Origin of the sequence: Bacillus sp. SN1 (assembly GCF_002796895.1) — a bacterium.
GTDB classification, from domain to species: Bacteria; Bacillota; Bacilli; order Bacillales; family Bacillaceae; genus Bacillus; species Bacillus inaquosorum.
Map to the genome: position 1 here is coordinate 365,105 of NZ_PHIE01000002.1, position 57,671 is coordinate 422,775.

Consider the following 57,671-nt stretch of genomic DNA (forward strand, 5'->3'; position numbering starts at 1 on the left):
AAGGTGAGAGCTTCCCAGCTTAGGAATATCGTTTACCGCCTTGGAGCAGCATTGGGGAACTGAAGTATCCAATGCCGTCTATGCTGCGTTACAGCACCGAGCCGATAAACATAGCGTTTGTCGGGAATTTGGGTGGAACCACGGGTAAATCACACACTCGTCCCTTTTAGAGGGATGGGTGTGTTTTTTTTATGAATTGAATACATGCGAAGAAAAGGACATGAATGATATTTACGGTTTTCAGAGAGGGAAGGAAAGGTGAGAGCTTCCCAGCTTAGGAATATCGTTTACCGCCTTGGAGCAGCATTGGGGAACTGAAGTATCCAATGCCGTCTATGCTGCGTTACAGCACCGAGCCGATAAACATAGCGTTTGTCGGGAACTTGGGTGGAACCACGGGTAAATCACACACTCGTCCCTTTCAGCGGGACGGGTGTGTTTTTTTATATACAACAATTGATAAGGAGTGTTTAAAATGAGTAAACATGTACACATTCAGCTTCCGGACGGACAGATCAAGGAATATCCGAAAGGCGTCACTATTAAAGAAGCGGCTGGTTCTATCAGTTCCAGTCTACAAAAGAAGGCGGCTGCGGGCCAGGTCAACGGCAAGCTTGTTGATCTCAGCTTCAAGCTGGAGGAGGATGCTGAGCTTTCGATTGTCACACTTGATTCCCAAGAAGGCTTACAGGTGCTTCGCCACACATCAGCGCACGTGCTGACTCAAGCGGTGAAACGGCTGTACGGCGAAGTGTCATTGGGGATAGGTCCAGTGATTGAAGACGGCTTCTACTATGACATGAAGCTGGAGCAAAGCTTAACATCAGGAGACTTAAAGGCCATCGAAAAAGAAATGAAGAACATTATAAATGAGAACCTTGAAATTAAACGAAATGAGGTTTCTTACGAAGAGGCTGAAGAGCTGTTTGCCAAAAAAGGCGAGCCGTTTAAGCTGGAGATTTTGAAGGATATTCCGCGGGGGGAGGACATTACGCTGTATCAGCAGGGAGAATTCGTTGACCTGTGCCGCGGGCCTCATCTTCCTTCTACAGGAATGATCAAGGCGTTCAAATTGACAAGGGTATCGGGCGCTTATTGGCGCGGAGAAAGCGAAAATGAAGTCCTGCAGCGGGTGTACGGGGTTGCGTTTCAAAAGAAAAAAGATCTCGATGCGCATCTGCATATGCTGGAAGAAGCGGCAAAACGTGATCACCGCAAGCTGGGCAAACAATTAGAGCTGTTTATGTTTTCTGAAGAAGCGCCGGGGATGCCGTTTTATTTGCCAAAAGGGCAGATTGTCCGCAATGAGCTGGAACACTTCTCGCGTGAGCTGCAAACAAAGGCCGGATACGATGAGGTGCGTACGCCGTTTATGATGAATCAGCGGTTATGGGAGCAGTCAGGCCACTGGGATCATTATCGCGACAATATGTATTTTTCAGAAGTTGATGATACAAGATTCGCAATGAAGCCGATGAATTGCCCGGGCCACATGCTCATCTTTAAAAACAGCCTGTATTCTTATCGGGATCTGCCGATTCGCATGGCGGAATTCGGCCAGGTGCATCGCCACGAATACAGCGGTGCTTTAAACGGAATGCTTCGCGTCCGTACGTTTTGCCAGGATGATGCCCATATCTTTGTTCGGGAGGATCAGATTGAAAGTGAGATCAAAGAAGCGATTGGGCTGATTGATGAGGTATATCGTACATTTGGCTTCGAATATTCGGTCGAACTCTCGACTCGCCCAGAGAATTCATTAGGCGATGACAGCCTTTGGGAAGCGTCGGAACGTGCCTTAGCACACGTCCTTGAGGAGCTCGGCCTGCCTTATGAGGTTAATGAAGGCGATGGGGCGTTTTACGGGCCGAAGATTGATTTTCACATAAAAGATGCCCTTAAACGGAGCCACCAATGCGCGACAATTCAGCTTGATTTTCAAATGCCGGAAAAATTTGATTTAACATATATCAATGAACACAATGAAAAGGTTCGTCCTGTTGTCATACACAGAGCGGTATTCGGCTCGATCGACCGTTTCTTCGGCATTTTGATCGAGCATTTCGGCGGGGCATTCCCAGTCTGGCTTGCACCGATCCAGGTTCAAATCCTACCGGTTTCACACGTTCACTTGGACTATTGCAGAAAGGTGCAGGAAGAGCTGAAGCAGCTGGGGATAAGAGCAGGCATTGATGAGCGCAATGAGAAGCTGGGCTACAAAATCAGAGAGTCGCAGGTGCAGAAAGTCCCGTACGTGCTGGTGCTTGGAGATCATGAAGAGCAGTCAGGTGCGGTAAACGTCCGACGATTCGGACATCAGCAGAATGAACACGTTCCTTTTCAGACGTTTAAAGAAAAACTTGTCAAACAGGTGAAAAATCGAAGTATCTAGGAGAAAAGCTGTAAATTCTCATTTTGCTTTTTTGACTTTCCCTATCCGGAATCAGTAAAATAATAAGTAAATCATATCGTTCGTATGTTATGAATGCATCTCGAAATGGGGAAATCTACATGGACCATGACAAACTGGAAGCAAATTTGCTGGATCACGCACTTACAAAATATTTGAAAAGCACGAAGCAATTAGATGAAGCCACCGTTCCGAAACACGTAAATAATGTAAGAGGATTTATTCTGCGGATCATATACAGGCATGGGAGCTGCACCATAAAGGATATTCTGAAGGAGGTCACACTGTCTCCCTCTGCTACGACCACTGCTCTTAATCATTTAGAGCAGGAGGGATTCATTGAGAGATCCAGAAATAACAATGACCGCCGCACTGTATGGATTACGCTTTCTGAATCGGGCAGGGCAGCGGCTGAGCAAATGATCGAAAACCGCCAGGGACTGATTGACGGCATGTTTGAGCGTTTGACAGCCGAAGAGAAAAAGGCGTTATTAGCGATTATTGCGAAGCTGACCCAATAGGGATGGAAAAAGCCGGTGCGCGAAGCGCCGGCTTTATAGAAATTATTCCATATCGCTCAGGCGTTTGCCTGCGACGGCATAATGGTCTTTTCTCATTTCTTCTATAAACACAACAATTTTTTCTTCAGAAGCACCGGTGGTTTCCTTTACGGCTTCTGTTACTTTCTCGACAAGATTGCGTTTTTGCTCGTCTGTACGGCCTTCGAGCATTTTGACGGTTACGTATGGCATGGGTGCTGAATCCTCCTTTATTTCGTTTCCTCTCTTTAGAAAAAGAGGTTTCTTATAGTATACTGAATAAAGTAAATTCTTGCATTTTTAGAAAGAGGGATATCTCACTTGGACCGTTTTTTATATTATCCGTTATCGTTAATGCCATACCTCGTCATCACGTTAATTGTGTCGTTTACCATACACGAGCTTGCCCATGCCTATGTCGCGTACAAATTCGGTGACGATACAGCGAAAAGAGAAGGAAGGCTGACGTTGAATCCCATTAAACACCTTGATCCGTTCGGAACCATTTTGATTCTGGTGGCCGGATTCGGATGGGCGCGTCCTATTCCTGTCAATCGCCGCTTCTTTAAGAAACCTCGGCTTGCCGGCGTGCTCGTCTCCATCGCCGGGCCTGTCAGTAACCTGATTCTTGCGTTTATCGGTTTCTTTTTGTTAGTGTTGATGCATGCATACGGAATGGAGATGCTTGCGGCGTTCAGCACGGGGCTGGATCAGTTTTTTTCCATTTGGATACAGCTGAATCTTGTCTTGTTTTTATTTAATCTGCTGCCGCTTCCTCCGCTCGATGGCTATCGTATTATTGAAGATCTCGTTCCGCCGGGGGTGCGTGCCAAGATGACGCAGGCGGAGAGCTACGGCTTTATCGTCTTTTTGGTTCTGTTTGTGACACCGCTCGGATCTTACGTGCTTTGGCCGCTGCTAAATGCCGGAAGAGATCGGATTTTACAGCTGTTTTCAGCGATATTTCAACCGCTTTTGTAGGAGGTAGAACTCATGGAAGAAAAAAAGAAAAAATCAATCGGGTTTAATATTATCAAAAGTGATCCGACAGATGGACACGGCGGCTTCGGTGTAGGGGCGCTCAGTCTCGATAACATTTCTCCCGTATTCGTCGATGTAGAGGAAAAAGAAGCGTTCGTTGACATCGGCGCCATGCACGCCCGCAGCACCGTTGAAAAAGGAATTAAATTTCTGCCGAATAAAGAAGAAGTTCCAAACGGAAAACCGTACTGGCTTGTGTGGGTAACGATTGACAGAATAGAAGAGGGACCTTATTACGCTGGTGTGACAGCCTGTGAAATGACGGTCGACAGAAGCATCAGAAGAGGCTACAAATCGCTGCCTGAGCATGTGAATCTGATGGATAAATCCATGAAGCGGAAAATTATCATCGATAAAATGGACGACAGCTCGAAGCGTGTACTAGGTGAATTTCTGAAAAAACACGATCAGGGCCTATGGGATCGGTCCCCAGATGAATTAAAAACAGGCCTGCTTCCAGAAGACAATTAATTTGTGAACTTTCTGTGAACTTTTAGAATATTTGAACTATTTTTCGTAAACATTGAGTAAACTGGTGATACAGAAACTAGGACATGGAAAATCCCGAGCCGAAACAAGACTCGGGGTTTTTCATTTTTTAGGGTGATATGATGTACGAAACCATTCGAGTCGGTGACTGGGTGATGAAAGCCGACGTGGAGAAACGAGAAAGCAGTATGAGAAAGATATAGAGGGATATGTGTGAATTCGGTAACTGTCTTAACTACTATGAGGCAGTGAATGAACTGCCGGTTCAAAAGGATCAAGTATTAGAGAGTCTAGGTCTCATTCCGTCATTATCCAAATCTGTATAGGATGCAATCCCGCTTGTATGATTCAATAACTGACGAATGGTAATTTTGTTACCGTCATACCCATTACCCTGTACGATCCCCGGTAACCATTTTTCAACCGAATCATCAAGGTTTAATTGTTTCTCCTCAGCCAACTGCAGTATAACGGACGCTGTGAACGTCTTCGTGATGCTTCCAATACGAAATGAAAAGTTCTGTTCTGCTGCGCGCGGTACCTCGTAACTCGCTGTCCCTGTAGCATAAGACCAGCGTTTACCGTTCTTTAATCCGCCTGCTATGACACTTGGGATTTTTTTATTGGTTACTACCTGGTCGATTACGTATTTGACTTCTCCTCGATGGTTCCTTTTCTTTTCTTTATCGATAACTTCCTTTTTGGTTTTCCCTGCAAACTCTGAGACTAAAATATTCTTGATATGTTTTTCTGCTCCTAGTACATTGATGTTTATCGAAATGACATGTTGACCATCTTCCGTTCCACCTGCAAAGTTAGTAAATCCGGGAATACCACCACCATGCCCCCATACTTCGGTACCGTCCGGCAATTTTGTTGCATGTATGCTAAGCCCATACTTTCCTAACGGGGAATCAGCGTACTATCATCATTTCCTTTTGCATGCCTATTTCTGTATCTGATGAATTACAACTATTTGCTCAAAAAATTCAAAGCTTCTTGTATGTAACATAAAACCCTTCTCTATGTAGGTTCTATTTTATCTTAAGGTTAAATTATTTTTTTAAAAGTTATGGAACAATATTGTTATTTAGAGTGTCTATTAAGTGTAATTTTAAAAACTGATGTTCAAATTCAATACAATTGTATCTAATTTAACATCTGTTTTAAGTATTAAAAGTCTGAAGGGAATGATCATTTTGAAAAGTACAAGGATGCTAAAAATAGGGGTGTGTGTTGGCATACTAAGTTTAAGCCTTGTAAGCGTAAAATTCTTTATAGGTGAACCATTGCAAGTTGAAGCAAAAGAAAAAGCAGAGCAAACCAATCATACAAACCATGCGACTCATCGAGAGTTCGCTCAACTTGAGAAAAAGTTTGACGCTCGACTAGGTGTCTATGCTATCGACACTGGTACAAACCAGACAGTAACTTATCGACCTAATGAACGGTTTGCTTACGCATCTACCTACAAAGCTTTGGCGGCAGGAGCTGTATTACAGCAAAACTCAATTGACAAATTAAACGAGGTCATTACCTATACCAAAAATGACTTAGTTACGTATTCACCAGTCACAGAGAAACATGTGGACACTGGGATGACCCTTGGGGAAATTTGCGAGGCTGCTATTCGTTATAGTGATAACACTGCGGGGAACCTTTTATTCAAGAAACTAGACGGACCTAAAGGCTTTGAAGAAGCGCTTAGACAGATTGGTGATAAAGTTACCGTGGCTGATCGCTTTGAGACGGATTTGAACGAAGCTATTCCGGGAGACATTCGTGATACAAGTACAGCAAAAACACTTGCTACCGATCTTAAGGCTTTCACAGTCGGAAATGCGCTCCCAGCTGACAAACGTAAAATTCTTACAGATTGGATGCGTGGAAATGCTACAGGAGACAAACTCATCCGCGCTGGCGTACCAAAAGAATGGGAAGTCGGTGATAAATCTGGAGCCGGAAGCTACGGAACACGAAATGATATCGCCATCATTTGGCCACCGAATAGAGCACCTATTATCATCGCAATTCTGTCCAGCCGAGATAAGAAAGATGCTACCTATGATAATGAACTGATTGCGCAGGCTGCCAAGGTTACAATTAATGCTCTCAAGTGATAATATCTCAGTTTCCTCATTCCTTTATCCAACGTTATCTAGAGGATAAAAATAGAAACCGATTCTTTTTAGTGTAAAGAGAATCGGTTTTTTGCATGCTTATCATTTCCATTATAAAAATAATAATCCACTATATTAGACGGAAGGAATCTGTTTTATATTTGGATCGCCGGTGGGACCATAAGGTGTAGCCAGTCTTTTGAGAAGATCAGACGTAAAGCTCATACTTGTAGATTTCATATCAAATGGTTTAAAAATATTCTTTTCCATATATTTTGAGAAAGGGGTGCTAGTAACATTCTCTACTGCTAACCCTGTGAGCGCAAATGAGACGTTGTCATACGTATAAGCTTCTCCTGATGGCCGTACCACGTATGAACAGAGTGTAGCAAGCGGCGAGTCATAGTCGATAGTGAACTTTTGTCATATTTATAAAGGATAACAAAAATTGAGTGGGCTGCGGCTGTCTAGGTAGTTATGTCATACAAACCATGACACTTTGACACTACCGTATGTGACAGAAAAATACTTAGAATCAAAAAGTAGCTTTTACCGCATTAGCAATGAATGAGGAGGAGAGATTTTAATGACGAAAGCATCAGCTCAAAAAACTTTGCAAGATTTCTATTTCTTGTTATTTACCTTTGCATCCGGATTCTTTTACTTTTGTTTCTATCTGGTCAGCATTACATTTGCATTAGTAATGACGATTATCTTTTTTGGTATTCCCTTGTTGGCTTGGGTGCTACAAACAACTCACACGTTTGTTCAGTATGAACGCATTCAGACGAAGGTTTATACGGATATATCGATAGAGTTATTCGAATCAAGGAGAAAAAAGGAGGGAGATAAATGGATTAAAGCGAGAGATATTATCTTTAATAATAGCAACTGGAGGGCTATTTTTTGGCTGATGCAGAAATTCTTTATCGGAATAATGAGTCTTATATGCGCTATTTTACTGTATGTAACGCCGCTAGTATTTATCGTTACGCCCTTACTTTTTCGATATTTTAATATATACTTATTGGGGATTTCTGTGAATTCATGGACGAAAGCTTTTTTTGTCATGATTGTTGGATGTATTCTCATCTGGATACGTATATGTATTGGAAACTGTTTAGTTCGAATAATTGGAATGTATACACGTACTATGTTTAAAGCTATAAAGGAGTGATAATTTGATTAAGACTTTGAAAATATGGTTCTGGTATGATTGGGCCTTACTTTGTATACGTTTTATTATTTGCCTATCATTGATATCAGTGACTATCCAAGAACAAGATTATTTGACTGTACCACTTTGGATCATTATTCTTTGGGAAGTCGTTTCATTTTCAGTACCTTGGATTTGTTTAATGTTCAGTTATCGCTATTATTTGTTTACTGAAATAATATTATTTGGCGGAGTGTGTTTCTATTTAACTTTATTATTTCCGTCAGCGTATCTTGCTTTTTTGATGCCAACTTTTATGATTGCGGCAAATAGTGCTCATAAATCTTACCGCTGGTCAGGTCCTATCACAATTATTTTGTTCCCGTTGCTCATTGCGATATTTTCCAAAGTAACAGATTTATGGGTAATCATTCTACAAATCAGTTTAGCTTTTGCTATGGGCTCTTTCTTTCGTTTACTGGCTACTAATTACCGTCAAAGTGAAACTATTCGGAACCAGAAACATGTATTGGAACAATACATATCTCAAGTTGAGCGGATTACTTTACTAGAGGAACGTGACAGGCTCTCAAAGGATTTACATGATACGATGGGACATTCCTATACCTCAATTATTATGGGGATGGAAACATTACGTACGGAATTAAAAACTAAGGAAGGGGAGCAACAGCTCGATTCATTATTACAATTGGCCCGTAACAGTATGGAAGAAGTAAGACTGTATTTACATCAATTGGATTTATCACAAGAATCGCTTCCCTTAGCTGTCACATTACAACAATTGACAGAGGAATTTAAGAAACATGCAAAAGTAAATGTACGTACTCGAATAATAGGGGAAGAGTATATGGCCTCCAAACAATCAAAAATGACACTATATCGGAGCTTGCAGGAATCACTAACAAATGCTGTTCGCCATGGGCATTCCACAGAAATCATTGTGTCACTTCACTTTGAACCACAACAGATAAGATTGGATGTACAAGATAATGGATGTGGGGTAGAAGAGTGGAAGGATGGCTTTGGATTAACTGCAATGAAAGAGCGTGTGAGTCAGTCACAAGGAAGAGTCATTGTTTATTCCAAAAAGGGGGAAGGGACGCTAATTTCATGTGTTTTACCGAAACAAGTACAACTGTCTAATGAACAAATCCGCCTGTGTATTGTCGATGATCATTCTTTCATCCGAGAAAGTCTTCATACAATTTTGGATGGACAGGAGGATTTACAAGTAGTGGGAATGGCTGAAGATGGAGAACGGGCTTTGGAATTGTGTGAGAGACTAAAACCAGATGTAGTATTAATGGATTTAGAGATGCCAAATCTGGATGGGATTCATGCGACTAAAATGATTAAGGAAAAATGGCCGGACATTCGTGTACTCATTTTGTCAACCTTTCAGAATACAGAAAGGGCAAAAGAAATCATACGAAATGGTGCGGATGGATATTTATTGAAATCCATAGATTCGCGTGAACTGGCTGAATCAATTCGTCTGGTCTATCGAGGAGGCACGATGATTAATCATGACTTGTTCCATAGAATATGGGAAGAAAATGAAGAAACAGGATCATTTGAATCAAAATCAGATGGAAAAGAGTATGGATTAACGAAACGAGAATTAGAGATTTTGGAACTATTATCACAAGGAAGCCGTTATAAAACAATAGCTTCGAAACTTTACTTGTCAAACGGAACGGTAAGAAATTACGCCTCCAAACTCTATGAGAAGCTAGGAGTTAAAAATCGAGAAGAAGCCGTACAAAAGGCAAAAGATACAGGATTACTTTCTTGACACTCTCACTTGAACTAGTTAGCTGAAGTCAATGGGGAACTTACAGATAATGCAGGGCATCACTACCCATTACCATATTTGAAACTACAATGAAAAATAAAGAGTTGGAAACCCCTACTTTTTTGTGAATATAGTCTAATATAATTTAGTTGTTTAAAAGGGGTATTCGGATTTTTATATCGAAAAAGTAAAACACTATGGAATAGGATGTCGATGACTATAAAAGTTGTAGACTATAACCGAAATTGGAACAAGGTATAAGGGAGATGAATATTTTATTAAAACCTATCTTCACAGAGGGCTGGTAAATAGTTTTCATTTCCGCATTTAGTACAATATTTCATAAAATGCGCCCCTCTTGTACGATTACACTCTAATTAATCTAAGCCTTATTTTTATTGTTTATGAACAATGTATAAATTTTAATGTCAACAATGTTTCGTTGCCAGAATTACCTTGATGAGCTTACCGTTGTAAATCTACATTTTTCTAACAGTACCCCACATCCATCAACTTAAGAAATTGCTTTACCCCCAAATGTAAAAAAACGCTATCCTTTCCTATGATCCTAGAGAAAGAATAACGTTTTTTTCATGTTACCGAGGATTTTGTTTTATTAGCTTAATAGTAGTATTTACCACCTTAAGAACTTCCAGCTATTAAAAGGATCATACTTGCACATGTAATTTGATTACGTATTTTCATAAGGCATTCCTCTCCTCTATTTATATTGTGTAGCTGGTTGTTAGCTGTTTCATACTAACCACACAGCTATCATTTCTACCAATAGTTCAAGAGTGAATTTGTAATTTTTTACTAATTATTTTTTTCGCAAACGCCATTGTATCCTAACAAACGGTAAATCCCTCTTTTTCCACATGTATGTTGAACCTAAAAATTACTTTTTTTCCTTGAAACACTCTTGTTACCGGTTTGTTTTTCATAAATAGGTCATACCTGTTTCCCCTTTCAGGCCTCTTTATATTTTTATCATGCACAATGAAAATCTCCCCTCCTCATTTATTGTTAATACTTTAAAAACTGCTCCTTGATTCTAAGTGTTTTTCTGTCATATACGGTAGTGTCAAAATGTCATGATTTTTATGACATAACTATCAATACAGCCTTATCCACTCAATTTTTGTTGTCCTTATGACAAAAGTTCACTATCGACTATGACTTACCCCTTGCTACACTCTGTTCATATGCTAACGAGCCGCTAACTCGTTGCGCTAACAAAAAATCCCAATCAAATAAAGGAGCGTATAAAAATGAAACAACCAATTAACAAACTGGGGATCGTTGCAATTCTTCTTTCTTCTTCAACTATGATTTCTGCTTGTTCCCAACAATCATTAGAAGCAGGAAAATCAAAACCATCGGCTTCCACGACTAATATCCAAATTGCGAAAGGACCTAATAATAAAAAAGAAATAGAATCTTTTGCTGATCCGTTATTTGAAGAAAAAATGAAGAAGTACAATGTGAACGGTTCTAGTTTTGTCGTCGTTCATGATGGAAAGGTCGTTGTCAATAAAGGGTATGGATATGCTGATAAAGAAAAGAAAATCCCCGTTACTAAGGACACGGTTTTTCAAATCGCTTCAGTCTCAAAAACTTTTACTGCTTTGGCTGTGATGCAGCAAGTTGATAAAGGAAAGCTTAAACTAGATCAAGATGTACAAAAATACCTTGGTGGATTAAAAATACCTAATCAAACAGGGAAACCTCTTACCCTGTTTGATATGCTCACTTATACTAGCGGGGTAGATTTTCCCGATCTCACAAATATAACCGGACCTGAATATATTAATAATAATATACCAATGAAAGAATTTTTCTCTAAACATATGCCAACAGTGATACGGCCACCAGGAGAAGCTTATACGTATGACAATGTCTCATTTGCGCTCGCGGGGTTAGCAGTAGAGAATGTTACTAGCACCTCTTTCTCAAAATATATGGAAAAGAATATTTTTAAACCATTAAATATGAAATCTACAAGTATGAGCTTTACACCTGATCTTCTCGAAAGAATGGCTACACATTATGGTCCCACTGGCGATCCGATTCCAACAAGTGGGAGCGGTTTAAGGGATACGCCACAAGGAGGCATTTTATCTACTGCGGAAGACATGTCAAAATACATGATTATGCAACTACAGAAAGGAAAGTTTAAAGACAAAGAAATTGTAAGTGAAAAAAGCATAGATATGATGCATGCCTATCAAGTTTTTGATGATAAGACGATTCCTGTTGCAACAATTGGGTTTGAAACGCCTTTTAATGAATTTGCTAACGGTCAACACGTTGTAATAAAAGGGGGAAGCATGCCTGGACATCAATCATTGCTGATTTTAGTGCCTGAACAAAAAACAGCATTCTTCATGTCTTACAATAATGATTCAATGATGAGTGTAGACATATATGAAACTCTCATGGATCACTATTTCCCTGCTAAGAAGAATGAAGTAAAAACAAGTTATCTCCCGTTAGAGGAAAAAGAAGCTCATAAATACTTGGGCTTATTCCAAAATTCGCGTTTCGCTGCAATTCGCACTCATTTCACTTATGAAAATGGGAATTTGGTCATGGAGGGTGGAACACCTGGAAAACAAGTTCTCAAAATGATTCATCCGTTGTTATTTGAAGATTCGGAAGGTAACAAAGTTGCCTTCAAAAAGAATTCAGCTGGAGAAATCGCATATTTTCACTACAACTCTCCTAAAAGCCTTGATTTTGTAGCAGATGCCCAGAGAATTAACAACAAACCACCTTTTGATGACGTTCCACAAAAGAGTAACTATAGAAGTCACATTGATAATCTTCATGCTCTAAATATTATGGGTGCTAAAACAGGTAATCTATTCAATCCGATGGACATCATGACACAAGGAGAGTTTGCGGATACGTTGTTACTTGCTTATGGATGGAACGGTTTTCCAGACGACTCCAAGGAGGCAAGGGAAAAAGTTATGAAAGGAATTCCTGGGTATGACCGTGCTACTCCGATTACCCGACAGGTCGCAGCAACCATGATTCAAAACTTAAAGCAAATTCATGACATGAAACCGATTCAACCTGACAAAGCTATTAAAGTTAAATTACTTGATGCTGCGGATGACTGGGCAATTCAATCGATTCAGGCACTTGCCTCCCAAGGAATTCTAGACCCTGATACTTCCATCAATGCTGACGGATCCTTTATGTTCCGTCCGAAAGATCTGTTACTACGTCAAGAAGCAAGTGCCTTGCTGGATTTAGCTTTTGGCTATTATGCATTGCCTATTAAACGACAGTAGATATTTTATCCTAATTTGAATAATGAAAAAAATTGCATTCTAGTATCTTATCAGCATCAAGCCTTTATAAGAGCTTTATGGAAACGGAAACGATTCTAAAGATAATGCGATACATCTTAAGTTTTTGCATTTAAAGAAGGGGTTCTGGTGCAAATACTTAGGAAAGATATAAAGGGGCAAAAAGTTTCCTAGTGGAATCTAGTCTTAAGCAGGAATTCCAAATAGTTGATGGATGAAATTCACTTGAGTTCGGACAGACTTATCCAGTGAAACAAGTTGCTTTTTTTTACCGTATGCATAGCTTCTATTCCAGAAATAATGTATGTAGCTGTGCGAAAGGATTTCAGTCCTAACATCGAACGAACTCGCTTTTTAATAAACCGATGATCTGGTTCCACTATGTTATTGAGATATTTCACTTGCCTTAGTTGGATGCCTAATGGCATCTTTTTTTCTTTTCTCAATTCTTCAACTGCTATAGGATAACGTATTTCCTACGGGAAAAGCTCAAGGAGTTAAGCCAGCAAGAAGGATCCACCTTATTTATGACCTTGATGGCGGCGTATCAAAGCTTCCTTGCTCGTTATACGGGACAAGACGACATCTTGGTTGGAAGCCCGATTGCGAGCCGGAATGTTAGAGAGATTGAAGGAGTAATTGGTTTCTTTGTAAATACGTTGGTTTATCGAGCTGATCTCAGTGGAAATCCGACGTTCCAAGAACTTCTGTCGCAGATACGAAAAACAGCACTAAAAGCATACGAATGTCAGGACATTCCGTTTGAAAAAGTGGTAGAAGCCGTAAAACCTGAACGGAATACCAGTCATTCACCGATTTTCCAAACCATGTTTACCTTACAGAATACAAAACAAGAGTTACCTCAGCTATCTGCAGGAAACATGGAGATATGGAAAGTCATACTTCGGTTGCCAAATTTGATTTGAGTTTGTTTGCATCGGAGACGGAAGAAGGGTTATTGCTAACTTTTGAATATAATACCGATTTGTTTAATGCTGCAACCATTGAGCGAATGGCAGGCCATTTTGAATATTGGTTATATGAAATTGTATCTAATCCAAAAGATTCTCTATCAAAACTGAATATGCTATCGAAAGCAGAATATAAGCGGTTACTAGATGAATGGAATGACACAGGTGTCGTTGACCTACGTGAAAGCACGATTCATACATTGTTTGAGGAACAAGTGGAGAAAACGCCAGAAGCGATCGCGGTAGTGTGCGAAGATGAGAAGCTAACGTATCGAAAACTGAACGAACGTTCCAATCAGTTGGCCCATTATCTCCAGAAGAGGGGTGTGGGATGCGAATCATTGGTTGGGATCAGCGTTACACGTTCATCCGAGATGATTGTTGGTCTCCTGAGGAATCATGAAAGCAGGAGGAGCGTATGTTCCGATTGATCCTGCGTATCCGGAGAGTCGACTACGGTATATTTTAGCGGATGCTCATATCGAAGTACTGGTGACACAGGAAAAGTTGCAGCAAAAAATGACGTTACCTGAATCCATTGACATGATTTGTATCGATCGTGATCGAGCAGCGATCGAACAGGAAGTAACGACGGCATGTACGAGTGAAGTGACAAACGATAACTTAGCTTATATCATCTATACCTCAGGATCCACTGGCAATCCCAAGGGAGTGATGATTGAGCATCGGAGTACGTTGACGATGATTCATTGGGCACATCAAACCTATTCCCGACAGGAATTAACGGGAGTGCTGGCTTCAACTTCACTTTCCTTTGATCTATCGGTTTTTGAAGTGTTTGTTCCTTTGACGATGGGTGGTAAGGTGATTGTCGCTGAAAGTGCCCTTCATCTGGACAAGTTGTCTACGAAGGATGTGACTTTGGTCAATACTGTACCATCAGCAGCGAAGGAACTGGTTCGAGCAAAGACGATCCCTTCTTCGATAAAGGTGATGAATTTGGCTGGAGAACCGTTGCCGCAGTCACTGGTCCAGCATTTGTATGAGAGAAGTCCGATTGAAAAGGTGTATAACCTATACGGTCCATCCGAAGATACTACTTATTCCACGTATATGAAGCTAGAAAAGGGTGTCATGCACAAGGTACCATCGATTGGTAGGCCTATCTCAAACACAGAAGTATATGTACTCAGTGCAAACCAGCAAATGGTACCCAAATGCACAGATATAAATTACCATGGGATAAAAGATCATTTGCACTTTTATATAGCCAGTTATTTTATAGTAGGCCGTATTGTAGAAGGAAAACAAGAATTGAACCCGGAAAGGATTAATTCAGAGCCTCGGCACCAAATTTACATTCCTAAGGGTTTCCGAAAACCAATTATTCAGCTCGATTGTGTTACGCTTCTTCCGTGGGTAATTGACGAACCATACGAATAACCCGGCCTCCGAGGAGCCGGGTTATTTTTAATGATTCCGCCCCAGCCATTTATCCCACCATTTTTTCTCGGAAGCGGGTTTTTCTTTGGTTGGAAGCCGGTCTTTTGTTTGTTTAGCGGGTTCTGCCCCGTAGCATACGTTTGATGGCTCAGTGCCTTTCACAAAATACGTGTAATGCTTGGCTGCGCATCCGGGGCCGGATGAGTAGCCTGTTTCTGGATCAATGTACACGCCGGTTACGCCTTTTGGCGGTTTGAACGCAGTTTCCGGTTCTCCTTTGAGCGCATCCTCCATGAAGTCAGCCCAAATCGTTTTGGCATAGCTTTTTTCTTCGACCGAGTCGATGGTGCTGTTTTTGTCATAGCCTGTCCAAACCCCTGCGGCCAGCTTCGGATTGAAGCCGATCATCCAGCTGTCTGCGCTTGTGGTTCCTGATTTTCCCGCATATGTTCTTGTCAGGCGGTTGGCGATTGTCCGTCCGGTTACCGACGTATAGCCGTTTAAATCCGTATCAAACATGCCTGTCATCATACTTGCCGTGACAAAAGCGGCTTTTTTATCGAGCACCTGCTTATGCTTGCTCGGGTTTTCGTACAGCACATGTCCCGCCGCGTCCGTAACTCTTGAAATAAAAGTCGGTTCGATTTTCTTCCCGCCATTTGCGAGCATGGCGTAGGCGTTGACCATCTCAATCGGACGTACGGGTTCAGTGCCGAGCGCGAGGGAAGGCAGTGCTTGAAGACGCGCAGTGATGCCGAATTCCTTTGCCGATTGTACAAGCTTATTCATTCCTAGAAAGAGATGTGTTTTCACAGCGTAAATGTTGTCGGAAAGCGCCAGCGCCTGCAGAAGCGTAATCGGCTTGTTGGCGTAGTATCCGTTATAGTTGCTTGGAGAATAGGTTTCTCCACTTGCATCAATTTGAAACTCGGTTTCTTCGCTTTTCATCAAGGTGACTGGCGTAAATCCGCTCTGGATCGCTTTATAGTACAGTAACGGTTTGATCGTCGAAGCAGGCTGGCGCTTCGCCTGTGTCGTCCGGTCAAACGGGCTTTTTTGATAATCCCTGCCGCCGACAAGGGCGAGAACGTTTCCTGTACGGGGATCAATGGCTGAAAACCCGACTTGAATGTCAGAGCCGGCGTTAACGGTTTCGGTAATGGTCTCCTCAGCGATGCGCTGCATCCGTTTATCTACCGTTGTATAGACGTTTAACCCGCTCGTTTCAATTTGCTCCCTCGTCATGCCGAGCTTTTTCTCCAGCTCTCTCATCGCATTGTCATAGAAATAAGGGGCCTTTCTCTTGGAAACTTGTTTATTCAAAGGCTGATAGGAAAGAGGTTCTTTGATCAGTTCATTCGCTTTTTTATGGCCGATCATCTGCTGCTTTTCCATCATCCGCACAATCGTTTTCTGGCGCTCCTTGGCCTTTGTTTCATTGACATATGGCGAGTAGCCGGAAGGACCTTTCGGGATTCCCGCCAATAACGCAGCCTCCGCATCCGTCAGGTTTTTTGCATGCTTGCCGAAATACAGGCGGGAAGCAGCTTCAATGCCGTATGCGCCGTGTCCGTAATAAATTGTATTTAAATAGCCTTCTAATATCTCGTCCTTAGAATAGTTTTGTTCCAGGCGGATCGTGTAGAACGCCTCATTCCATTTTCGTTTCCACGTTTTGTCGTGTTCAAGGTATAAGTTTCTCGCATATTGCTGGGTGATGGTGCTTGCGCCCTGGACCTTGGCAAATGCTTTCAGATCTGCAAGCGCCGCGCCGGCCATGCGTTTATAATCAAAGCCGTGGTGATCGTAGAAATTCTGGTCTTCAATCGCCACTGTCGCTTTTGCAATCGTCGGATTCATGTCCTTTAAGGGGACCCAATAGCGCTTTTCGCCGTAGTTCGTTTCCCCGAGCTTTGAGCCGTCACTGGCATACAAAATCGTGGATTGCGGCACTTGCACCGAGGGAGCGCCCTGGTATTTGGCTATCAAAATGACAGTCATAAACACAGCAGCTGCCGCCAAGGCCGCAAAAGCCCCTAAAAAGATGAAGGCGCGAACGGTTTTCAGCGTCAGTCTCAGCCGTTTATTTGTCATTGCATCCACAACGGGTTCCCCCTTTTTTTATGTTTCTACTATTATGAGAAAAAAAGATCGTTTTTAAACATCTCAGAACAGGACGCATCTTTACTTTTTCCCTGCCATCCTCTATACTTTTTCCTTAGGTGAAAATGCGATTTCAACCGAGAATAAAAGCTGATAAGACGCTTACAATAAATGAATACAGCCTTGAAAGGGAGATGACAATTGAGCGAACTTTGGTACACAGAGAAGCAGACGAAAAACTTTGGCATTACAATGAAGGTTAATAAAACGTTACATACAGAACAAACGGAGTTTCAGCATTTAGAAATGGTGGAAACAGAAGAGTTCGGCAACATGCTGTTTTTGGACGGCATGGTCATGACATCTGAAAAAGACGAATTCGTTTATCACGAAATGGTGGCGCATGTCCCATTATTTACACACCCAAATCCAGAGCACGTTCTTGTTGTCGGCGGCGGTGACGGCGGCGTCATCAGAGAAATCCTGAAGCATCCAAGCGTGAAAAAAGCGACACTTGTTGATATTGACGGCAAGGTCATCGAATACTCTAAAAAGTTTCTTCCTTCTATCGCAGGTAAACTGGATGATTCGCGCGTTGACGTTCAGGTGGATGACGGATTTATGCACATTGCGAAATCTGAAAATCAATACGATGTAATTATGGTAGATTCAACTGAACCTGTCGGACCAGCTGTAAACCTGTTTACAAAAGGATTCTACGCGGGAATCGCGAAGGCACTGAAAGAAGACGGCATTTTCGTCGCTCAAACGGACAACCCATGGTTTACGCCTGAATTAATCACAAATGTACAGCGCGACGTGAAGGAAATCTTCCCGATTACGAAGCTTTATACGGCAAACATTCCGACATACCCAAGCGGTTTGTGGACATTTACAATCGGATCGAAAAAATATGATCCGCTTGCAGTGGAAGACAGCCGTTTCTTCGATATTGATACGAAATATTACACAAAAGATATTCATAAAGCGGCGTTTGTTCTGCCGAAATTTGTGAGTGACCTGATTAAATAATGATGGTATGGCGCAGGAGCGAATCTTGCGCTTTTTTACAGGAAAGCGAGGGTATTATAGATGAGATTTGATGAAGCTTATTCAGGAAAAGTATTTATCGCGAGCCGTCCCGAGTGGGAAGGGGCGGACGCCATCCTTTACGGCATGCCGATGGACTGGACGGTCAGCTATCGTCCGGGCTCACGCTTTGGCCCGAGCAGAATCCGCGAGGTGTCAATCGGCCTTGAAGAATACAGCCCGTATTTAGACCGTGATCTGGCCGACCTGAACTTCTTTGACGCCGGCGACATTCCGCTGCCGTTCGGAAATCCGCAGAGAAGCCTTGATATGATTGAGGAGTATGTGGACAGCATTTTAGAAAAAGGGAAGTTCCCGATGGGAATGGGCGGAGAGCATCTTGTGACATGGCCTGTCATTAAAGCGATGCACAAGAAATATCCCGACCTTGCGATTATCCATTTTGACGCACATACAGATCTTCGCGTAGATTATGAGGGAGAACCGCTTTCTCACTCCACGCCGATCCGCAAAGCGGCAGAATTGATCGGACCGCAAAATGTATATTCATTCGGAATCCGTTCCGGCATGAAAGAAGAGTTTGATTGGGCGAAGGAAAACGGCATGCACATCTCCAAATTTGAAGTGCTTGAACCGCTGAAAGAAGTGCTTCCGAAGCTGGCGGGACGTCCGGTATATGTCACCATCGATATTGACGTATTAGACCCTGCACACGCACCAGGAACAGGAACGGTTGACGCCGGCGGCATCACGTCTAAAGAACTGCTTGCATCCGTCCATGAAATCGCGCGCTCAGAGGTAAACGTGAAGGGCGCTGATTTAGTGGAAGTCGCACCGGTATATGACCACTCAGAACAAACGGCAAACACAGCCAGCAAAATCATCCGTGAGATGCTGCTTGGGTTTGTGAAATAGTTTTTAATAAAAGGGCCTGAATGTAATTCAGGCCCTTTTTCATCTTTTAATTATTTAAAGTCATTTTATAAGAAATTCTTTTATTAGATTCGTCGTCTATAACAGTATAATAAGCAAATACTTTTGATGATTCAGGATTGAAATTTTTATAATTTACTTTTTCGTCGGGATACAAACTTAATCCTACATATCCTAGTACTGTTTTCCCTGATGGAATCTCTGTATTGAATTGATACTTATCCGGCAAATCATAATTATAAGGCATCAATTGTTTATTATATTGATACTGACCAAAAAATAAAAAGTTTTTTCCGTCCGGTGAAAGCTCCTCTAGAGTAATTTTGTGATTAGAAGTATTTTCAGCATTAAAAGGCAAAATGTATATATATTTTATGGAATTTGTTTCTTTATCAAATGACTTAATCGGCTTTAATGGTTTTAATATATGGAGTTTTATTCCTTTCCCTGTATCGATCGTTTGGTTTGCGGCAATATTAATATTTTTTGGAGTGTATTTATCATTTTGGGCGTTCACTTTATAGAAACGAACACAGCTGAATGTTACTATTATTAATAAAACAATAAAGAAAATCCAACGCTTATTCATCTGCATCCTCCAGCTTACCTTCACTAATATCGATAATTCTATCGACAACACTGTTTTCACATAGTGTATCATCATGACTAGCCACTACAATCGTTGTGCCGTTTTCTTTTTCGGTTTTTAGGATATCCAGTATAAGATTAATCCCTTTTTTGTCTAAGGCATTTGTTGGTTCATCTAAAAGAAGTAATTTGGGTTTTTCCATTATTGCTTGAGCAATTCCTAAGCGTTGCTTCATCCCTAAAGAATAGCGTTTGACTTTACGCTTATCTTCGGGGTCTAACCCAACTTTTCTTATTACTTCTTTGATTTCTTCATCAGATACTTTTTTCTTGATAGAAGCAAGGAATTTCAGATTTTGAAATCCCGAATAGACAGGGATGAAGCTCGGGTATTCAATTAACAGACCTGTATGTTCAGAGAAGTCAATATCTTTTCCGATCACGAGGCCGTTAACAGAAACTTCGCCTTTTGTTAATGTTAGCAGTCCGGCGATGGCTCTTAAAATCATTGTCTTTCCAGATCCATTATGGCCTCTTAACACGACAAATTCGTTTTCTTTAATTGAAAAACTGATATCATCTAATACATGATTTCCCTTTAATTTTTTTACTATATTTTTACACTCGATATACGACGTCATAATTACTCTCCTAAAATATCTGTTTTTTTAATAAAAACTAGGCTGATAAAAGTACAAGCTGCACAGAAAATAAGTGCAGTTAATAAAAAGCCGGAGGCATGAAAAAAACGACCATCTGAGTAGTTAACGTTCATGCGCGAATAATCAATAAAAGCCCACTTTCCAGCCATAGCAAATGAAGCGATAAATAAAGAGCTGTGAAAAAAAATAGATATTACAATATAAGCAACAATAATAATAAATGCTGATATAAAAGATATCATGAAAGTTAAAGTTTCTAGCAAAACTGCATACATAAACGAAACTAAGATTTGAATTAACATAAATAATATTACCTTGCTGTTCAGTTCTGCTGTAAAGCCTTTAAATGAGGTAAATAACATAATGTATATAAAGAGCCATACGCACCAAATAGATACAATCAGAACAAACAGTGACAAAAGTTTGCTGAATATAAATAATCCTTTTTTAGGGATTTTTGGAAGGATATAAGCTCCAGAAATTTGAATGTCACGAAACATAAAATTACCCACAATCAACAAAGGCAGCACTTGAAAACTAATCCATTGTAGAGGGATAGATAATCTATGTTGTGTATATAAGATATGTAGATCAAAGAAATTCATCGAATGAAATAGTGTGATCAGGCTGTCGGAAAAACTTTGATGGCCTAGCTGTCCCGTCTTATTGCTATTCCAGAGGAAGCATAAAAGAAGGAGGGCAATAGCTAAGCTAATGACAAAGTATGTAATCTTACTTTCATTGAAACGCATGACAATATCACGTTTCAGCATATTCATAATAGACAATCAGTTTGCTCCTTTCTCCTCAACCTGCTGTAAATAATTGCGTCGCTTTATAGATTCTATAGAAATCCCGAATAATAACAACATAATCCCTAATCTAATCAATAATAATTCAGCCGAATCACTAAATTCCAGCACAAAACCATTTAAAAAGAGCATACCATTACATGCAAGGTAATCAATCAAAAATAAAAGAATGAATAGAAAAACTACAATGATTTGATTCAAATACAGTAAAATAAATGAAACAACATAACAAATGAAAATAAATGCAAACACATGAGTGATAAAAGATATCGGGGTCACATACAATAGTCCCGTATCATTGAATACACATAAAGTATATAATTCACCCATAATGATAATCCCGTATACTGCTGAAAATAAAAGTGTTTTTAAAAGGTATATCATTGTTAGATAAGGAGCATTGTTTACTCGGATTACAGTATAAATTGAAAAGTAATCGGATGAGATCAAAACAGAAAATACAACGGCAGCAGGGCATAAAATAGAAACGAGATGCCAATAGGAAAAAATATTTTCCAGTACAAAACCATCATCACTACCATTTTCTTGATGAAAAAAGAAATAAACAGCAATTAACTGCAGCAGTAATGCGACGGTGATACCCGGCCACTTCATTCTTAATGTTGATTTTAGAGTATTATAATAAAACACGGCGTTTTTTTCCCCACATATAAAGTAAAGTAGTTGCAATGAACACGCTAAGGTTCAAATAAATAAACTTATCTACACTCAAAAACCCTCCATCGTTAACAATATATTTCATTGGATTGTAATGGTTGTTGAGTAAAGTAAAGCCTATTAAATTGATTAAGAAAGGTATGATATAAACAAAATATTTCTTTTTAATAAAAAATGATGAAGCTAATCCAATGGAAGAGAGAATGGCACCGTACAAACCATTTAGTATAAATAGAATGAGAGTATAAATCAGCGAGTTTTCATAATAAAGGTTTGCTAAATCAGTTCCGCCCAAAACGATTGGGTCCATATAATTGACGATTCCGTCCGGATTTACTAAAGGATATGTCATCATCAGCAAGTAAAGGTTTAATAATAACGGTAAAAAAATAACCAAAAAAGAAATCACAACATTCAATCCGAATAATACTGTGAAGTATTTCTTTTTAGTTGTTTTTGTTATAACATTCATAAAAAATCCAGTATTTTTATCTTCACGGTACATACCGGACATTGGAAGTGATGCTAATAACGGAAGAATGAGAATCCAGACAGTCTGAGCTGAGGTTGTATTTCCTTCTGCAATATTCGATAAAAACGGTGAGTTATGGATTTCATAAGGAAGATTGATCTTCTTATGAAAGAAGAGAATACCTAGATAACTGACGATCATAAGAACGATACTAATGAATAAAGAGAAATAAATCTCTTTATTTTTCAATAAACGCTTTAAAAAGAAAGAAATCATGTGCGAGGCTCCTGTTTTTTTTATTAAAACTCTGTGTGAGTTTTGGATAGTTTTATTTTAATAAAAAATCTTGAAGAATGGATATTATTTTTACCTTAAAAAGCGATCTTACATGTTTAATGTAAGATCGCTTTGTTTTGAGAAAGGTATTAATAGATTGTGTAATTTCCCTTAGGTTTTACGCTGTCAGGACTCCAATCAGTTGAGAAGGAATCATTGCTGCGGCTGTAACCGCCAAACCTTACGGGTACATTTCTCCCGTAATTTTCAACAGCAGTGTTGGAAAATAAGTATGTATGACCCGGGTGTACTGTTCCTTCGTGAGTACCACCACCGGATACATTGTGCCAGTCGCGCCCGCCAGAGTGAACGTTTTTATCTGCCTCTGCCCATACATTAAATTTACCTCCGTCATCTTTCTTTAGGAGATGCATATACATGTAGCTTCTATTTTGTTTTCTTCGAGCAGTTGTATAGTCGTAAGGGCTGTACCATCTGAAAGTAAAATGCACTCTTGAATCGCTCGTATTTGCTTTTGCATGAACCGCCTGTGTAACACCCAGTGAGGAAACTGCGATCCCAAACATGATGATGAGTAAACTAATCCTTTTTTTGAATTGAACTTTCAAAATAAATCCTCCATTTTTAAACTTCAATTGAAGTGATACTGAACTTAAGTCACATAATATATTAATTCAAAAAAAAGGAAAAGTAAATAACTTTTTTATTTATGTATAATAAAATTTTTCTTATTTACTATGTTTCTGGATTGGGAAACCAATTCAAAATATATTAGTAATTAATATTTTGAATTTTAAACGAAACTTGTCTTGGCTGTTTATTTAACAAAAAAACAACCGGTAAAAACCGGTTGTTTTCATTAAATCATTCCTCGCTGTGCAACTTCAATTTGGTGTGTAGGTGCATTTGCAATATTCGTTGCGATGAAAACAGTGCTTAGGGCCAGACAAGAGAGTAATAGTTTAGACTTCAATTTCATACAATCTCACTCCTCCTTGAATAAGTTGCCTTACTTGTTCCACCTTTAGGAAATAAGCAGAAGCTTTTTGAAAATTTTCACGTTCATGATAATATTTTGCCACATCAAGAGCGAAATCTTCAAGATCAGCATACAACATTTTACTTTCGAGGAAATCAAAGAAACTTTGAATTGCTTCTTCATCAGGGCCTGATAAGTATAAAGATTTCAAAAATTCAAACTCCGATAAATATATTGAATCTCCGACCTTTTGAGAATAAGCCATTCCCTTACTATGATATGCATGGGCTTTATCCATTTTTCCCATTTTATAATGAATTTGTGTAATTAAAAAATAGGCTTGGGGCAGGGAAGGAATAATATTAGATTCTTCAAAAACAGCTATTGCTCTTTTGAAATATGTTACGGCATCCTCATATTGGCTTTGGCTGTTTTTACAAAGCCCGATGTTGTACAATGTTCTTCCCATTAATTGGGGCTGATTCTCAGCTTCCGCCATAGAGTAAGCTTTTTTAAAATGTGATATGGCATCCTCATATTGTTTCAGATCTAGGAAATTGGTAGCAAATAAAGAGTGACACTGAAGCAATCTTATATTATAAGCTTCATGTTCTTTGTATATTTCATATGCCTGCCGTGCATAGTCCATTGAAAAATACGTTTGTTTCATATAGTAATAAGACTCAGACATTTTAAAGAAAAACTCTGCCTTCTCTATTCGATCCTTAACGAATATCAACTTGCTTTCGGCCTTTTTAAAAAATTTAATAGCCGACAGATATTCCCGCTGGTCCAGCTCATACATGCCTCTGAAGAAATTAAAGTAATAATCAAGGACTCCAGTTAAACGAGCCTGTTTTTTATCAATCTCAAGCAGCAGATCAGACAGTCTCGGCTGTTCCTCGATCCGCATTTTTTCTAGCGGTTCAAGGTACTCAAGCATCAGGTTGTGCCGGAATTCCATCAGTGAATAGTACAAATGAAGGTCTTGATCTTCTTCCATTTGATCCAGCTCTTGCTTGATTTCTCTTCGCAAATATTCTGCATCGGGTATGCTGAATCGGCGTATGTACATATACCATTCGTTAATCTTTTCTCCGACGGAAGAAGAAGATATGACACCTGTCACGTTTGCAAATCCCTCCCTTCATTATTCTATATATGTCATATTTTATCATTATCATCCTTAAGAGAAGCGCAAAAAAACCGCAATTTTTTCTTTCGTTACACCGCATGTTGGAGGAAATACTTTCGAAAAACCACTTTTACCCTCGGCAATTTGTACAAGCAAACACATTCACCTTCCATATTCTGTTGTATCTGCGTGAGCAGTGTATTTCTGAAAAGGAAGTGAAGGTATGAGAAAAAATAAGCTTTCCTTTAAAGAAAAAGCAGGAGTCACACAAGAAGAATGTTTATGTTTTTGTGAGGAAGAAACTAGCCGTGAAGCAATGTTTCAAGCACCGATTGAATTGCCTGAGGGGTTTGTCGTTGATCCGGCTGAGGCTGTTGCAAACGTCACATGGAATGCAGACAGCCTTTCTTGTGTCAGTGAACGCTGTTTAATTCAAACGGGGCCTGAGCCTGATGAGGTTGGTGTTCAATTTGCAGTACGCCTGCAGGGGACCGTTACGCTTCTCGTCAGTGTCTCACCTGTACGAAATCAATATGGACAAGGGAACGGGGCTGTTTCTGTCATTCACAATGCAGAGATCGACCAAGTCGTCTATTATTCTGATGAACCGGATGATTGCCCGGATCTCAGTGAGATCACGATCGAGAACCTTGTTGTTGTCCCGCCGTTTTACGGCAGTCCTTTATCAGTGACGGGGACGATTGTGCTTGTACCGGAACCGGAACCCGTTTATGCGTTCACAGCGAATCCAGATGATCAATCGGTTTCTGTAATTGATACAAACACTCATGCCGTGTTTACAACGATTGCTCTACCGTTCGAGCCGACAGGTATTGAAATGACCCCGGATAAAAACTCTGTGTTTGTCTTGCATTTCAACAAAAATATGATTTCTATCATTGATTATGACACATTGACTGTTAATACATCCATTCTGCTAGATCAGCCGCCTGAAACAATTAAATTTGTGCCTGAACATGATTTTGCCTATGTTCTCGCCGGTAATGCCATTTATGTGATCAGAATAGAAACGTCAACTGTAGAAAGGTCTATTCTTGTTGAAGGGTATGATATTGCAATTGATCCCAATGGGTTGTTCGCCTATGTTCTTGATTTTGGTTTAGTGCAAAAAGTGGACTTATCTACCGGTGAAGTTACAGGAACGATTGAACGAGAGCTTATTGTAAATTCCATAGAAACAAAGCCGCCGGAGCGATATGCCTATGTATTAGAAGAAGATCACTTCTTCAATTATTTGACGATTATTGATTTAAATACCTTTACGATCAGTAGTACCCAAGAGCTGGAGTATGAAGGTGAGTATCTAATGTTTACGAGCGGATCAGAGGTGTATTTGTTTGATGGTTTCACTCACAATCTATATTCCGTCAGTCCAGGTGGTGCAGACGTAATAGGAAATCTTCCACAACGGGGAAATGACTTTGCGTTTACCCCGAATGGCGAATTTCTGTATGCAACTCATTTTATAGAGCAAAGCATTACGGTTTACAACACAGGTGATTATTCTGTGGAAACTGTCATACCTCTTGGGGTTTCACCGAGTGCCATTGCAATTTAACCAAATGCATGTTGTGCATTTTTAAAAGGGCGTGAAATTATGAAAAAAAATGATCTTTCAGCTTTACAGGAAAATTGTTTCTGTTTTTGTGATGAGGAGATCAGCCGAGAAGCGCTGTTTCAAGTGCCAATTGACATTCCTGAGGGGTTCACTATTGATTCTGCCGAAGCAGCTGCAGCGGTTACGTGGAGTACAGACAATTTGTCCTGTATCAGTGAGCCTTGCTTAATCCAGACTGGGCCGGAACCAGAAGATATCGGTGTTCAATATGCTGTGCGTCTGCAAGGGACCGTTACGCTTCTTGTCAGTGTCTCACCTGTACGAAATCAATATGGACAAGGGGACGGGGCTGTTTCTGTCATTTACAATGCAGAGATCGATCAAGTCGTCTATTATTCTGATAACCCGGATGATTGCCCGGATTTCAGTGGCATCACGATCGAGAACCTTGTTGTCGTTCCGCCGTTCTACGGCAGCCCTTTATCAGTGACGGGGACGATTGTACTTGTACCGGCGCCGGATCAGCGATCTTACGTGTTTACTGCAAACACTGGAGACAGCACGGTTTCGGTCATTGATGCTGACGTGAATACTCTTGTAAGTACCATTTCTTTATCTGATATCCCGACTGATCTGGGTGTTACCTTGGATAAAGCGTATACGTATGTTCTCCATAGGAATGCGAATCTTGTATCGATCATTAACAACGAAACATTAACGGTTACACAAACCATCCCTCTTGCAGGAGCCCCAAGAAAAATCCAGTTTAAAACTGGGGGAGAATTTGCTTATATTCTCGCAGGGGGCAGCTCCATTTATGAAATTAATATTTCCTCGCAAACCATTACCAATACATTCACGGTGTCCCCCGCTGCGGACGATTTTGCCCTAGACCCTAACGGACAGTTTTTCTATACGACCAACTCTGTATTTTGGGTCGTTAATAAATATGACCTAAATACCGGACAGCTGATCGAAAGTTTAAGTAACTTTGAAACACCAAATTTAATTGTAACCCCGATAATAGGAGATTTTGCTTATCTGGAAAATGGTGAGCTAAGTCCGAATGCCATTTCTGTGATAGATTTGACAACATTTAGCGAATCTTCACAAATTAACAGACTGTTTGACGGTTTAATTACAATTGTTTTTTCTGCTGACGGGACTCGTGCGTTTTTCCTTGAGGCATTTCTGGAGAATCTCACTGTCGTAGATACAGCGCAGCATACCTTTATAACAACTGCCTCTCTCCCCGGCGCTTCTGACATCACCGTAACACCTGATAATCAGTACATTTATGCAGCACAGCCCGACGACAATACCGTGACCGTGTACCGCACGAGTGATTATACAGCTGTGACGGTGATTCCGGTTGGGGCCGGTCCGTCTGCGATAGCGATATAGCTTATTTCACAGGTCGAGAGAAGCAGAGCTGCGATAAGACAATCGTTTATAAATAAATGACCCGATCTGCTGGATGGCTGCCAGGATGATCAGAAACAGCAGTTCACTTATGGTAAAACTGAGCATCCACCATATTCCGGCTCCTGTCAGCACTCCCACAAGCACTTTTCTGAACAGGGTGCCATGCTGGAAAAACTGCATCAAGTACGTTCGCATATAAAACAATAAATACAAAACAAGCAACACCGCAAGTCCCATTGAAACGGCAGGGGGCGTGTGAAAACGGAAAGGGACGGCTTTGACGATTTCGAACATGCAGCCGAATATGATGACTTGGCATAATACAGCAGCCATCACGTATGCTTGGCGGACGTTTTTATAGCTGTCACGCAGCGATTTGACATCGTCGGCATAACGGCTGCACAATCTGTGATGCTGGAAGTCACAGCAGCTTTGATGAGACTGTGTGAGTTTCTGAAAGGCTGCTGTCATGTTTTTTACGGATTGGGTGACATAGTGAAGATAGAGAAAAGCGGGCAGCATCAGGACGGAAGCGATACAAGCCAGCAGTCCGAGCCGCACAGCATCATTGTTGATCACCTTTACATATTGGGCAGCGGCTTCGGCGAAGGCCTGAACCCAGCCGAAGGAATACGCCGCCATACCAACGAGCAGCAATAACACGGTAAAGACAGTGCTTTTTCTCATTGTCCGATCGCCTCTTTCTGTGAAACGTGAATGACCGCTTTTTTAGAAGATGCCAATGCATCAATGAGAGACAAGAAATCCTGAACATTCATATCGTGAATGATGCGGTACATGTCGAGAAACGAGCAATCGAACCGTTCACACTCGTCCGCCCATTCAAAGCATTTACGCACATAATCGCTGTCATAAATGATCGCGTCGGTCAAGGAATCCTTGCCGTATTGGAGCCAGGCCCCAATTTGCTTTTTCTGCTGTCTGACATAGTAGGAAGCGACATCGACATAAGCCGAAGAATGCGCCCCTTGGCTGTGAAGGATCAAAAAACCGCCATCCTCATACATGTGAGCCTCGGCTGACAAGCGATCGATTTCCAGGCGGTACGTTTGCTGAATTTCTTGAAAAAACGGCGAACCGAATTGAAATAGAATACGAGACACGATGTCCCAATAAAGCTTTAACGTCAACAGATCATTTTGTCCGGGGAGTGCGCCGATTTGCAGTCCGGTCCATGTGTCTTCAGGCCTCTCCTCATCACCCAGCACCTCTTTTTGCGAGAGGAAAGGAGGGCATGCGGATATGATTTTTTGCTCTGCTTTCTCATCTGGCCGCTTTTCTAGCCGTAGATCAGGAGGCAAAAGGGTTTCCGAATCTTCTAAGCCCCCAATCAAAAACACCGTCATCCGCTGGGGCTTGTAGGCGGCATTGTAGGCTTTCTGTAAATCACGGATGTCCAGCGCCTCAATGTCCTTGATTCTGCCTGCAGGGAAGACCGCAGCAGGTGAGGCGGGAGAAAGCATGCTGATCAGCTGGTAATGGTAAGAGAGCTGATGATTGAGGTGTGCTGTTTGAATTTCATTTGTAATCACAGCTTTTTCCTGAGTGATCATCTGCTTGTCAAATGAGTGGTTCGATAACGCATCAAGCAGGATGGGGATCGTCTGTCTGCACCGATCCGGCAATGAGGTAAACATAAAATTCGTATCGGTATAGGTAGTGAACGCATTTAAAAGCGCGCCATGAGCAAAGAAATCACTGTACAGATTGCGGCCATTATGCCAGAAGAGAAGATGCTCTAAAAAATGAGCTGTGCCGTATGGGAGTTGCGTGTCACCGGATTCTGCCTGTAAGCGGACATCCCGGCTCCCAAAATCGATTTTCACATTGCACAGCCGCAGGTTTGCGCGGGGAAATTTCAATCTGAATATTTTCAGTCCGCTGTCTGTGTATCTGATATCGGTTCGTTCATCCAGCTGTTGAAAAAAAGCGTTTTTTTCCATCTCTTCATCCCCTTACTACATGAGCTCCGATATAATTGATAGTCGCTATGAATTCCAACACATCACGGCACGTAACCGCTGAGATGCCATCCAGCAAGTCTTCCTTCGTGCAGGAGAAGCGGCGCAGAATCCCCATATAGGCCAAAAGACCTTCTGGAGAATCGAATTGCAACAGCATTTCATTGCGTAAAAATTGCTTTGCCTGTTCTAGTTCCTGTTCATCCGTTTGAAAATGTGAGACAGCTTCCAAAACGCGCGGAGGAATTTCTTTCTCATGAAGCTGATCCGTACATATTGAAACAAGCAGCAAATTGTTCATGATGTCGTATCGGGTGATGACGTGATAGACTGCCAGATCCTTCTCGCGAAAATGCTTGAATAAAGCGGAATGACCGTATTTTCCGAGCAATCCGTCTATCAGCTGAATGTTGATATAATCGCTGGCGTCTTTCATCTCCCCGCAGTCAAACCCGAGTGTCAAGACGGAAGGGCCTGCTGCGCTGCGTGTCTCTGTTTCAAAAACATGCCGGTTCACGGGTATTCTTCCGGCCGTCATGGCAGACGTTTGCTGGGCATGTCCCGGAACATCACAGGCTTGTACGTGTCCCAATATGTTCAGCTGTTTTTGCTGGGACAATAAATCAACAATGAAATCCGTTGCGTCGAGAAACCGTTCAGGACGGATCGCCTGTATCTTGTCTTTCCGGCCAAACATGGCTGTGCCGTACATTGGGTTTCCGAAGGCCTCCTCCGCCAAGCGGGCCGCCGAGTAGGAGAAGGGGTCAGCGAATTTTTTTTCGATCTTCAGCAGCAGCTCATTCCTTGCCCTTTCAACAGCTTCGGCTGAAAGAGAAGAAGGGAAGGATATGTCTGCAAATGTCTTCATCAGGGCATCAACATGAAGATTCTTGTCATATAAAGGGTGAATCAAACGGGTTCCGCAGGTTTTCAGCTGCTGGTCAAAAAAGAGATTCGCTGAATACATAAAGCGGCTGCCGGCAGCATAACCGAAAGCGTCAATGATTTGCTGCTTCAGGTGTGCGGCGGCGCCGTAAAAATAGATTGTTTCTTCTTCAGGTTCCGCCGCGCTTTCGATTGGCTTCAGAAAGCTCGCGGCGATTGAGATTGTTGAAAATTGATGAGTCTTCAGCAGGTTAACTTCCAAGCCGTTCTCTTTTGCTTGTATCAAAGAAACCACCATCCTGTTTTTGCAGGTAATAGACTATGATCAGCCCGGCAATCGGAATAACCGCCAAGGAGACAGCGGTGCCGGCTAATGTGGCTAAGAAAAGAGGAAGACAAAATAGATAAGACCGGTATTTTGAGAAACCGCTCCAGAGCTGCTGTTCCGTCTGCCAGCTGAAGGACGGCCTTTTTTCATCCGCGGTTAACCGGATAAACGCTCCCGCCAGCAGCAATTCCATACACTGCACAAAAGTGAGAGCTGAAATCGGACGGCCGCTGATGAAGCCCACAATGATCGCGACAAGGAGAAATCCGCCTGCCAATAGGCCTGAATAAAAGCGGTATTTCGCCCAAAACATCGTTCTTCGTTTAATCGGAAGCGTGATGAGCAACATCCGATCATTTTTTTCAATAGAGTACAAAAGGGCGATCGGCGAGCAGATCAGCAGAAGGGCGGAAATCACAATATAAATCACTTGCTGATTAAAGATGCCGGTATTCATCATCTGGAACGAAAAGAAGCCGCTGAACGCCGCCATCACCACGTAATTTAACAGCATCGCTTTAGAGGAGATAAATCGGTTCCATTCTCTTTTGTAAAACGAAAATTCAGATCTCCGCAAAAAAGAATGCATCTTGCTCTGCTGCGGAGGCGCTTGCAGAAAGACAGGAAAGTCAATGACCACCGCCCATAGCATGTGAACCGCGCATAGCGGGATTGTAACGGCCGGCATAAAAGCGGCACTGAAGCATACACAGGCGAAAACGGCTGCATGCAGCAGAAACATCCAGTTCTTCTTTTTGACAAAATGGTTGCTTAGTACTACACCGAATATTATTGAGTAAACGGTAAAAAACGAAAATCTGCCGAGCCAAAATAATGTTTGCGCCCCTGACAGCGTTCCGTTTCCAAATAAGAACAGCGGTAAAATAAAAAAGAATAATGTTCTTCTCAAACAGGTGTCGATAAACAGAACGACACTCTGGGCGAGCCAAAAGCTCCGTGAAGAAATCGGCAGCAGGCAGCTCAGCTTCATATAAGATTCCTTCCATTGAGATGTCACAGAAAGAAACACCATATATGCGTTCATTAAGAGAAGCGCGAGTATGATATATGTTTTTCCCAACACCGATTCGTCAATGCCGGCCTGGCGGATCAGCCCGATTTCAAACACGGCGAGAATCACAAGCCCTGCGGCAATGCGAATGGCGTCCTTTTTCCCTTGACGGCTGTAAAGCTGTTTGAACAGCAGAGACATGATGGGGAATATGTTATTCATGGCCGATCACCTCAAAAAATTCCCGCCGCAGATCGGTCTCCTCACCAATCGGGATGACCTTTTGGATCTGTTTGTTGTGAAGAATGGCCGCATAATCACAAAATCTCTGCACGACATCGAGCAGATGGGAAGAAAACAGAATGGTTCCGCCTGCCTCACAGTACTCGCGCATTTTTTGATAAAAGACTTCTATCGATTCCACATCCAAACCGACGAGCGGCTCATCTAAAATAAACAGGGGAGCCCGCAGCAATAAGCCTGTCATCAACACAACCTTTTGCCTGTTCCCCAAGGAAAGCTCCGCAATTCTCCTGTTGGTGTATTTGGAAAAATGAAAGGCCTCGGCCAAACTGGTAAACTGCTGTTCTGAAAAATCCTTTTGATAAAGCGAGTGAACGAAAGACACATAGTCCTTCGCCGTAATTTCTGTAAACAGCAGCGGATAATCGGCGGCGAAGTAACGGTGAATCTTCAGCTGATCTGATGTTTTCTGCGGCATGCCGGCCTCCGCTTCAATGCCGCACAGCGTAAAGCGCCCGCTGAAATTACGGTTCACCCCTGTCAGTGTATTGATCAGTGTCGTTTTTCCGGCGCCGTTTACCCCAAGCAATCCGTAAACAGCGCCTTTTTCTAAATGTAAATCCACGTGTTCTAAGATGACGTTGTCCCGTTCATACCAAACGGAGACATCGTGTATATCCAAAATGCTCATCGCGAGTCAGCCTTCCGCGCGCGCATCCCGAAAAGAATGGCAATGGCAATGAAAATCAGCGTAAATAGATAATCGCTTTTGACAAAATAGACGACTGCGCCGATGACAAAGATAAATGAAAGGATATACAGTAAAATTCTTCTTTGTGCTGGTGACAAATCGTTTCCCTCCTAAATAAGCTGGACCACGTCTTCTAATTGTTCATTTTTCGCCCAGGAGCAAATGTTTTTCCGGTGATATTTGTTAGAGTTCAGCCCTTTTAAGTAACAGCCTCCGCAATAGCCGCTGAACGGGCATTTGTCTTTCATGCAATGCTCGCTGAATCGCGGTGCCTGCGCTTGCCACAGTTTATGGACGAGAGGGGAGTTAAAGATGCTTTCATATGAATCATGAAAAATATTTCCCAATGAAAATTCCTTTGGAAAGAGCGCGCACGGACGTACTTCTCCGAACGGGCTGATTACGATGGACTTCCAGCCAGCGCCGCAATTTGCCGCACGTTTTCTCTCATAAGGAATAATCGGAATCAGATCTTTAAACTCATCAATGATATTTTGCTCGTATTCCATAAATTTGCGGTGCTGCTCGGCATTTTTTGTGGGGTGGACGATATCTCTGCCTCTTCCGAAGTCATCAACCCAATTGTAAGAGAACGCCTTCGCCCCGAGATCCCGAACCTTTTGGGCCATATCGTGGATTTCCCACATGTTTTTTTCGAAAACGGACATGGCGACTCTGACAAATATCCCGTGGTCACTCAACAATTTTATCGTTTTACAAGTTTGGGCAAAAGAGCCTTTTCTCCCTCTAAAGGAATCATGGACCTCAGAATTCACACTATCGAGAGATATGCCGACGATGATTTTTTGCTTGTAAGTCTTCAACAGCTCAAGGCTCTCTTTTCGCATGAGTGTTCCGTTCGTTAAGACAGCAACCTTTTTGAACTTTTTGCATACATAGTCAAGAATCTCATTGGCGTTCGGATGGACAAAAATTTCTCCGCCCGTGATTTCGCATGTCAACACACCGTTGTCGAACAGCATATCAGCCGTTTTCTTGAATTGTTCAATCGACACGGTGCCGAGCGCTTCCGGCGAGCTTTCCAAATAACAGTGAGCGCATTTCAAATTACAGCGGTGCGTCAGCTCAAAGGTGGCGTGCAGCGGCATCGGAAATTCATTGCTTCCGCTCGTGGTGATTGTGTGGCGGCTGGCCCGATTTCCAACCTGGATGACCTGCTTGTTCAGAAGCATGTTGAGCATATCGTAATACCAGTCCTTATGGTCCTCCGGTGATTCATCGTACACTGCGCATTGCTCCGCTAAAATCTGTTTAGCCGTTTTTTGCCCATCCATTCGCATGCAAAGCTCGTAAGCCGTTTTGTTAAGATCCAAATACTCAAAGTCAGAAATGGAGACATTATCGCGCAAGTAGTCGATTTCTAACACGCCGCCCTCAGGAAGCTGGTGAACTCTTACACTTTCATTAATAAATGGAAACATCTGCTCTATAAACAAAATACCATCCCCTCTACATATGATTCAAATGAAAAACGATTGTGTATGTATAAACCATGAGGTAGATTTAAGTTAAAAATTGTAATTTACTTAAAAAGGGCATAGTAGAATCACTATGCCCTTTTTGGAGAACCTTATCCCCATAGACCGAATAGACCTGTTGCACCGGCAATTTCAAAATCAGGGATAGGACCGTCCACTAGACAAGCGGCTCCGATCGAGCATGTTGCACAACCTTTGTTTTCTACAATAACAGCTTTTTTCATAATTGAATCCTCCCTTTTTTTTGTTTTTTCTAGCAGATCTATGTTGTACTTTTATGATAAAACTAATAAATTACCAATTCAATACATATATTTTGAATAAAATGTGAAATGAAAACGGTAGATTTCGGAAAAGTGTAACATTTCCTAAAGGTAATTAGTGATATGATTTTCTCTTCTATTAAGGGAATGCTTTTTATGAGGTTTATCTTCAAATATGATGAGCAATGATGGTAAGATAGAAGCAGTTGAAGTTTACAAACTGAATGATTATACTATTCAAGTCAAAGTGGAATGATGAAAAGGACGTGTCAAAATGAAGCAAGAGACACCGATAACACTCCATGTGAAGTCTGTGATCGAGGATGACGGAAACCAGGAAGTCATCGAATTCCGCACCACCGGATTTTACTATGTAAAACAAAATAAAGTGTATCTATCTTATTATGAGGAACACGACTTAGGCAAAGTAAAAACGATTGTGAAAGTAAGCGAAGGCGAAGTGCTGGTCATGAGGTCAGGCGCTGTCAAAATGAATCAGCGTTTCGTAACGGGAGCTTCCACAATTGCTAAATATAAAATGTCATTTGGTGAGCTTGAGCTGAAAACAAGCACAAAATCGATTCAATCTGATCTCGGCGAAGAAAAAGGCCGTATCAGCATCGCATATGACATGCATGTCGGAGACGAGCAGCAGCATTTACATAATATGACGATCACGTATGAGGGAGGAACTCACGCATGAACATTGCGGAACAAATGAAGGACGTGCTGAAAGAAGAAATCAAAGCGGCCGTTCTGAAAGCGGGACTGGCTGAAGAAAGCCAGATTCCCCATGTCATTTTAGAAACACCGAAAGATAAAACACACGGCGATTATTCAACGAATATGGCGATGCAGCTGGCTAGAGTTGCAAAAAAAGCGCCGCGCCAAATTGCTGAAGAAATTGTCGCTCATTTTGATAAAGGAAAGGCTTCGATTGAAAAACTAGATATCGCTGGCCCGGGTTTTATCAATTTCTATATGAACAATCAATATCTAACGAAGCTGATTCCTTCTGTATTGGAAGCAGGAGAAGCATACGGGGAAACGAACATCGGAAACGGTGAACGAGTCCAGGTAGAATTCGTATCAGCGAATCCGACGGGAGACCTTCACCTCGGCCATGCGCGCGGTGCGGCTGTCGGCGATTCCCTGTGCAATGTGCTTTCAAAGGCTGGTTACGATGTGAGCCGTGAATACTACATTAACGATGCCGGAAACCAAATCAACAACCTGGCGCTTTCTGTGGAAGTCCGTTATTTTGAAGCGCTCGGCTTGGAAAAACCGATGCCGGAGGACGGCTACCGCGGCGAGGATATCATTGCGATCGGAAAGCGTCTCGCTGAGGAATACGGCGACCGTTTCGTCAACGAAGAGGAAAGCGAACGCCTCGCATTTTTCCGTGATTACGGCCTGAAATACGAGCTGGAAAAGCTTCGCAAGGACTTGGAAAACTTCCGTGTGCCGTTTGATGTGTGGTATTCCGAAACTTCACTGTACCAAAACGGAAAAATCGACAAGGCGCTTGAAGCGCTCCGCGAAAAAGGCCATGTCTATGAAGAAGACGGCGCAACATGGTTCCGCTCCACGGCGTTCGGCGATGATAAAGACCGTGTATTGATCAAGAAGGACGGCTCGTACACGTACCTGCTGCCTGATATCGCGTACCATAAGGATAAGCTTGACCGCGGCTTTGATAAGCTGATCAACGTTTGGGGCGCCGATCACCATGGCTACATCCCGCGTATGAAAGCGGCAATCGAAGCGCTTGGCTATGAAAAAGGAACGCTTGAAGTAGAAATCATTCAGCTCGTTCACCTTTACAAAAACGGCGAGAAAATGAAAATGAGCAAACGGACGGGTAAAGCGGTAACGATGCGCGACCTGATTGAAGAAGTCGGCTTGGATGCCGTGCGTTACTTCTTTGCGATGCGGAGTGCGGATACGCATATGGATTTTGACTTAGATCTTGCTGTATCAACATCTAACGAAAACCCTGTGTATTATGCACAATACGCACATGCCCGTATTTGCAGCATGCTTCGCCAAGGGGAAGAGCAGGGACTTAAGCCGGCGGCGGATCTTGATTTCAGCCATATTCAATCAGAAAAAGAATATGACCTGCTAAAAACGATCGGCGGCTTCCCAGAGGCAGTGGCGGAAGCGGCGGAAAAACGAATTCCGCACCGTGTCACAAACTATATTTATGATCTGGCTTCTTCTCTGCACAGCTTCTACAATGCAGAGAAAGTCATAGATCCTGAAAATGAAGAGAAAAGCCGTGCGCGCCTGGCTTTAATGAAAGCAACGCAAATTACGCTGAACAATGCGCTTCAGCTGATCGGCGTATCGGCTCCGGAAAAAATGTAATGATGAGAAAGGGCAAAGCCTGCGGGCTTTGCCCTTTTTTATGAGGAAAACGTGTGATGTAATTCACAATCCTGTTTGCTGAGTTTTTGTATGATAAGACTGATTATTGAATCATTGAAAGGGGCAAGCCAAATGATCAACCGTCAACACATTCAATTATCGTTACAGTCATTAAGCTTGGTGGCAGGGTTTATGGTTTGGGTGCTGATTTCATCACTCATTTCCCAAATCACATTAGATATTCATTTAAGCAAAGGCGAGATTTCTTTGGTGACAGCGATTCCCGTAATCCTCGGGTCGCTTCTCCGCATTCCTTTAGGGTATTTAACGAACAGGTTTGGCGCAAGGCTGATGTTCATGATCAGCTTCATCCTGCTTTTATTTCCTGTGTTTTGGATCAGTATCGCGGATTCTCTGTTTGATTTAATCACGGGCGGTTTTTTCTTAGGGATTGGGGGAGCGGTATTCTCTATTGGGGTGACATCCCTGCCGAAATATTATCCGAAAGAAAAGCACGGTGTCGTCAATGGGATTTACGGGGCCGGAAACATCGGAACCGCCATTACCACATTTGCCGCGCCGGTTATCGCTCAAGCTGCGGGATGGAAAACAACTGTGCAGATGTATCTGGTTCTGCTGGCAGTTTTCGCATTGCTGCACGTATTATTCGGCGACCGGCATGAGAAGAAAGTGAATGTTTCCATAAAAACTCAAATCAAAGCCGTATACCGAAATCATGTACTGTGGTTTTTGAGCCTGTTTTATTTTATTACGTTTGGCGCCTTTGTCGCTTTCACCATCTATCTGCCGAACTTTCTAGTTGAGAACTTTGGGCTGAATCCTGCGGACGCCGGTTTGCGGACGGCTGGATTTATTGCTGTATCAACGCTGCTCAGGCCTGTGGGAGGACTCTTGGCTGATAAAATGAGCCCGCTCCGCATCTTGATGTTCGTTTTTGCGGGACTTACATTATCAGGAATTATCTTATCGTTCTCGCCGACGATCGGCCTTTATACGTTTGGGTCATTAACGGTGGCAGTCTGCTCAGGCATAGGAAACGGGACTGTTTTTAAACTGGTGCCTTTCTATTTTTCGAAGCAAGCGGGGATTGCCAATGGTATTGTGTCTGCTATGGGCGGACTAGGCGGTTTTTTCCCTCCGCTGATTTTGACGAGTGTGTTTCAGGCAACAGGCCAATATGCGATCGGCTTCATGGCGCTTTCGGAAGTTGCGTTAGCCAGCTTTGTCCTTGTCATATGGATGTATTGGCAGGAAAGAATGAAAACGCACACGGAGAGAAACAGTCAGAGCGTCAACTAACACTGGGCATTCACAAGATTGTTAGTTTTTTCTGGATGGGTGCAAATCAATTCACGTTACAATAGACATACGCAACGTGACTTTCTTCGAGGTGAGCTCATGAATTTTCTCTCTGTTCGACCATCTGACAGTGACTTTCTTTCCAGCGATCTGCATGAATTGCTGGAATCAATCAGCACGAAAAGAAAAATGGAAAAACACACGTATTTGTTTCAAGAAGGAATGGATGCAGAAGAGCTTTATCTGATTCAATCAGGACTCATTGAAATCGGCAAGCTGACGTCTGACGGAAAAGACCTGACGCTTAGAATCTGCCAAAAAAACGATATCGTCGGGGAATTAACACTTTTCACTGAAGAACCGAGATATATGCTCAGTGCGAAAGTGCTAGAGGATGGCGAGGTGCTCGTCATTAATAAAAGCAAGCTGGAAAAGGAATTAACCCAAAACGGTGCTTTGACATTTGAATTTATGAAATGGATGAGCACCCACCTCCGGAAAATTCAGTCCAAAATCAGAGATCTGCTTCTTCACGGCAAAAAGGGGGCGCTCTACTCCACTCTTATCCGCTTATCAAACAGCTACGGGGTGGAACGAAGCGACGGCATTCTGATTAACATTGTGCTGACAAATCAGGATTTGGCAAAGTTTTGCGCGGCGGCAAGGGAGAGTGTCAACCGGATGCTGGGAGATCTCCGCAAACAAGGGGTGATTTCGATAGAAGAATCCGGAAAAATTATTTTGCACAAGCGGGACTATTTGCGATGCGAGATTGAGTGTGAAAATTGTCCGCTGGAGATTTGCAATATTGACTGAAGAAACCAAGGACCGCCGGCGGTCCTTGGTTTTTTATTTTGTGATAAACATACACATGACGGCGAAAAAGAAGCAGGCATTCACGATTTCCAGAATGCCGATCGTTTTCACAGGCCAATCCCTTCCGTGAAAAAACCATGCCCGCAAACTGCTTGGGATAAAAGCAAGAAATGCCCATCCTGCTCCGAGAAGAGCAGATAAAAAGGGGAGCAGCAGGTGATATCCCCATGACCAGTATGCAAATGCGCTGTTTTTTCTCTCCCGGATCACCGACTTCACATAAAAGGAACTCCCGATAAAAAATAAAGCAGATTGAGAGAAAATAAACCAAGCCCAGCCGTCAAGGTTTCCATTCCCCAGCCAGCAGCTTGCAAGCCCGCCTGAACAAAAGAACAAGACGCCTGCAATATCATTCACTAGCGCTCGTTCGTTTTTTCGGCGGGCATAATACATATGTATGAGAAACAGCGGCAATAAAGAAACGCCAACCCAGATGAGCGGCGGCTTATAAAAGACAGAGGCAAATAAAAAGCAGCAGGCTGGAAAACCGTAATAACAAATCCACTTTTGATAGGGTTTGATTTGTTTCTTTTTTAAGGCGAGCGTAACAGGATAAACCGCCAAGTAAAGGAAAAGCCATCCTAGGAATAGCGGAATATGCCAGAAAACGGGTCCTCCCTTGATCATGCCGAGTAAAAATGGAATCAGCAGCATCGCCCATGCGCCGTGCTGCTTCGGAATCAGTACCTTCATCAAAATCCTCCTTTTTTATTTCATTATAAATGCAGTCAACTTCCAAATGAGTGACATTCATCATACAAGCTGTGAAATACATCACTGCTGTACAGGCTCAATCGAGCTACACTAAAGCTATCCTTAACACAGGAGGCTTTCCTATGAATCAGTGTGACTATTTATTATTTCTGAAACAACTTCCCATGTTTAATGAAGTGCCTCTATCCATTGTCGAAACCTTGCTGAAAAATGGGACGTTTATCTGTGGCTTATGTGACCAGTCTCCATCCTTTCTTCATTCTCAATCCGTTTATATTGTATTAAAAGGCAGTGTCCGTTTTATGGACAGCAGGCTCCCTGAAGGCTCGAAAACTGTTGCGCTGTGGGAAAAAGGCGATGTGTTTCCGATTGATGAAAAAGGCGGGCTTTATTTATCGCCTTTTATCTCAGTCAATGCCTCTCCAGACATTCTGATACTCAATATCCCTTATTACATATTTAAAAAAATGATGTCTTACAATCCGCAGTTGCAAATGAATTTTTTGGCCATGCTTCAGCAAAATGTCTTTTGTTCCTATCAATTATTTTTGCGGTATCTGCATACATCACAGGATGATAACGTAGAGCCCGGTTCTTAAAATAGAGCCGGTTTTTTTGATCTTTGGAATAATAAAGCGGCTAATGACTCAGGCGTCCTGCCTGAACGCCGCCTTTATCACATCCTGTGAAAGTCCTTCCTTCTCCTTTGTGTGAACATTTTGTGAAAAAAGCAGAGTGTGTGACATAGTTCACAAGGAAATGCGCTTTCTCTGTTTATAGTGAACTTAGCATCATCTGACTCGGAAGGAGTGAACTCTCATGAAGAAAAAGAAATTGAGTCCGTTGTTTAGGAGATTGAACTATTTCTCTCCTATCGAACACCATTCAAATAAACATAGCCAAACCACCCGCGAAGATCGCGATTGGGAGAATGTATACAGAAACAGATGGCAGTACGACAAAGTCGTTCGCTCCACCCACGGCGTCAACTGCACGGGGTCCTGCAGCTGGAATATTTATGTGAAAAACGGAATTGTCACGTGGGAAGGACAAAACTTGAATTATCCATCAACAGGCCCGGATATGCCTGATTTCGAACCGAGAGGCTGTCCGCGGGGGGCCAGTTTTTCATGGTACATTTACAGCCCGCTCCGTGTGAAATATCCGTACGTGCGCGGTGTGCTGATTAATTTGTGGCGGGAAGCACTGCAGACGCATCAAAATCCATTGGAAGCCTGGAAATCGATTGTTGAAAACCCTGAAAAAGCGAAGTCCTATAAACAGGCAAGAGGGAAAGGCGGGTTTGTGCGCGCTGAATGGCCGGAGGTGCTGAAGCTGATTTCAGCGTCCCTGCTATATACAGTTATGAAATACGGGCCTGACCGGAATGTCGGTTTTTCTCCGATTCCGGCCATGTCCATGATCAGTCATGCGTCAGGCTCCCGGTTTATGTCATTAATCGGCGGCCCTATGCTCAGTTTTTATGACTGGTATGCGGATCTTCCTCCGGCGTCCCCGCAAATTTGGGGTGACCAGACAGACGTTCCGGAAAGCAGTGATTGGTACAATTCAGGCTATATCATCACATGGGGCTCCAACGTTCCGTTAACGAGAACACCTGACGCGCATTTTTTGGCGGAGGCCCGCTATAAAGGCGCTAAGGTTATTTCGATCAGTCCGGATTTTGCGGAATCCTCAAAGTTCGCGGATGACTGGCTGAGTATCCGCCAAGGGACTGACGGGGCGCTTGCGATGGCGATGGGTCACGTCATTTTGCAGGAATTTTACGTGAACCAAGAGACGGAACGTTTCATTGAGTACGCGAAGCAATACACCGATTTTCCATTCTTCGTCACTCTGTCAAAAAATAATGGCATATACACAGCGGGGCGGTTTCTGCATGCCAAGGACATCGGGCGGCAGACAAAGCATGATCAGTGGAAGCCTGCGGTCTGGAATGAACAGACAAACGCATTTGCCATACCGCAAGGGACAATGGGCTCCCGCTGGGACGGGCAGCAAAAGTGGAACCTCCACATGGTCGATGAAGAAACCGGAGAACCGATTGAGCCCCGTCTCTCTGTGCTCGGAATAGAGGACGAAATCGGAACGGTGCGCATCCCGTATTTTTCAAATGACGGAAACAAAGTGCTTGAGCGGGATCTTCCTATAAAAAAACTGAACCTGAATGGCGAAGAGGTGTACGTCACGACCGTCTTTGACTTGATTTTGGCCAATTACGGCGTAAACCGGGGCATCGGTGAACAATCCGCTGTCTCTTATGATGATCCTGAGCCGTTTACGCCTGCCTGGCAGGAACAGATGACAGGAATCAAAAAAGAAGCCGTCATTAAAATTGCCAGAGAGTTTGCCCAAAATGCGATTGATACAGACGGCCGGTCCATGATTATCGTAGGAGCGGGGATCAACCACTGGTTCAACTCAGACACGATCTACCGGGCGGTGTTAAATCTAGTTTTACTGGTAGGCGCCCAAGGCGTAAACGGCGGAGGCTGGGCCCATTATGTGGGGCAGGAAAAGCTCCGTCCTGCTGAAGGGTGGCAGACGATTGCCAACGCAAAGGACTGGGAGGGCGTGCCCAAGCTGCAAAACGGCACCTCATTTTTCTATTTTGCGACAGACCAGTGGCGTTACGAGGACCAGCCGATCAGTGACCTGGCTTCACCGATCGCTGCGTCATCCCGCTACAAGCATCACGCCGATTATAATGTGCTGGCGGCGCGCTTAGGGTGGCTGCCGTCCTACCCGACATTCAATAAAAACGGCATTGATCTATACAAAGAAGCTGAAAGAGCGGGGGCGGCAACACCTAAAGACGTCGGTGCGTACGTGGCCTCACAGCTTCAAGAGAAAAAACTGAAGTTTGCGATTGAAGATCCTGACAATGAAGTGAATTTCCCAAGGAACCTCTTCGTATGGCGGGCAAATCTGATCTCCAGCTCAGGAAAAGGGCACGAATATTTTCTCAAGCATCTGCTGGGGACGACGAACGGTTTGATGAATGACGACAGCGACAGCATCCGCCCTGAAGAAATCAAATGGCGGGAGCAGGCGCCGGAAGGGAAGCTCGACTTGTTAATCAATCTTGATTTTCGAATGGCTGGTACGGCCCTGTATTCCGATATCGTGCTGCCGGCGGCGACATGGTATGAAAAACACGATCTTAGCAGCACAGATATGCATCCGTTCATTCATCCTTTCGCTCCGGCCATCTCGGCTCCGTGGGAATCGAAGTCAGACTGGGATATTTTCAAGGCACTATCAAAAGCCGTTTCCGATCTGGCAGAAGAAGTCGATATGGAGCCGGTGAAAGAAGTGGTCGCGACGCCGCTCCTCCACGACACGATGCAGGAATTGGCCCAGCCGTTCGGCAAAATCAATGACTGGAGCAAAGGCGAATGTGAAGCCATTCCGGGAAAAACGATGCCGAACATCCAAGTCGTTGAACGGGATTACAAGCATATTTTTCATAAAATGACCGCGCTCGGGCCTTTCGCCGGTTTAAAACCGAGCGGAACAAAAGGGATGAGCTGGTCGATAGCTGATGAATATGAATCACTCAAAAAGAGGCTGGGAGAAATCACCTCGGACAGCATCGCAAAGGGATGTCCGAATATAAGTGAAGCAAAACAGGCGGCAGAAGCCATTTTAACCCTATCGTCCACTTCAAATGGAAAAGTCGCTGTGAAAGCATGGGAATCACTTGAAAACATCACAAACCTAAAGCTGAAAGACCTGGCTGAAGAACGGGAGGAAGAATGCTTTACGTTTGAACAAATTACAGCCCAGCCGAAAACGGTCATCACGTCTCCGGCATTTACCGGCTCAGAAAAAGGGGGACGCAGGTACTCGCCGTTTACGACGAACGTTGAAAAATTAATCCCGTGGCGAACACTGACGGGCAGACAATCTTATTATGTCGATCATGAACTGATGATGGAATTCGGTGAAACGATGGCGACATTTAAACCGATCCTTCAGCATCGCCCGTTTTTGAGCAAGCGGCCTGATCAAGAGGGCAAAGAAATCGTCCTTAATTATTTGACGCCGCATAATAAATGGTCCGTCCACAGCATGTATTTTGATTCCCTGCCGATGCTGACGCTGTTCCGCGGCGGGCCGACTGTGTGGATGAATAAAGATGACGCAATGGATACAGATATCCAAGACAACGATTGGATTGAATGCTTCAACCGAAACGGCGTTGTCGTCGCGAGAGCGGTTTTGTCTCACCGGATTCCTAAAGGAATGGCGTTTATGCACCATGCCCAAGACCGCCACATCAACGTGCCTGGCACAAAACTGACGAATAACCGCGGAGGCACCCATAACAGTCCGACAAGGATTCACGTCAAGCCGACACAGATGATCGGGGGCTATGCCCAGCTCAGCTACGGCTTTAACTATTACGGTCCAACAGGGAATCAGCGCGACCTGAACGTCGTCATCCGCAAGCTGAAGGAGGTCGATTGGCTTGAAGATTAAAACGCAAATCGGTATGGTCATGAACCTGGATAAATGCATCGGCTGCCACACGTGCAGCGTCACCTGCAAAAACACGTGGACAAACCGTTCAGGTGCGGAATATATGTACTTCAATAATGTAGAAACAAAGCCGGGCATCGGCTACCCGAAGCAATGGGAGGATCAGGACAAATATAAAGGCGGCTGGACATTGAAAAAAGGAAAGCTCGAGCTGAAATCAGGCCCGAAAACAAACCGGCTTGCAGGCCTTTTCTATAACCCGAACCAGCCGACGATTGATGATTACTATGAACCTTGGAACTATGATTATGAAACATTAACAAACAGCCCGCAGAAAAAACACCAGCCAGTGGCACGCCCGAAATCGTCCTTGACGGGAGATTTCATGAATATCGAATGGGGCCCGAACTGGGAGGATGATCTCGCAGGCGGCCACATTACAGGGCTTGAAGATCCAAACGTGCAAAAGATGGAGGAATCGATCAAAACAGAATTCGATGAGGTCTTTATGATGTATCTGCCGCGTATTTGCGAGCACTGCATCAATCCGGCGTGCGTTTCATCCTGCCCGTCCGGCGCCATGTACAAACGCGAGGAAGACGGCATTGTGCTTGTGGATCAAAACGCGTGCCGTTCATGGAGATATTGCGTTTCATCCTGCCCTTATAAAAAAGTCTATTTTAACTGGCAAACGAACAAAGCGGAAAAATGCACACTCTGCTTTCCGCGCTTGGAGGCGGGACTGCCGACCATCTGCTCTGAGACGTGTGTAGGCAGAATCCGCTATCTCGGTGTCATGCTGTATGACGCGGACAAAGTGGAGGAAGCGGCATCTGTTGAAAATGAAAAGGATCTCTACCATTCCCAATTAGAAGTTTTTCTTGATCCGAATGATCCTGAGATTGCCAAACTGGCAAAAGACCAAGGCATCCCGGCTGAATGGATAGAGGCCGCGCAGCAATCGCCGATCTATAAAATGATCATTGATTGGAAGATTGCGCTGCCGCTTCATCCTGAGTACCGCACGCTGCCGATGGTTTGGTACATTCCGCCGCTTAGCCCGATTATGAATCTCTTTGAAGGAAAAGGCAGCCGGCAATCTGCGGAAGATATTTTTCCGGCTATCGACCAAATGAGAATTCCGATTGACTATTTGGCACAGCTATTAACGGCCGGTGATACGGATCATATTCGGTCAACATTAAAGAAAATGTCTGTCATGCGCCAGTATATGAGAGCGGTCCAGACAAATAAAACCGTCGACCCGGCACTGATTTCCAGTGTCGGCTTAACAGAACAGCAAATTGAAGACATGTATCGGCTGCTTGCGATCGCCAAATATGATGACCGCTTTGTGATTCCGAGCAGCCATCGAGAAGAAGTGTCTGATTTATACGCTGAGCAAGGGAGCTGCGGCTTATCATTTTCAGGCGGTCCCGGCTCTTGTTTCTAATTTTTGATTAAATGAGGTGTAACAAGATGACCACCACAGACCGGCAAATCACGTTCTCCGCTCTTTCCTATCTTCTTTCTTATCCGGATGAAGAGTGGAGAGCCGAGCTTCCCGATTGGAAGGCTCTTATCCTTGAAATCGGCAACCAGCAAATCCGGGAGAAGCTGCTGCACTTTTTCGATGCGACAGCCGGCTTTTCTCAAGAAGCGCTGATTGAACACTATGTCTATACGTTTGACTTCGGGAAAAAAACGAATATGTACGTCACCTACTTTAACTCAGGCGAGCAAAGGGAACGAGGCATTGAATTGCTGCAATTAAAAAACACATACGAGCAATCCGGCTTCCTGCCGACAGAGAAAGAGCTGCCTGATTACCTGCCGCTTATGCTGGAATTTGCCGCGATTGCGGAGATTGAAGCAGCTAAAAGTGTGTTTGAGAAATATCTGTCCAATGTGAGGGAGCTGGCTTCCCGTCTCGAAAAAAATGACAGCATCTATGCTGAGCTGCTGCACGTGCTGCTGGCCGCGCTGGAAAACATCGGCGTGCGTGAAAGCGTTGAAGGGGCTGTTCAGGCATGAGCGGGCAGATCCTGTGGGGCGTGATGCCATACATTGTATTGACGATCTTTATCGGCGGCCATATTTACCGCTATCAGCATGACCAATTTGGCTGGACGGCGAAATCAAGCGAGCTGTTAGAAAAGAAAAAACTCGCGGTGGGCAGCACACTTTTTCACTGGGGCATGGTGTGCGTTATCGGCGGGCATCTCATGGGAATTTTGATCCCGGAAGCCTTGTACTCTTCCATTGGCATTTCGGAACATGTGTATCACAAAATGGCGATTGGCGCAGGCCTGCCGGCGGGGATCGCGGCATGTACCGGACTTATCATCCTGACGTACAGAAGGCTGTTTGACAAAAGAATCCGCAAAACCAGCTCGCCATCAGATATCCTTACGCTCCTCCTGCTGCTGTTCATGATGCTGTCGGGTGTTGCAGCCACGTTTCTCAACATTGATTCGAAAGGATTTGATTACCGGACAACTGTAGGGCCGTGGTTCAGGGACATCGTTTTGTTCAGGCCTGACGCCTCCTTGATGGAGAGTGTCCCGCTATGGTTTAAGCTTCATATTATGATAGGATACGTCGTTTTTATCCTGTGGCCGTTTACGAGATTGGTTCACGTGTTCAGCCTTCCGCTCAAATATTTGACACGAAGCTATGTCGTGTATCGGAAACGCTCGTGAAAATCCCCCCTGAAAGAGGGGGATTTTTTATGATAATCGTTTGATGAAAAAATAAAAACGCAAGATATTTTCTGCCAAGGTAATGGCTGGGCGGCCAGGAATCCTGTTATGTTTGTATGTGGAAATAACATCATCTAAAAAGGAGAGTGAAGAATGAAGCGGATTTTACTCATTTTAACTGCTTGTCTTATGACAAGCGCCGGGGTCCTGACACTCAGACATTCTCATGTATTAACCGGCGGCACAGCCGGACTGTCACTAAGCCTGACATACTTGTTTCATTCCTCGTTTGCCATTATCTTCTTTCTGATTAATATCCCGTTTTATATATTTTCTCTCATCAGAATGGGCATCACATTCACCTTATCCACTGTATTTGCAGTCACAGCGCTGACTCTGTTTACAAGCGCGGATCACTGGCTGCCGTCTGTCTCTTTTTCACCGCTTGCCGGGGCGATTTGCGGCGGGGCGCTGATTGGATTCGGCCTGTCGCTCATGTTTTATCATCAGGCATCCCTCGGCGGCGCCAATATTCTCGCTTTATTTATGCAAAAACGGTACGGATGGAATCCTGGGACAGTTAATTTCCTCTTTGATTTTGCCGTAGTGCTGGCCGGCATCTTCTCAGTCGGCTTGCTGAAAGGGCTCTGCTCCTTAGTGTCGATTGCGGTCTCGGGCCTGATCGTCAGCTTCTTCAAAAATAAAATCAAAAGCAGCTACTCTCTCAACTCGGCTTTGTTCCAGAACATCACACCCGGCCAATCACAGGAAGCCTCATCATAAGCCTTTCCGCCTCGTGCGGGGAGGCTTTTTTTCTGCAAAGGTTTAAATGTTAGAAAGAAGAGGAAATACGGAGGTAATCGGATCAGATTGGAGAGAATCAGGATGCTGAAAAGGAGACTGGAGTTTTTCTTTTTATATATGATGCTTATCGGGGCATATGTTATATGGTTTTTTCCGGTTTCCAGACTTGAGTTTTACGGAGGATTGCTTTGCTATGGAAGTATTATTTTGTTCAGCATCTATTCGTTAATTCTTGAAAACCGCACCTCGCAGCACACGCTGTTATGGATTCACATTCTTGTCTTTTTTCCGATCGCCGGCTATATGTTTTACCTGTTTTCCGGACAGCTTTATGTGAAGGGAAAGCTGTTTAAGACAAAACGAATGTACAACAGGGAAAAGCTCAGGAAGCTGTTTGACATGGAGGAAACGCCGGAAGTGACAGGGCTGAAGGACAATCAGGAAAGGTTCTTTACGTATTCCATCAGGGCTGCCCATATGAATATCAATACGAAAAGCAATATTAAAGTGCTGAAAAACGGTGAAGAAACCTTCCCGGACATTTTCAAAGCGATGAGGAAAGCGGAATCTTATATACATATTGAATACTACATGTTTAAATCAGACATGCTCGGCCGCGGCATGATGGACATTATGATGGAGAAAGCGCGCCAGGGTGTCGAGGTGCGGTTTTTATATGACGCCGCAGGGAGCATCAAGCTGGCAAGCAGAGATATTGTGAAAATGAAACAAGCGGGAGTGGACATCGTTCCGTTTTCTCCCCTGAAATACGGGTTCTTCAATCAGAAACTGAATTTTAGAAATCACCGGAAAATCGTGATCATCGACGGGAAAATCGGTTTTGTGGGCGGATTAAATGTCGGGAAGGAATATATCAGCAGAGATCCGTACATCGGGTTTTGGAGAGATACTCACCTGCGGCTGGAAGGAGAAATTGTGCAAACGCTTCACGCCATTTTTATGCTGGATTGGGAATATGTCTCCAATGAAGTGTTAATTGATCAAGAGGCGTACAATACGCCGGTTCCCGTGGAGGGAGGGGGCATTTATCAAATTGTCGCGACAGGCCCTGACATGAAGGAAAGCATGAGCGACCTTTATTATGAAATGATTTCTTCAGCGCAGAAATCAGTATGGATCGCCACGCCCTATTTTGTCCCGAATGAGTCCATTCGCACGGCGCTGAAAGCAGCGGCGACAAAAGGCGTGGAGGTAAGGGTCATGGTGCCGGAGAAGAACGACAGCTTTTTGACGCAATACGCGTCGAGGTCCTATTTCCCGGAGCTGCTTCTGGAGGGCATTGAAGTGTATTCGTATCAAAAAGGCTTCATGCATCAAAAAGTCATGATCGTTGATGGCGACCTCGCCTCCGTCGGCACCGCGAATATGGACATGCGCAGCTTCCAGCTCAATTTTGAAGTGAACGTGTTCTTCGCAGATGCCGAAGCGATTCGCACCCTTGAAGCTCATTTCGAAGAGGATATGCTGGACAGTGAAAAACTCAGCCCTGTCGGCTTTTATAAAAGGGGAATGGCCGACCGGACAAAAGAATCCTTTGCCCGTCTGTTTTCAGGTGTTCTGTAAGAAAAAGAAATCTGACCTTTCAAAACAGCCGGTGTATAGTATAATTGAGAAATGTTATCAGTTATTTATGCATTGGGGGAAGATAGGGTGCTGCGGCAGTTTTTTTCGTATTATAAACCATATAAAACGTTGTTCTTTCTCGATTTTTTCTCGGCGATCGCAGGAGGCTTAATGGAGTTGAGTTTTCCTTTGATCGTCAATTATTTTATTGATACCTTGCTTCCGGGCAGGGACTGGGGGCTGATCATCGCGACCTCAATCGGCTTATTTGCGGTGTATGCGCTCAGCTCGGCTCTGCAGTATATCGTCACATACTGGGGGCACATGCTCGGGATCAATATCGAGACCGATATGAGAAAGTCGCTTTTTGACCATTTGCAAAAGCTCTCGTTCAAATTTTACGACAACAACAAGACAGGAACGCTGATGTCGAAGCTGACGAACGATTTAATGTACATCGGCGAAGTTGCCCATCACGGCCCGGAAGACTTATTCATTGCCATCATGACCATTCTCGGGGCGTTCGGGGTGATGCTGTTTATTAACTGGCAGCTGGCATTATTAACGTTTATCATCATGCCGATTGTCATTTGGCTTGCGCTTTATTTCAACAAAAAAATGACCAAAGCATTTACCACGCTGAACAAAGATATCGGAGACTTCAGCGCGCGGGTAGAAAATAATATCGGCGGCATTCGGCTCGTGCAGGCGTTCGGCAATGAAGCGTTTGAAAAAGAACGCTTTGCCGTCAACAATCAGCGTTTCCGTGTCACAAAGCTTTCCTCATACAAAATCATGGCGAAAAACGGTTCAATCAGCTATATGCTGACTCGGTTTGTCACGCTGTTTGTCCTTTTATGCGGTACGTGGTTTGTCATTCGCGGTTCCTTATCGTACGGGGAATTCGTGGCATTTGTGCTCCTGACGAATGTACTGTTCAGGCCCATTGACAAAATTAATGCCATTATCGAAATGTATCCGAGGGGGATCGCCGGTTTTAAAAGCTATATGGAACTGATGGAGACAGAGCCGGATATTCAGGATTCTCCGGATGCGAGAGACGTTTCCGGCCTGAAGGGCAATATCCGCTATGAAGATGTTTCATTTGGCTATGATGGCCATCACAACGTCCTCAATGACATTAACCTGTCCATTCAAGCGGGGGAAACGGTTGCGTTCGTCGGTCCGTCAGGCGCGGGAAAATCAACGCTTTGCAGTCTGCTTCCGCGCTTTTATGAAGCATCGGAGGGCGACATTACGATCGACGGCATCAGCATTAAAGATATGACACTGTCTTCACTGCGGGGGCAGATTGGCGTCGTGCAGCAGGACGTTTTCTTATTCTCGGGCACGCTTCGAGAAAATATCGCCTACGGCCGATTAGACGCATCAGAAGAAGACATTTGGCAGGCTGTGAAACAGGCGCATCTGGAAGAGCTCGTCCATAACATGCCGGATGGATTGGATACCATTATCGGCGAACGCGGCGTGAAGCTCTCCGGCGGGCAAAAACAGCGGCTGTCAATTGCACGGATGTTCTTGAAAAATCCGTCGATCCTGATTCTCGACGAAGCAACCTCGGCCCTTGATACAGAAACAGAAGCGGCGATCCAAAAGGCGCTTCAAGAATTGTCGGAGGGGCGCACGACGCTCGTGATCGCCCACAGATTGGCGACGATCAAAGACGCGGACAGAATTGTAGTCGTCACAAACAACGGTATTGAAGAACAAGGCCGCCATCAAGACCTGATTGAAGCCGGAGGCCTATACAGCAGGCTGCATCAAGCGCAATTCGGGCAAATGGTTCAGCAATAGGAGGAAAATATGGATAGAAAAAATGTGCTGTACATTGCCGTTTCATTGGACGGAATGATCGCGAGAGAAGATGGAAGCATCGATTGGCTGGATGAATTTGAAGGTGAAGGCGATAACGGATACAGCGATTTTTATCAGACGGTTGATACCGTCATCTTAGGCCGGAGCACATATGAACACGTCAAAATCCTCACACCGGTTTTCCCGTATCAGGATAAAACATGCTACGTTTTCACAGGAACGCCCGGCAGCTATCATGATGAACATGTGACATTTATCAATGAGAGGGCCAAGGCCTTCACTGACCGTTTGAAACGGGATAAAGGCTTAAACATCTGGATAGCAGGCGGGGCAGAGCTGGTGAATGCCTTTATGAAAGAAGACGCCATCGACGAATTCATCATCACCATTATTCCAGTCGTTTTAGGGAGCGGCATCCCGCTGTTTCACGAACTAACAAATGAAACAAAGCTGCGGTTAAAAGGGATGAAACAATTTGGACAGGCGGTTCAGCTCCATTATGTAAGGCCATAAGAAAAAGGATAGACAAGATGTCTATCCTTTTTATATGTAAGTTAAAGCGCCTCTTTTTCAGCAGGCTCGACGATATTTTGGAATTTTTCAATCAGCTGTGATGCTTTGGTTCCTTCCACTACAATCAAATATTCCTTTTCATTATGAGCCATGCGGAACGTTTCAAGCTCAATTAAGCTTTTGATTTTGCACATCGTTTTCTTCGAATAAATATAAACCTCGTGGCTTCCGGAATGGCACATTTTATAAAGATGAATCAAATTTCTTAAAGTAAATGCCTGTGCGGCTACTTTCAGAGACTTGATGTTTTTCATGATCTTTCTCCTCCATCGATTGTTGTCTTATATAGCGTATGTTCCCAGAACCGGCGATCTGTAAACCTGATTTTGCACATTTAAGATTTCCATTGCAGCGTGCCGCCGCCGATGCGTTTGACGCCGCGGATGGAGCTTAATTCATCCATCAGGCGGAGAAGCGCCTTGTCTTTCTGTTTGGCTTCAATCATGAAATCAATATTTGTTCCCCATTGCCTGAAGCGTTCCAAGAGCGGCAGCAAAAAGTTGGCGTCAACATAATCAGCATGGCTGCGTATGGCTTGCTCCGATTTTGGGGAAGACAGGTGAACCTTTGGCTGCAGCCCGATCCGCTCCCACGTTTTGATCATCCGGGGCAGTGCTTTATTCAGGTCGGCGTGATCATCTTGATTGGCGTAAAAATGATGAAAGTCAAAGACAAACGGAACATCCTCTTTTTCACAGACCTGAAGCGTTTCTTCTGTCGTATATGTTTTATCATCATTTTCAAGCGTCATTTGCTGTTTGATCTCCTGCGGCAACTGCTTCATATTTTGATGAAATTGAGCAGTGGCAGTCTCTTTATCTCCGTAAGCGCCGCCAATATGAATGTTGATAACGGAGCGGTCAGCAATGCCCATGGCTTCAAGCATGCGGTAGTGATACGCCATATCGGTTACCGCATTTTTTGTAACGGATTCCTTCGGGCTTGTAAAAAGAGTGAATTGGTTGGGGTGAAAGCTTGTTCTTAGATGATGTGTTTTGACAAGCTCCCCGATCTCCCGAAACTCCTTTTGAAACGGCGTCACAAAATCCCACATCACATCGGGATGCGTGGCCAGCGGAACAATCGAACTGGAAAAACGGTACAAAGGAATGCCGTGGCCGATGATATAGTGAAGGGTCCTCATCGTATTGCGTAAATTGGCTTTTGTCACAGTCAGAAGCGCTTCTTTTCTTTCATCCTTTGCAAGCTTGGAATAACGCGCGAATGTTAATGTTTTAGCGGGAGACGCATCCCAAAGGCCCATCGCGTTTGAAACGAACCCAAATCTGAAAATCATAGGAACTCTCCTTTATAAAAAATAAGATATTGCTCTGCCAAGCCATTCCGCCGGGCGCTGCCTGAATGTGCGTTTTTTAAAATTCTCCTTTGTCAGCAGCTCCGACCTTTTAATATCCTCTTCAATCGTGGCATAGACTTCTTTTGTAAAAGCCCTATCATCGATTTCAACATTCACCTCTTCATTTAAAAAAAAGCTTCGCTGATCAAAATTGGCGGTGCCGATGATGCTGAAATGATCGTCAATAATCAGGGCTTTCACATGATAAAACCCCTGATAAAAGCGGTAGATAAGACAGCCGGCATCCAAGAGCTCCGAATAATACGAAAAAGCTGCTTCTCTGACCAGCGGATGATCTGATTTCATCGGCACGATGATCGTAACGGCTACACCGTTTTTTCTTGCTTTGACCAAGGCCTGCTGAAGTGACTTTGTCGGAATATAATAAGGAGTGCAAATGGTAATGCGCTCTTTTGCCTTCGCGATATTTGCCACATACGTTTTTTCAAGAGAATAACCGTCAGTTGCATAAATCTTATGAGAGATATTCCCTTGCGGAAGCTCCGGCCAAACATCCGGGCTTAGTTCAGCTGATCCGGTATTTCGTTTCAAGTCGTCGGTAAAAAGCGTCTGAAGATCGCGTACGCCTTCTCCCTTCATACGCAAATGATAATCCTCCCAATTGCCGAACTTCGCCTTCTTTCCCAGGTATTCCTCACCGATGTTAAACCCGCCGATATAGCCGATTTTTCCGTCTATCACAGCGATTTTCCGGTGATTCCGTTTTTGCATATGAAAAAAGAAAAAAGGAAAACGAGGCTTGTTAAGAAAATGAACCTGAACCCCGGCATTTTTCATCGTCTTCAGCGCCGGTTTTTTAATTTTTTGGCTGCCGGACCAATCCAGCAGCAAATAAACAGAAACACCGGCTTGTGCTTTTGCTTTCAGCAGCGTAAACATATTGTGGCTGACCTCATCGTTTTTCATAATAAAAAACATCACGTGAACTGAAGAAACGGCCTGGCGGATGTCTTCCATCATCCGTTCCACAAGATCAGCACCGCAGTGGATCAATTCAATATCGCTCTTCTTTTTTGAAAAAACAGGCTCGTACGCGTTTTTTTTATAAATGGCGCGTCCCATGAAGATATCAAGCAGAATGAAAGCCAATAGTATGATGACAATGATAAGAATCACGAAAAATATCTTCATCCCGGCACTCCTTTCCGTAGTAAAGATAGTGTGCCCGAACAGCAGGAATTTAATTATTGACTGAACACTCATTCATTATTTATCATAAAGATAATCTTATACAGATTCGAGGGTAGGGGATCGCGGTCTTTATCAGTAAAAAGGGGGAATTGGAATGAGCGGCTTTCTCATCGCAAATGCATTGTTATTTCTGGTTGTAACCGCTTACGCTGTCTGTTTGTTTATTTATTTGGTCAAAACGAGACTGGCCTACATCAGGCTCGGCCAGAAAGAACAATTTGATAAACGGATCAAGGAACGGCTTCACGCCATTTGGGTGAATGTATTCGGGCAGAAAAAACTGCTCAAGGACAAGAAAAGCGGAATCATTCACGTCATGTTTTTCTACGGATTTATATTGGTTCAGTTCGGAGCTATTGACTTTATCATCAAAGGACTGGCTCCCGATCGGAATCTGCCGCTTGGCCCTGTCTATCCCGCTTTCACCTTTTTTCAGGAAATCGTTACGTTTCTCATTTTAATTGCTGTGGGCTGGGCATTCTATAGACGTTATATCGAAAAGCTCGTCAGGCTGAAACGCGGTTTCAAAGCAGGACTTGTTCTCATTTTTATTGGGGGGTTAATGTTGACGGTTCTGCTTGGAAACGGGATGAATCTGATCTGGCATGAGCACGGGCTTTCTTGGAGCGAGCCGATAGCATCTGGTATTGCGTTTTTGCTTGGCGGAATTGGGAAAACAGGCGCGGCGGTCATTTTCTATATCGCATGGTGGGTCCATCTTCTGTTTTTGCTGAGCTTTTTAGTGTACGTGCCTCAGTCGAAGCATGCCCATTTAATCGCCGGACCTGCCAATGTTTTTTTCAACAGAATGGAATCGGCCGGAAAGCTTGAAAAAATCGATTTTACCGACGAAACGAAAGAAAGCTACGGAGCGGGGAAAATAGAAGATTTCAGGCAGTCCCAGCTGCTTGATCTGTACGCGTGTGTCGAGTGCGGCCGCTGCACCAATATGTGCCCTGCAACAGGCACCGGAAAAATGCTGTCGCCGATGGACTTGATTTTGCGCCTCAGAGACCATCTCACAGAAAAAGGCGCGGCCGTCACCTCACGCTCGCCATGGGTGCCCGTGGCAGCGTTCCGGCATACGAGAGGCAATCAGCTGGCGGCAGCGTCAGCGGGCAGCGGATCGCAGGAAGCCGCCGCCGCGCTGGATTACAATCCGAGCCTGATCGGCGACGTCATCACAGAGGAAGAAATTTGGGCGTGTACGACTTGCCGGAATTGCGAGGATCAATGCCCCGTCATGAACGAACACGTGGATAAAATCATCGACCTCCGCCGCTACCTCGTACTGACAGAAGGAAAAATGGACAGTGACGCACAGCGCGCCATGACCAGTATCGAGCGGCAGGGAAATCCGTGGGGCCTCAACCGCAAGGAACGTGAAAATTGGCGTGACGCGGCGCCGGATGCCGAGATTCCGACCGTAAAAGAAATGAAAAAAGAAGGAAAAGAATTTGAGTACCTTTTCTGGGTCGGTTCCATGGGGTCTTACGACAACAGAAGCCAGAAAATCGCGGTCTCCTTTGCCAAGCTGCTCAATCACGCGGGCGTGTCCTTCGCGATCCTCGGCAATAAAGAAAAAAATTCAGGAGACACGCCGCGCCGCCTCGGAAATGAATTTTTGTTCCAAGAGCTGGCTGAGAAGAATATCTCTGAATTTGAAAAAAATGATATCAAAAAAATCGTTACGATCGACCCGCACGCATACAATTTATTTAAAAACGAATATCCGGATTTCGGATTTGAAGGCGAGGTTTATCACCATACAGAAGTGCTGGCCGAGCTGGTGAAGAACGGGAAATTAAAACCGCAGCACCCGCTTCAAGAGGCGATTACCTTCCATGATTCATGTTACTTGGGCCGGTACAACGAAGTCTATGATCCGCCGAGGGAGATTTTGAAAGCCATTCCGGGCGTACAGCTGATTGAAATGGAAAGAAACCGGGAAACCGGCATGTGCTGCGGGGCCGGCGGGGGATTAATGTGGATGGAGGAAGAAACGGGCAACAGAATTAACGTCGCCAGGACAGAGCAAGCACTCGCGGTTAACCCATCGGTGATCAGCTCCGGCTGTCCGTACTGTCTCACGATGCTTGGGGACGGCACAAAGGCGAAAGAAGCCGAAGACCGGGTCAAAACGTATGACGTCGCCGAGCTTCTGGCCCAATCTGTCTTAGGTGCTGATATGAAAATGGGGGAGAAGCCATGAATTTTTCATTATCAGAAGAACATGAAATGATCAGGAAATTGGTCCGTGATTTTGCAAAGCATGAAGTGGCCCCGACAGCGGCAGAACGCGACGAACAAGAACGCTTCGACCGCGAGCTGTTTCGGGAAATGGCGAATCTAGGGCTGACGGGAATCCCGTGGCCTGAAGATTACGGAGGAATCGGAAGTGACTTTCTGGCTTACGTCATCGCGGTGGAGGAGCTTTCGAAAGTGTGCGCCTCCACCGGTGTGACGCTTTCCGCCCATATCTCTCTATGCAGCTGGCCGCTGTTTGCCTTTGGGACGGAAGAACAGAAGACAAAGCACTTAACACAGCTGGCCCTCGGAGAGAAAATCGGCGCTTTCGCTTTGACCGAAGCAGGGTCCGGTTCTGACGCCGGCGGCATGAAAACAACTGCTGAACGAATCGGCGATGATTATGTGTTAAATGGTTCAAAAGTGTTTATCACAAACGGCGGGATTGCGGATATTTATATTGTTTTTGCCGTCACCGATCCCGAGAAAAAGAAAAAAGGCATTTCCGCTTTTATAGTAGAAAAGGATTTCGAAGGATTTTTGACAGGCAAGAAAGAAAAGAAGCTGGGCATCCGTTCGTCCCCGACAACGGAAATCACGTTCGAAGATTGTGTTGTGCCTGCAGCAA

49 protein-coding genes, 5 pseudogenes and 2 other annotated features (2 of these 56 running past the window's edge) are annotated in these 57,671 nt (G+C 43.7%); of the genes and pseudogenes, 28 read left to right on the forward strand and 26 right to left on the reverse strand.

Annotated features, from left to right (window positions below):
- Nucleotides 1-168 (forward strand) — a binding site (T-box leader) (it extends 192 nt beyond the left edge of the window).
- 32 nt (nt 169-200) lie between these two features.
- Nucleotides 201-423, forward strand: a binding site (T-box leader).
- Nucleotides 424-475: 52 nt separating this feature from the next.
- Both thrS and CVV77_RS10580 read left to right on the forward strand, forming a co-directional pair.
- Nucleotides 476-2,392, forward strand: a complete 1,917-nt coding sequence (thrS, locus tag CVV77_RS10575) for a threonine--tRNA ligase (RefSeq protein WP_100275358.1) — start codon at nt 476-478, stop codon at nt 2,390-2,392.
- A gap of 119 nt (nt 2,393-2,511) precedes the next feature.
- Nucleotides 2,512-2,931: a MarR family transcriptional regulator gene (locus tag CVV77_RS10580; RefSeq protein ID WP_060399745.1), complete on the forward strand. Its 420-nt coding sequence runs from the start codon at nt 2,512-2,514 to the stop codon at nt 2,929-2,931.
- Nucleotides 2,932-2,973: 42 nt separating this feature from the next.
- Here CVV77_RS10580 and CVV77_RS10585 read toward each other — a convergent pair whose 3' ends face one another.
- Nucleotides 2,974-3,162, reverse strand: coding sequence for a 2-hydroxymuconate tautomerase (locus CVV77_RS10585; RefSeq protein ID WP_003222038.1), 189 nt, complete (start codon nt 3,160-3,162; stop codon nt 2,974-2,976).
- Between the two features lie 108 nt (nt 3,163-3,270).
- On the opposite strand from CVV77_RS10585, the gene CVV77_RS10590 reads away from it, so the two are divergent.
- A complete protein-coding gene (locus tag CVV77_RS10590) occupies nt 3,271-3,930 on the forward strand; it encodes a site-2 protease family protein (protein ID WP_019259778.1) in 660 nt (219 codons plus the stop codon).
- Between the two features lie 12 nt (nt 3,931-3,942).
- Nucleotides 3,943-4,461: a YwhD family protein gene (locus CVV77_RS10595; RefSeq protein ID WP_084992229.1), complete on the forward strand. Its 519-nt coding sequence runs from the start codon at nt 3,943-3,945 to the stop codon at nt 4,459-4,461.
- A 328-nt stretch (nt 4,462-4,789) separates the two neighbouring features.
- Here CVV77_RS10595 and CVV77_RS10605 read toward each other — a convergent pair.
- Nucleotides 4,790-5,395 (reverse strand): annotated as a pseudogene (locus tag CVV77_RS10605) (serine hydrolase domain-containing protein); the annotation flags it as partial.
- A 277-nt stretch (nt 5,396-5,672) separates the two neighbouring features.
- Here CVV77_RS10605 and bla point away from each other — a divergent pair.
- A complete protein-coding gene (gene bla, locus CVV77_RS10610) occupies nt 5,673-6,599 on the forward strand; it encodes a class A beta-lactamase (RefSeq protein ID WP_395940380.1) in 927 nt (308 codons plus the stop codon).
- 162 nt (nt 6,600-6,761) lie between these two features.
- On the opposite strand, the pseudogene CVV77_RS10615 reads toward bla, so the two are convergent.
- Nucleotides 6,762-6,971: pseudogene (locus CVV77_RS10615) on the reverse strand (serine hydrolase); the annotation flags it as partial.
- 214 nt (nt 6,972-7,185) lie between these two features.
- Here CVV77_RS10615 and CVV77_RS10620 point away from each other — a divergent pair.
- The 3 genes from CVV77_RS10620 (at nt 7,186) to CVV77_RS10635 (ending at nt 12,873) form a co-directional block, all read left to right on the forward strand.
- A complete protein-coding gene (locus CVV77_RS10620; protein ID WP_100275359.1) occupies nt 7,186-7,776 on the forward strand; it encodes a sensor domain-containing protein in 591 nt (196 codons plus the stop codon).
- 4 nt (nt 7,777-7,780) lie between these two features.
- Nucleotides 7,781-9,571, forward strand: a complete 1,791-nt coding sequence (locus CVV77_RS10625) for a helix-turn-helix transcriptional regulator (protein WP_100275360.1) — start codon at nt 7,781-7,783, stop codon at nt 9,569-9,571.
- A gap of 1,271 nt (nt 9,572-10,842) precedes the next feature.
- Nucleotides 10,843-12,873, forward strand: coding sequence for a serine hydrolase domain-containing protein (locus CVV77_RS10635; protein ID WP_100275361.1), 2,031 nt, complete (start codon nt 10,843-10,845; stop codon nt 12,871-12,873).
- A gap of 204 nt (nt 12,874-13,077) precedes the next feature.
- Here CVV77_RS10635 and CVV77_RS10640 read toward each other — a convergent pair.
- Nucleotides 13,078-13,358, reverse strand: a pseudogene (locus CVV77_RS10640) (DDE-type integrase/transposase/recombinase); the annotation flags it as partial.
- Nucleotides 13,359-13,367: 9 nt separating this feature from the next.
- Between CVV77_RS10640 and CVV77_RS10645 the strand changes: the two are divergent.
- Nucleotides 13,368-15,038, forward strand: a pseudogene (locus tag CVV77_RS10645) (non-ribosomal peptide synthetase); the annotation flags it as partial.
- A gap of 255 nt (nt 15,039-15,293) precedes the next feature.
- On the opposite strand, the gene CVV77_RS10650 reads toward CVV77_RS10645, so the two are convergent.
- Complete coding sequence (locus CVV77_RS10650) at nt 15,294-17,369, reverse strand: transglycosylase domain-containing protein (RefSeq protein ID WP_100275362.1); 2,076 nt, start codon at nt 17,367-17,369, stop codon at nt 15,294-15,296.
- 201 nt (nt 17,370-17,570) lie between these two features.
- Here CVV77_RS10650 and speE point away from each other — a divergent pair, with 201 nt between their 5' ends.
- Nucleotides 17,571-18,401: a spermidine synthase gene (gene speE, locus CVV77_RS10655; protein ID WP_100275363.1), complete on the forward strand. Its 831-nt coding sequence runs from the start codon at nt 17,571-17,573 to the stop codon at nt 18,399-18,401.
- 60 nt (nt 18,402-18,461) lie between these two features.
- Nucleotides 18,462-19,334, forward strand: coding sequence for an agmatinase (speB, locus tag CVV77_RS10660; protein ID WP_003235913.1), 873 nt, complete (start codon nt 18,462-18,464; stop codon nt 19,332-19,334).
- A 46-nt stretch (nt 19,335-19,380) separates the two neighbouring features.
- On the opposite strand, the gene CVV77_RS10665 is transcribed toward speB, so the two are convergent.
- The 8 genes from CVV77_RS10665 to rapF form a co-directional block, all read right to left on the reverse strand.
- Entirely contained in the window at nt 19,381-19,941 is a 561-nt protein-coding gene (locus tag CVV77_RS10665; protein WP_100275364.1) for a hypothetical protein, read from the reverse strand.
- The gene (locus CVV77_RS10670; protein WP_003235909.1) at nt 19,934-20,581 is read right to left on the reverse strand and encodes an ABC transporter ATP-binding protein; all 648 of its coding nucleotides are present in this window, start codon (nt 20,579-20,581) and stop codon (nt 19,934-19,936) included. The genes CVV77_RS10665 and CVV77_RS10670 overlap by 8 nt, the downstream gene beginning before the upstream one ends.
- Before the next feature lie 2 nt (nt 20,582-20,583).
- Nucleotides 20,584-21,381 (reverse strand): hypothetical protein, encoded by a 798-nt coding sequence (locus CVV77_RS10675; protein ID WP_250622081.1) that lies wholly within the window; start codon nt 21,379-21,381, stop codon nt 20,584-20,586.
- A gap of 9 nt (nt 21,382-21,390) precedes the next feature.
- Complete coding sequence (locus CVV77_RS10680) at nt 21,391-22,065, reverse strand: hypothetical protein (RefSeq protein ID WP_019259771.1); 675 nt, start codon at nt 22,063-22,065, stop codon at nt 21,391-21,393.
- Nucleotides 22,052-22,840, reverse strand: coding sequence for a hypothetical protein (locus CVV77_RS10685; RefSeq protein ID WP_088111880.1), 789 nt, complete (start codon nt 22,838-22,840; stop codon nt 22,052-22,054). Before CVV77_RS10685 ends, CVV77_RS10680 begins: the two co-directional genes overlap by 14 nt.
- A gap of 149 nt (nt 22,841-22,989) precedes the next feature.
- The gene (locus CVV77_RS10690) at nt 22,990-23,469 is read right to left on the reverse strand and encodes a hypothetical protein (protein WP_088111881.1); all 480 of its coding nucleotides are present in this window, start codon (nt 23,467-23,469) and stop codon (nt 22,990-22,992) included.
- A 251-nt stretch (nt 23,470-23,720) separates the two neighbouring features.
- Complete coding sequence (phrF, locus tag CVV77_RS10695) at nt 23,721-23,840, reverse strand: phosphatase RapF inhibitor PhrF (protein WP_003222023.1); 120 nt, start codon at nt 23,838-23,840, stop codon at nt 23,721-23,723.
- A complete protein-coding gene (gene rapF, locus CVV77_RS10700; RefSeq protein WP_100275366.1) occupies nt 23,824-24,969 on the reverse strand; it encodes a response regulator aspartate phosphatase RapF in 1,146 nt (381 codons plus the stop codon). The genes phrF and rapF overlap by 17 nt, the downstream gene beginning before the upstream one ends.
- 229 nt (nt 24,970-25,198) lie before the next feature.
- Here rapF and CVV77_RS10710 point away from each other — a divergent pair, with 229 nt between their 5' ends.
- Nucleotides 25,199-26,554 carry a YncE family protein gene (locus CVV77_RS10710; RefSeq protein WP_100275368.1) on the forward strand — a complete coding sequence of 452 codons (1,356 nt, stop codon included), beginning with the start codon at nt 25,199-25,201 and terminating at the stop codon, nt 26,552-26,554.
- A gap of 39 nt (nt 26,555-26,593) precedes the next feature.
- A complete protein-coding gene (locus CVV77_RS10715; protein WP_100275369.1) occupies nt 26,594-27,958 on the forward strand; it encodes a YncE family protein in 1,365 nt (454 codons plus the stop codon).
- 6 nt (nt 27,959-27,964) lie between these two features.
- Here the strand turns inward: CVV77_RS10715 and CVV77_RS10720 are convergent, their stop codons facing one another.
- From CVV77_RS10720 to sboA, 9 genes and pseudogenes are all read right to left on the reverse strand, one after another.
- Nucleotides 27,965-28,666: a bacteriocin biosynthesis protein AlbG gene (locus CVV77_RS10720; protein ID WP_100275370.1), complete on the reverse strand. Its 702-nt coding sequence runs from the start codon at nt 28,664-28,666 to the stop codon at nt 27,965-27,967.
- Entirely contained in the window at nt 28,663-29,943 is a 1,281-nt protein-coding gene (locus tag CVV77_RS10725) for a M16 family metallopeptidase (RefSeq protein WP_100275371.1), read from the reverse strand. Before CVV77_RS10725 ends, CVV77_RS10720 begins: the two co-directional genes overlap by 4 nt.
- Nucleotides 29,944-29,947: 4 nt before the next feature.
- Nucleotides 29,948-31,108 (reverse strand): insulinase family protein, encoded by a 1,161-nt coding sequence (locus CVV77_RS10730; RefSeq protein WP_100275458.1) that lies wholly within the window; start codon nt 31,106-31,108, stop codon nt 29,948-29,950.
- Nucleotides 31,098-32,408, reverse strand: a complete 1,311-nt coding sequence (albD, locus tag CVV77_RS10735) for an antilisterial bacteriocin subtilosin biosynthesis protein AlbD (protein ID WP_100275372.1) — start codon at nt 32,406-32,408, stop codon at nt 31,098-31,100. The genes CVV77_RS10730 and albD overlap by 11 nt, the downstream gene beginning before the upstream one ends.
- A complete protein-coding gene (locus tag CVV77_RS10740; RefSeq protein WP_100275373.1) occupies nt 32,401-33,120 on the reverse strand; it encodes an ATP-binding cassette domain-containing protein in 720 nt (239 codons plus the stop codon). The genes albD and CVV77_RS10740 overlap by 8 nt, the downstream gene beginning before the upstream one ends.
- Nucleotides 33,117-33,278, reverse strand: coding sequence for an antilisterial bacteriocin subtilosin biosynthesis protein AlbB (gene albB, locus CVV77_RS10745; protein WP_003222006.1), 162 nt, complete (start codon nt 33,276-33,278; stop codon nt 33,117-33,119). Before albB ends, CVV77_RS10740 begins: the two co-directional genes overlap by 4 nt.
- 12 nt (nt 33,279-33,290) lie before the next feature.
- On the reverse strand, nt 33,291-34,637 hold the full coding sequence (albA, locus tag CVV77_RS10750; RefSeq protein ID WP_100275374.1) for a subtilosin maturase AlbA: 1,347 nt from the start codon (nt 34,635-34,637) through the stop codon (nt 33,291-33,293).
- A gap of 70 nt (nt 34,638-34,707) precedes the next feature.
- Nucleotides 34,708-34,815: pseudogene (locus CVV77_RS10755) on the reverse strand (bacteriocin-like protein SboX); the annotation flags it as partial.
- The gene (gene sboA, locus CVV77_RS10760; RefSeq protein ID WP_003222002.1) at nt 34,772-34,903 is read right to left on the reverse strand and encodes a subtilosin A; all 132 of its coding nucleotides are present in this window, start codon (nt 34,901-34,903) and stop codon (nt 34,772-34,774) included. The pseudogene CVV77_RS10755 and the gene sboA, both read right to left, overlap by 44 nt.
- A gap of 313 nt (nt 34,904-35,216) precedes the next feature.
- Between sboA and CVV77_RS10765 the strand changes: the two genes are divergently transcribed.
- From CVV77_RS10765 to fnr, 4 genes are all read left to right on the forward strand, one after another.
- Entirely contained in the window at nt 35,217-35,645 is a 429-nt protein-coding gene (locus tag CVV77_RS10765; RefSeq protein ID WP_003235873.1) for a YwiB family protein, read from the forward strand.
- Nucleotides 35,642-37,312 carry an arginine--tRNA ligase gene (gene argS, locus CVV77_RS10770; protein WP_019259758.1) on the forward strand — a complete coding sequence of 557 codons (1,671 nt, stop codon included), beginning with the start codon at nt 35,642-35,644 and terminating at the stop codon, nt 37,310-37,312. The genes CVV77_RS10765 and argS overlap by 4 nt, the downstream gene beginning before the upstream one ends.
- A gap of 132 nt (nt 37,313-37,444) precedes the next feature.
- Entirely contained in the window at nt 37,445-38,632 is a 1,188-nt protein-coding gene (gene narK / locus CVV77_RS10775) for a nitrate transporter NarK (protein WP_088111888.1), read from the forward strand.
- Between the two features lie 99 nt (nt 38,633-38,731).
- Nucleotides 38,732-39,448 (forward strand): fumarate/nitrate reduction transcriptional regulator Fnr, encoded by a 717-nt coding sequence (gene fnr / locus CVV77_RS10780; protein ID WP_003235867.1) that lies wholly within the window; start codon nt 38,732-38,734, stop codon nt 39,446-39,448.
- Between the two features lie 33 nt (nt 39,449-39,481).
- On the opposite strand, the gene CVV77_RS10785 is transcribed toward fnr, so the two are convergent.
- Nucleotides 39,482-40,201: a YwiC-like family protein gene (locus CVV77_RS10785; protein ID WP_100275375.1), complete on the reverse strand. Its 720-nt coding sequence runs from the start codon at nt 40,199-40,201 to the stop codon at nt 39,482-39,484.
- 143 nt (nt 40,202-40,344) lie between these two features.
- On the opposite strand from CVV77_RS10785, the gene arfM reads away from it, so the two are divergent.
- The 9 genes from arfM to CVV77_RS10830 all read left to right on the forward strand — a co-directional run bounded on the left by arfM (nt 40,345) and on the right by CVV77_RS10830 (nt 52,167).
- A complete protein-coding gene (gene arfM, locus CVV77_RS10790) occupies nt 40,345-40,821 on the forward strand; it encodes a Crp/Fnr family transcriptional regulator ArfM (RefSeq protein ID WP_100275376.1) in 477 nt (158 codons plus the stop codon).
- A gap of 220 nt (nt 40,822-41,041) precedes the next feature.
- A complete protein-coding gene (locus CVV77_RS10795) occupies nt 41,042-44,728 on the forward strand; it encodes a nitrate reductase subunit alpha (RefSeq protein WP_100275377.1) in 3,687 nt (1,228 codons plus the stop codon).
- A complete protein-coding gene (gene narH / locus CVV77_RS10800) occupies nt 44,718-46,181 on the forward strand; it encodes a nitrate reductase subunit beta (protein ID WP_100275378.1) in 1,464 nt (487 codons plus the stop codon). Before CVV77_RS10795 ends, narH begins: the two co-directional genes overlap by 11 nt.
- A 26-nt stretch (nt 46,182-46,207) precedes the next feature.
- On the forward strand, nt 46,208-46,762 hold the full coding sequence (gene narJ / locus CVV77_RS10805) for a nitrate reductase molybdenum cofactor assembly chaperone (protein WP_100275379.1): 555 nt from the start codon (nt 46,208-46,210) through the stop codon (nt 46,760-46,762).
- Nucleotides 46,759-47,430, forward strand: coding sequence for a respiratory nitrate reductase subunit gamma (narI, locus tag CVV77_RS10810; protein ID WP_100275380.1), 672 nt, complete (start codon nt 46,759-46,761; stop codon nt 47,428-47,430). Before narJ ends, narI begins: the two co-directional genes overlap by 4 nt.
- 153 nt (nt 47,431-47,583) lie before the next feature.
- Nucleotides 47,584-48,213: a YitT family protein gene (locus CVV77_RS10815; RefSeq protein ID WP_100275381.1), complete on the forward strand. Its 630-nt coding sequence runs from the start codon at nt 47,584-47,586 to the stop codon at nt 48,211-48,213.
- A gap of 102 nt (nt 48,214-48,315) precedes the next feature.
- The gene (cls, locus tag CVV77_RS10820; protein WP_100275382.1) at nt 48,316-49,818 is read left to right on the forward strand and encodes a cardiolipin synthase; all 1,503 of its coding nucleotides are present in this window, start codon (nt 48,316-48,318) and stop codon (nt 49,816-49,818) included.
- A gap of 87 nt (nt 49,819-49,905) precedes the next feature.
- Nucleotides 49,906-51,633, forward strand: a complete 1,728-nt coding sequence (locus CVV77_RS10825) for an ABC transporter ATP-binding protein (protein ID WP_100275383.1) — start codon at nt 49,906-49,908, stop codon at nt 51,631-51,633.
- Between the two features lie 9 nt (nt 51,634-51,642).
- Complete coding sequence (locus CVV77_RS10830; protein WP_100275384.1) at nt 51,643-52,167, forward strand: dihydrofolate reductase family protein; 525 nt, start codon at nt 51,643-51,645, stop codon at nt 52,165-52,167.
- A gap of 41 nt (nt 52,168-52,208) precedes the next feature.
- On the opposite strand, the gene CVV77_RS10835 is transcribed toward CVV77_RS10830, so the two are convergent.
- The 3 genes from CVV77_RS10835 to cls (CVV77_RS10845) form a co-directional block, all read right to left on the reverse strand.
- Nucleotides 52,209-52,481 carry a hypothetical protein gene (locus CVV77_RS10835; protein ID WP_003235842.1) on the reverse strand — a complete coding sequence of 91 codons (273 nt, stop codon included), beginning with the start codon at nt 52,479-52,481 and terminating at the stop codon, nt 52,209-52,211.
- Nucleotides 52,482-52,561: 80 nt separating this feature from the next.
- Entirely contained in the window at nt 52,562-53,524 is a 963-nt protein-coding gene (uvsE, locus tag CVV77_RS10840; protein WP_100275385.1) for a UV DNA damage repair endonuclease UvsE, read from the reverse strand.
- Nucleotides 53,525-53,536: 12 nt separating this feature from the next.
- Nucleotides 53,537-54,736 carry a cardiolipin synthase gene (cls, locus tag CVV77_RS10845; protein WP_100275386.1) on the reverse strand — a complete coding sequence of 400 codons (1,200 nt, stop codon included), beginning with the start codon at nt 54,734-54,736 and terminating at the stop codon, nt 53,537-53,539.
- A 154-nt stretch (nt 54,737-54,890) separates the two neighbouring features.
- Between cls (CVV77_RS10845) and CVV77_RS10850 the strand changes: the two genes are divergently transcribed.
- Entirely contained in the window at nt 54,891-57,008 is a 2,118-nt protein-coding gene (locus CVV77_RS10850; RefSeq protein WP_100275387.1) for a heterodisulfide reductase-related iron-sulfur binding cluster, read from the forward strand.
- Nucleotides 57,005-57,671, forward strand: partial view of an acyl-CoA dehydrogenase AcdA gene (gene acdA / locus CVV77_RS10855; RefSeq protein ID WP_100275388.1) — the 5' portion only. The gene runs 473 nt beyond the window's last position; 667 of the gene's 1,140 nt are visible here — the first part of the coding sequence; it begins with the start codon at nt 57,005-57,007; its stop codon lies off the right edge, out of view. Before CVV77_RS10850 ends, acdA begins: the two co-directional genes overlap by 4 nt.

What these genes read in the sequence shown, in the direction of transcription:
- CVV77_RS10580 (WP_060399745.1), top strand. Translation starts at nt 2,512, where the DNA reads ATGGACCATGACAAACTGGAAGCAAATTTGCTGGATCACGCACTTACA.
- CVV77_RS10635 (WP_100275361.1), top strand. Translation starts at nt 10,843, where the DNA reads ATGAAACAACCAATTAACAAACTGGGGATCGTTGCAATTCTTCTTTCT.
- CVV77_RS10830 (WP_100275384.1), top strand. Translation starts at nt 51,643, where the DNA reads ATGGATAGAAAAAATGTGCTGTACATTGCCGTTTCATTGGACGGAATG.
- CVV77_RS10740 (WP_100275373.1), bottom strand. Translation starts at nt 33,120, where the DNA reads ATGAGCATTTTGGATATACACGATGTCTCCGTTTGGTATGAACGGGAC.
- CVV77_RS10585 (WP_003222038.1), bottom strand. Translation starts at nt 3,162, where the DNA reads ATGCCATACGTAACCGTCAAAATGCTCGAAGGCCGTACAGACGAGCAA.
- CVV77_RS10685 (WP_088111880.1), bottom strand. Translation starts at nt 22,840, where the DNA reads ATGATTTCTTTCTTTTTAAAGCGTTTATTGAAAAATAAAGAGATTTAT.
- thrS (WP_100275358.1), top strand. Translation starts at nt 476, where the DNA reads ATGAGTAAACATGTACACATTCAGCTTCCGGACGGACAGATCAAGGAA.
- CVV77_RS10715 (WP_100275369.1), top strand. Translation starts at nt 26,594, where the DNA reads ATGAAAAAAAATGATCTTTCAGCTTTACAGGAAAATTGTTTCTGTTTT.
- CVV77_RS10795 (WP_100275377.1), top strand. Translation starts at nt 41,042, where the DNA reads ATGAAGAAAAAGAAATTGAGTCCGTTGTTTAGGAGATTGAACTATTTC.
- CVV77_RS10850 (WP_100275387.1), top strand. Translation starts at nt 54,891, where the DNA reads ATGAGCGGCTTTCTCATCGCAAATGCATTGTTATTTCTGGTTGTAACC.
- CVV77_RS10595 (WP_084992229.1), top strand. Translation starts at nt 3,943, where the DNA reads ATGGAAGAAAAAAAGAAAAAATCAATCGGGTTTAATATTATCAAAAGT.
- cls (WP_100275382.1), top strand. Translation starts at nt 48,316, where the DNA reads ATGCTGAAAAGGAGACTGGAGTTTTTCTTTTTATATATGATGCTTATC.
- CVV77_RS10815 (WP_100275381.1), top strand. Translation starts at nt 47,584, where the DNA reads ATGAAGCGGATTTTACTCATTTTAACTGCTTGTCTTATGACAAGCGCC.
- narK (WP_088111888.1), top strand. Translation starts at nt 37,445, where the DNA reads ATGATCAACCGTCAACACATTCAATTATCGTTACAGTCATTAAGCTTG.
- CVV77_RS10670 (WP_003235909.1), bottom strand. Translation starts at nt 20,581, where the DNA reads ATGACGTCGTATATCGAGTGTAAAAATATAGTAAAAAAATTAAAGGGA.
- albD (WP_100275372.1), bottom strand. Translation starts at nt 32,408, where the DNA reads ATGAATAACATATTCCCCATCATGTCTCTGCTGTTCAAACAGCTTTAC.
- sboA (WP_003222002.1), bottom strand. Translation starts at nt 34,903, where the DNA reads ATGAAAAAAGCTGTTATTGTAGAAAACAAAGGTTGTGCAACATGCTCG.
- CVV77_RS10765 (WP_003235873.1), top strand. Translation starts at nt 35,217, where the DNA reads ATGAAGCAAGAGACACCGATAACACTCCATGTGAAGTCTGTGATCGAG.
- CVV77_RS10720 (WP_100275370.1), bottom strand. Translation starts at nt 28,666, where the DNA reads ATGAGAAAAAGCACTGTCTTTACCGTGTTATTGCTGCTCGTTGGTATG.
- speB (WP_003235913.1), top strand. Translation starts at nt 18,462, where the DNA reads ATGAGATTTGATGAAGCTTATTCAGGAAAAGTATTTATCGCGAGCCGT.
- uvsE (WP_100275385.1), bottom strand. Translation starts at nt 53,524, where the DNA reads ATGATTTTCAGATTTGGGTTCGTTTCAAACGCGATGGGCCTTTGGGAT.
- narJ (WP_100275379.1), top strand. Translation starts at nt 46,208, where the DNA reads ATGACCACCACAGACCGGCAAATCACGTTCTCCGCTCTTTCCTATCTT.
- CVV77_RS10675 (WP_250622081.1), bottom strand. Translation starts at nt 21,381, where the DNA reads ATGAATATGCTGAAACGTGATATTGTCATGCGTTTCAATGAAAGTAAG.
- CVV77_RS10665 (WP_100275364.1), bottom strand. Translation starts at nt 19,941, where the DNA reads ATGAATAAGCGTTGGATTTTCTTTATTGTTTTATTAATAATAGTAACA.
- narI (WP_100275380.1), top strand. Translation starts at nt 46,759, where the DNA reads ATGAGCGGGCAGATCCTGTGGGGCGTGATGCCATACATTGTATTGACG.
- CVV77_RS10710 (WP_100275368.1), top strand. Translation starts at nt 25,199, where the DNA reads ATGAGAAAAAATAAGCTTTCCTTTAAAGAAAAAGCAGGAGTCACACAA.
- cls (WP_100275386.1), bottom strand. Translation starts at nt 54,736, where the DNA reads ATGAAGATATTTTTCGTGATTCTTATCATTGTCATCATACTATTGGCT.
- fnr (WP_003235867.1), top strand. Translation starts at nt 38,732, where the DNA reads ATGAATTTTCTCTCTGTTCGACCATCTGACAGTGACTTTCTTTCCAGC.
- CVV77_RS10835 (WP_003235842.1), bottom strand. Translation starts at nt 52,481, where the DNA reads ATGAAAAACATCAAGTCTCTGAAAGTAGCCGCACAGGCATTTACTTTA.
- arfM (WP_100275376.1), top strand. Translation starts at nt 40,345, where the DNA reads ATGAATCAGTGTGACTATTTATTATTTCTGAAACAACTTCCCATGTTT.
- CVV77_RS10785 (WP_100275375.1), bottom strand. Translation starts at nt 40,201, where the DNA reads ATGAAGGTACTGATTCCGAAGCAGCACGGCGCATGGGCGATGCTGCTG.
- CVV77_RS10725 (WP_100275371.1), bottom strand. Translation starts at nt 29,943, where the DNA reads ATGGAAAAAAACGCTTTTTTTCAACAGCTGGATGAACGAACCGATATC.
- phrF (WP_003222023.1), bottom strand. Translation starts at nt 23,840, where the DNA reads ATGAAATTGAAGTCTAAACTATTACTCTCTTGTCTGGCCCTAAGCACT.
- CVV77_RS10620 (WP_100275359.1), top strand. Translation starts at nt 7,186, where the DNA reads ATGACGAAAGCATCAGCTCAAAAAACTTTGCAAGATTTCTATTTCTTG.
- argS (WP_019259758.1), top strand. Translation starts at nt 35,642, where the DNA reads ATGAACATTGCGGAACAAATGAAGGACGTGCTGAAAGAAGAAATCAAA.